The 57,671-nt window shown below is 46.2% G+C and carries 51 protein-coding genes, 3 tRNA genes, 1 other RNA gene, 1 riboswitch and 1 other annotated feature (1 of these 57 running past the window's edge); of the genes, 41 read left to right on the top strand and 14 right to left on the bottom strand.

The window, feature by feature from the left end:
* Positions 1 to 309 precede the first annotated feature (309 nt).
* The 3 genes from A3KS_RS21125 (at position 310) to A3KS_RS0112145 (ending at position 9,179) form a co-directional block, all read left to right on the top strand.
* Positions 310 to 2,748, top strand: a complete 2,439-nt coding sequence (locus tag A3KS_RS21125) for a hybrid sensor histidine kinase/response regulator (RefSeq protein WP_051355843.1) — start codon at positions 310 to 312, stop codon at positions 2,746 to 2,748.
* A complete protein-coding gene (locus A3KS_RS0112140; protein ID WP_026395150.1) occupies positions 2,749 to 3,837 on the top strand; it encodes a response regulator in 1,089 nt (362 codons plus the stop codon). It begins immediately after the preceding gene.
* Positions 3,838 to 4,136: 299 nt separating this feature from the next.
* The gene (locus tag A3KS_RS0112145) at positions 4,137 to 9,179 is read left to right on the top strand and encodes a YDG domain-containing protein (RefSeq protein WP_026395151.1); all 5,043 of its coding nucleotides are present in this window, start codon (positions 4,137 to 4,139) and stop codon (positions 9,177 to 9,179) included.
* A 400-nt stretch (positions 9,180 to 9,579) separates the two neighbouring features.
* Here A3KS_RS0112145 and metA read toward each other — a convergent pair whose 3' ends face one another.
* Entirely contained in the window at positions 9,580 to 10,500 is a 921-nt protein-coding gene (metA, locus tag A3KS_RS0112150) for a homoserine O-acetyltransferase MetA (RefSeq protein WP_026395152.1), read from the bottom strand.
* 30 nt (positions 10,501 to 10,530) lie between these two features.
* Positions 10,531 to 11,814: an O-acetylhomoserine aminocarboxypropyltransferase/cysteine synthase family protein gene (locus tag A3KS_RS0112155; protein ID WP_026395153.1), complete on the bottom strand. Its 1,284-nt coding sequence runs from the start codon at positions 11,812 to 11,814 to the stop codon at positions 10,531 to 10,533.
* A gap of 598 nt (positions 11,815 to 12,412) precedes the next feature.
* Here A3KS_RS0112155 and aroF point away from each other — a divergent pair.
* The 3 genes from aroF (at position 12,413) to A3KS_RS21130 (ending at position 15,103) form a co-directional block, all read left to right on the top strand.
* Positions 12,413 to 13,423 carry a 3-deoxy-7-phosphoheptulonate synthase gene (gene aroF, locus A3KS_RS0112160; RefSeq protein WP_026395154.1) on the top strand — a complete coding sequence of 337 codons (1,011 nt, stop codon included), beginning with the start codon at positions 12,413 to 12,415 and terminating at the stop codon, positions 13,421 to 13,423.
* Complete coding sequence (locus tag A3KS_RS0112165) at positions 13,423 to 14,316, top strand: prephenate dehydrogenase (RefSeq protein ID WP_026395155.1); 894 nt, start codon at positions 13,423 to 13,425, stop codon at positions 14,314 to 14,316. The genes aroF and A3KS_RS0112165 overlap by 1 nt, the downstream gene beginning before the upstream one ends.
* Positions 14,317 to 14,491: 175 nt before the next feature.
* Positions 14,492 to 15,103: an FUSC family protein gene (locus A3KS_RS21130; protein WP_051355844.1), complete on the top strand. Its 612-nt coding sequence runs from the start codon at positions 14,492 to 14,494 to the stop codon at positions 15,101 to 15,103.
* A gap of 116 nt (positions 15,104 to 15,219) precedes the next feature.
* Here the strand turns inward: A3KS_RS21130 and A3KS_RS0112175 are convergent, their stop codons facing one another.
* Together A3KS_RS0112175 and A3KS_RS21135 are read right to left on the bottom strand one after the other, a co-directional pair.
* Positions 15,220 to 15,951 (bottom strand): hypothetical protein, encoded by a 732-nt coding sequence (locus A3KS_RS0112175; protein ID WP_026395156.1) that lies wholly within the window; start codon positions 15,949 to 15,951, stop codon positions 15,220 to 15,222.
* Between the two features lie 98 nt (positions 15,952 to 16,049).
* Positions 16,050 to 16,583, bottom strand: a complete 534-nt coding sequence (locus A3KS_RS21135; RefSeq protein ID WP_084504994.1) for an ECF transporter S component — start codon at positions 16,581 to 16,583, stop codon at positions 16,050 to 16,052.
* 117 nt (positions 16,584 to 16,700) lie between these two features.
* Positions 16,701 to 16,869, bottom strand: a riboswitch (cobalamin riboswitch).
* 253 nt (positions 16,870 to 17,122) lie between these two features.
* On the opposite strand from A3KS_RS21135, the gene A3KS_RS0112185 reads away from it, so the two are divergent.
* From A3KS_RS0112185 to A3KS_RS0112280, 20 genes are all read left to right on the top strand, one after another.
* The gene (locus A3KS_RS0112185) at positions 17,123 to 17,710 is read left to right on the top strand and encodes an anthranilate synthase component II (protein WP_026395157.1); all 588 of its coding nucleotides are present in this window, start codon (positions 17,123 to 17,125) and stop codon (positions 17,708 to 17,710) included.
* A complete protein-coding gene (gene pabB / locus A3KS_RS0112190; RefSeq protein WP_026395158.1) occupies positions 17,704 to 19,074 on the top strand; it encodes an aminodeoxychorismate synthase component I in 1,371 nt (456 codons plus the stop codon). Before A3KS_RS0112185 ends, pabB begins: the two co-directional genes overlap by 7 nt.
* 1 nt (position 19,075) lies before the next feature.
* Positions 19,076 to 19,885: an aminotransferase class IV gene (locus tag A3KS_RS21145; RefSeq protein ID WP_051355845.1), complete on the top strand. Its 810-nt coding sequence runs from the start codon at positions 19,076 to 19,078 to the stop codon at positions 19,883 to 19,885.
* Positions 19,886 to 20,141: 256 nt separating this feature from the next.
* Positions 20,142 to 20,720 carry an HDIG domain-containing metalloprotein gene (locus tag A3KS_RS0112200; RefSeq protein WP_026395159.1) on the top strand — a complete coding sequence of 193 codons (579 nt, stop codon included), beginning with the start codon at positions 20,142 to 20,144 and terminating at the stop codon, positions 20,718 to 20,720.
* Complete coding sequence (locus tag A3KS_RS0112205) at positions 20,710 to 22,044, top strand: CCA tRNA nucleotidyltransferase (protein WP_026395160.1); 1,335 nt, start codon at positions 20,710 to 20,712, stop codon at positions 22,042 to 22,044. Before A3KS_RS0112200 ends, A3KS_RS0112205 begins: the two co-directional genes overlap by 11 nt.
* Positions 22,038 to 22,826, top strand: a complete 789-nt coding sequence (locus A3KS_RS0112210; RefSeq protein ID WP_026395161.1) for a TatD family hydrolase — start codon at positions 22,038 to 22,040, stop codon at positions 22,824 to 22,826. The genes A3KS_RS0112205 and A3KS_RS0112210 overlap by 7 nt, the downstream gene beginning before the upstream one ends.
* Before the next feature lie 108 nt (positions 22,827 to 22,934).
* A tRNA-Gln gene (locus A3KS_RS0112215) sits at positions 22,935 to 23,009 on the top strand.
* A gap of 162 nt (positions 23,010 to 23,171) precedes the next feature.
* Positions 23,172 to 23,285 carry an N-acetylmuramoyl-L-alanine amidase gene (locus tag A3KS_RS24045; RefSeq protein ID WP_242834765.1) on the top strand — a complete coding sequence of 38 codons (114 nt, stop codon included), beginning with the start codon at positions 23,172 to 23,174 and terminating at the stop codon, positions 23,283 to 23,285.
* Positions 23,286 to 23,835: 550 nt separating this feature from the next.
* Positions 23,836 to 24,585: an SDH family Clp fold serine proteinase gene (locus tag A3KS_RS21150; RefSeq protein ID WP_207637757.1), complete on the top strand. Its 750-nt coding sequence runs from the start codon at positions 23,836 to 23,838 to the stop codon at positions 24,583 to 24,585.
* A gap of 116 nt (positions 24,586 to 24,701) precedes the next feature.
* The gene (locus A3KS_RS0112225) at positions 24,702 to 24,899 is read left to right on the top strand and encodes a hypothetical protein (RefSeq protein WP_026395162.1); all 198 of its coding nucleotides are present in this window, start codon (positions 24,702 to 24,704) and stop codon (positions 24,897 to 24,899) included.
* 33 nt (positions 24,900 to 24,932) lie between these two features.
* Positions 24,933 to 25,196 (top strand): DUF3467 domain-containing protein, encoded by a 264-nt coding sequence (locus A3KS_RS0112230; RefSeq protein ID WP_026395163.1) that lies wholly within the window; start codon positions 24,933 to 24,935, stop codon positions 25,194 to 25,196.
* Positions 25,186 to 25,470, top strand: a complete 285-nt coding sequence (locus A3KS_RS0112235; protein WP_026395164.1) for a hypothetical protein — start codon at positions 25,186 to 25,188, stop codon at positions 25,468 to 25,470. The genes A3KS_RS0112230 and A3KS_RS0112235 overlap by 11 nt, the downstream gene beginning before the upstream one ends.
* 8 nt (positions 25,471 to 25,478) lie before the next feature.
* A complete protein-coding gene (locus tag A3KS_RS0112240; RefSeq protein ID WP_026395165.1) occupies positions 25,479 to 26,021 on the top strand; it encodes a hypothetical protein in 543 nt (180 codons plus the stop codon).
* Between the two features lie 326 nt (positions 26,022 to 26,347).
* Complete coding sequence (locus A3KS_RS0112245) at positions 26,348 to 26,557, top strand: (Fe-S)-binding protein (RefSeq protein WP_026395166.1); 210 nt, start codon at positions 26,348 to 26,350, stop codon at positions 26,555 to 26,557.
* A 132-nt stretch (positions 26,558 to 26,689) separates the two neighbouring features.
* Positions 26,690 to 27,376, top strand: coding sequence for a 4'-phosphopantetheinyl transferase family protein (locus tag A3KS_RS22665; protein ID WP_051355846.1), 687 nt, complete (start codon positions 26,690 to 26,692; stop codon positions 27,374 to 27,376).
* 10 nt (positions 27,377 to 27,386) lie between these two features.
* Positions 27,387 to 27,980 (top strand): chromate transporter, encoded by a 594-nt coding sequence (locus tag A3KS_RS0112255; RefSeq protein WP_026395167.1) that lies wholly within the window; start codon positions 27,387 to 27,389, stop codon positions 27,978 to 27,980.
* Positions 27,980 to 28,561 carry a chromate transporter gene (locus tag A3KS_RS0112260; RefSeq protein ID WP_207725395.1) on the top strand — a complete coding sequence of 194 codons (582 nt, stop codon included), beginning with the start codon at positions 27,980 to 27,982 and terminating at the stop codon, positions 28,559 to 28,561. Before A3KS_RS0112255 ends, A3KS_RS0112260 begins: the two co-directional genes overlap by 1 nt.
* Positions 28,562 to 28,763: 202 nt before the next feature.
* Positions 28,764 to 29,672, top strand: coding sequence for an FMN-binding protein (locus A3KS_RS0112265; protein ID WP_026395169.1), 909 nt, complete (start codon positions 28,764 to 28,766; stop codon positions 29,670 to 29,672).
* A 251-nt stretch (positions 29,673 to 29,923) separates the two neighbouring features.
* Entirely contained in the window at positions 29,924 to 32,149 is a 2,226-nt protein-coding gene (locus tag A3KS_RS0112270; protein ID WP_026395170.1) for a PTS sugar transporter subunit IIABC, read from the top strand.
* A 156-nt stretch (positions 32,150 to 32,305) separates the two neighbouring features.
* Entirely contained in the window at positions 32,306 to 32,809 is a 504-nt protein-coding gene (locus A3KS_RS0112280) for a GNAT family N-acetyltransferase (RefSeq protein ID WP_026395171.1), read from the top strand.
* Between the two features lie 57 nt (positions 32,810 to 32,866).
* Here A3KS_RS0112280 and A3KS_RS0112285 read toward each other — a convergent pair whose 3' ends face one another.
* The 7 genes from A3KS_RS0112285 to A3KS_RS0112315 form a co-directional block, all read right to left on the bottom strand.
* Positions 32,867 to 33,079 carry a 4Fe-4S binding protein gene (locus tag A3KS_RS0112285; protein WP_026395172.1) on the bottom strand — a complete coding sequence of 71 codons (213 nt, stop codon included), beginning with the start codon at positions 33,077 to 33,079 and terminating at the stop codon, positions 32,867 to 32,869.
* Positions 33,072 to 35,087 (bottom strand): aldehyde ferredoxin oxidoreductase family protein, encoded by a 2,016-nt coding sequence (locus A3KS_RS0112290; RefSeq protein ID WP_026395173.1) that lies wholly within the window; start codon positions 35,085 to 35,087, stop codon positions 33,072 to 33,074. The genes A3KS_RS0112285 and A3KS_RS0112290 overlap by 8 nt, the downstream gene beginning before the upstream one ends.
* Positions 35,084 to 35,317 (bottom strand): MoaD/ThiS family protein, encoded by a 234-nt coding sequence (locus A3KS_RS0112295; protein WP_026395174.1) that lies wholly within the window; start codon positions 35,315 to 35,317, stop codon positions 35,084 to 35,086. Before A3KS_RS0112295 ends, A3KS_RS0112290 begins: the two co-directional genes overlap by 4 nt.
* The gene (locus tag A3KS_RS0112300; protein ID WP_026395175.1) at positions 35,317 to 36,552 is read right to left on the bottom strand and encodes an iron-containing alcohol dehydrogenase; all 1,236 of its coding nucleotides are present in this window, start codon (positions 36,550 to 36,552) and stop codon (positions 35,317 to 35,319) included. Before A3KS_RS0112300 ends, A3KS_RS0112295 begins: the two co-directional genes overlap by 1 nt.
* 76 nt (positions 36,553 to 36,628) lie before the next feature.
* Positions 36,629 to 37,396, bottom strand: coding sequence for a tetratricopeptide repeat protein (locus A3KS_RS0112305; RefSeq protein WP_026395176.1), 768 nt, complete (start codon positions 37,394 to 37,396; stop codon positions 36,629 to 36,631).
* A gap of 148 nt (positions 37,397 to 37,544) precedes the next feature.
* Positions 37,545 to 38,396: a 2-oxoacid:ferredoxin oxidoreductase subunit beta gene (locus A3KS_RS0112310; RefSeq protein ID WP_026395177.1), complete on the bottom strand. Its 852-nt coding sequence runs from the start codon at positions 38,394 to 38,396 to the stop codon at positions 37,545 to 37,547.
* A 1-nt stretch (position 38,397) separates the two neighbouring features.
* The gene (locus A3KS_RS0112315; RefSeq protein ID WP_026395178.1) at positions 38,398 to 40,074 is read right to left on the bottom strand and encodes a 2-oxoacid:acceptor oxidoreductase subunit alpha; all 1,677 of its coding nucleotides are present in this window, start codon (positions 40,072 to 40,074) and stop codon (positions 38,398 to 38,400) included.
* Between the two features lie 140 nt (positions 40,075 to 40,214).
* Here A3KS_RS0112315 and ffs point away from each other — a divergent pair.
* Positions 40,215 to 40,480, top strand: an RNA gene (ffs, locus tag A3KS_RS23230) — signal recognition particle sRNA large type.
* A gap of 229 nt (positions 40,481 to 40,709) precedes the next feature.
* Positions 40,710 to 41,849, top strand: coding sequence for a 1-propanol dehydrogenase PduQ (locus A3KS_RS0112320; RefSeq protein WP_026395179.1), 1,140 nt, complete (start codon positions 40,710 to 40,712; stop codon positions 41,847 to 41,849).
* Between the two features lie 100 nt (positions 41,850 to 41,949).
* Here the strand turns inward: A3KS_RS0112320 and A3KS_RS0112325 are convergent, their stop codons facing one another.
* Complete coding sequence (locus tag A3KS_RS0112325) at positions 41,950 to 42,810, bottom strand: LysR family transcriptional regulator (RefSeq protein WP_026395180.1); 861 nt, start codon at positions 42,808 to 42,810, stop codon at positions 41,950 to 41,952.
* A gap of 120 nt (positions 42,811 to 42,930) precedes the next feature.
* Here A3KS_RS0112325 and A3KS_RS21160 point away from each other — a divergent pair, with 120 nt between their 5' ends.
* From A3KS_RS21160 to A3KS_RS0112340, 3 genes are all read left to right on the top strand, one after another.
* Positions 42,931 to 43,404, top strand: a complete 474-nt coding sequence (locus A3KS_RS21160; protein WP_051355847.1) for a methyltransferase domain-containing protein — start codon at positions 42,931 to 42,933, stop codon at positions 43,402 to 43,404.
* Between the two features lie 368 nt (positions 43,405 to 43,772).
* Entirely contained in the window at positions 43,773 to 44,249 is a 477-nt protein-coding gene (locus A3KS_RS0112335; RefSeq protein ID WP_026395181.1) for a permease, read from the top strand.
* Entirely contained in the window at positions 44,246 to 44,800 is a 555-nt protein-coding gene (locus A3KS_RS0112340) for a permease (protein ID WP_341349848.1), read from the top strand. The genes A3KS_RS0112335 and A3KS_RS0112340 overlap by 4 nt, the downstream gene beginning before the upstream one ends.
* A gap of 94 nt (positions 44,801 to 44,894) precedes the next feature.
* On the opposite strand, the gene A3KS_RS0112345 is transcribed toward A3KS_RS0112340, so the two are convergent.
* Positions 44,895 to 45,200: a hypothetical protein gene (locus A3KS_RS0112345; protein WP_026395183.1), complete on the bottom strand. Its 306-nt coding sequence runs from the start codon at positions 45,198 to 45,200 to the stop codon at positions 44,895 to 44,897.
* A gap of 220 nt (positions 45,201 to 45,420) precedes the next feature.
* Here A3KS_RS0112345 and A3KS_RS0112350 point away from each other — a divergent pair, with 220 nt between their 5' ends.
* The 5 genes from A3KS_RS0112350 to amrA all read left to right on the top strand — a co-directional run bounded on the left by A3KS_RS0112350 (position 45,421) and on the right by amrA (position 52,417).
* Positions 45,421 to 47,574: an ATP-dependent helicase gene (locus A3KS_RS0112350; RefSeq protein ID WP_026395184.1), complete on the top strand. Its 2,154-nt coding sequence runs from the start codon at positions 45,421 to 45,423 to the stop codon at positions 47,572 to 47,574.
* A gap of 42 nt (positions 47,575 to 47,616) precedes the next feature.
* Positions 47,617 to 47,869, top strand: a binding site (T-box leader).
* Positions 47,870 to 47,927: 58 nt separating this feature from the next.
* Complete coding sequence (locus A3KS_RS0112355) at positions 47,928 to 49,157, top strand: phenylacetate--CoA ligase family protein (RefSeq protein WP_026395185.1); 1,230 nt, start codon at positions 47,928 to 47,930, stop codon at positions 49,155 to 49,157.
* Positions 49,158 to 49,299: 142 nt separating this feature from the next.
* Positions 49,300 to 49,494, top strand: a complete 195-nt coding sequence (locus A3KS_RS0112360; RefSeq protein ID WP_026395186.1) for a DUF6440 family protein — start codon at positions 49,300 to 49,302, stop codon at positions 49,492 to 49,494.
* A gap of 174 nt (positions 49,495 to 49,668) precedes the next feature.
* Positions 49,669 to 50,958 (top strand): phosphopyruvate hydratase, encoded by a 1,290-nt coding sequence (gene eno / locus A3KS_RS0112365; protein ID WP_026395187.1) that lies wholly within the window; start codon positions 49,669 to 49,671, stop codon positions 50,956 to 50,958.
* A 25-nt stretch (positions 50,959 to 50,983) separates the two neighbouring features.
* Complete coding sequence (gene amrA / locus A3KS_RS0112370; RefSeq protein WP_026395188.1) at positions 50,984 to 52,417, top strand: AmmeMemoRadiSam system protein A; 1,434 nt, start codon at positions 50,984 to 50,986, stop codon at positions 52,415 to 52,417.
* Positions 52,418 to 52,497: 80 nt separating this feature from the next.
* Here amrA and mutY read toward each other — a convergent pair whose 3' ends face one another.
* A complete protein-coding gene (mutY, locus tag A3KS_RS0112375) occupies positions 52,498 to 53,616 on the bottom strand; it encodes an A/G-specific adenine glycosylase (RefSeq protein WP_026395189.1) in 1,119 nt (372 codons plus the stop codon).
* 300 nt (positions 53,617 to 53,916) lie between these two features.
* On the opposite strand from mutY, the gene A3KS_RS0112380 reads away from it, so the two are divergent.
* The 5 genes from A3KS_RS0112380 to A3KS_RS0112400 all read left to right on the top strand — a co-directional run.
* Positions 53,917 to 54,993, top strand: coding sequence for a resuscitation-promoting factor (locus A3KS_RS0112380; RefSeq protein WP_026395190.1), 1,077 nt, complete (start codon positions 53,917 to 53,919; stop codon positions 54,991 to 54,993).
* A gap of 294 nt (positions 54,994 to 55,287) precedes the next feature.
* A complete protein-coding gene (locus tag A3KS_RS0112385) occupies positions 55,288 to 56,349 on the top strand; it encodes a branched-chain amino acid aminotransferase (RefSeq protein ID WP_026395191.1) in 1,062 nt (353 codons plus the stop codon).
* A gap of 83 nt (positions 56,350 to 56,432) precedes the next feature.
* A tRNA-Ser gene (locus A3KS_RS0112390) sits at positions 56,433 to 56,521 on the top strand.
* A 45-nt stretch (positions 56,522 to 56,566) separates the two neighbouring features.
* Positions 56,567 to 56,658 (top strand) — tRNA-Ser (locus tag A3KS_RS0112395).
* Positions 56,659 to 56,855: 197 nt separating this feature from the next.
* Positions 56,856 to 57,671: the 5' portion of a DUF5655 domain-containing protein gene (locus A3KS_RS0112400; protein ID WP_026395192.1), read on the top strand. It continues 81 nt past the right edge of the window; 816 of the gene's 897 nt are visible here — the first part of the coding sequence; the start codon lies at positions 56,856 to 56,858; the stop codon falls past the right edge of the window.

Here is a 57,671-nt window from a genome sequence, read left to right on the forward strand (position 1 = left end):
AAAAAAGAGAAGCTCTATAAAATTAATACCAAAAGTATGCCCATGGTTGAAGTCAAAACGATTGTTTACCGCTATATCCATTATTACAATCGACGACGAATTTACAGTACAAATAATGGCTATCCACCGCTGGTTTATCGGGGGCTTTTTATCGACAATCACCAGCTCGCTGCATAGCATTTGAAGTTTTGATGATTGTTACCGACGATGAGGGCTGGCTATTCTATAGGGGCTTGGAAAATTCCTTGCGCGTTTTGACTGAACTATTATTGACAATTCCAGCAGGAGCAGCTGTCCTTCGGGATTGACATGGCAGGCTTTTTCTTATTCCTACTGTTTGGTGTGTATCATCTCCAGCTGTATCAGATGTGGAACAAGGATCCCACCTATTTGTACAGCGGGGTGTACCTGGTACTGATGTCCTTGATCATCGTCACCAGTGCAGAAAAGCTTTTCATGAGGCTCCTGCCCGACATTCCTTTCCAGATTGCCTATATGCTTCAGGATTTTTGTGTTTTCTCAAGTGTTCCGGTATTGATCTTATTTATCCGCTCCCTTGAGCCTGCGACCATGACAAAAAAGACGGCTACTCTTGTGATTGCGCCGATTGTCCTCTATCTGTTTCTTGTGCTGGCAACACCCTATTCTTTTTATACCGGGATCAAGAGCGAAATGTCGGTTTATGAGAACCTACTCCTGTTTATCATTGTCTTTCGTCTGCTTTATATCCTGCTTAAAAAACAGGACAACAGGATGCCGTTTAATGAATTTTCCTGTGTGGTGGCGAGTATTGCGTTTATTGCGGTCATGCTTTTTGATTCCTTGCTGTATCATACCGGCTATGTCAATACCAATTTTATGGGAAAGGTGAGCCTGCTGGGCTTTTTAATCGCATTAAACCTCCTGTTGGCGAGACGCTTTACCAATAAAACCAATGAGGTCGAAGCCTTATCGGAGGCATTAAAAAAGTCCAATGAAATAAAAGATGAGTTTCTGGTGCGGACGTCCCATGAACTGAAAACACCCCTACACGGAATCAACACGATATCCGATCATTTATTAAAAGAAAAAGCGTATCCTTTAACGGCAGAACAACAAGAAAATATAGCCTTTATCCAAAATTCCGCCATGAAGCTCTCCCTCCTGGTTAGTGATTTAAGTGATGCCATTAAACTGCACCATGATGATTTACAGCTTCAGATGAGGACGATCGATCTCTATGTTATCATCCAGGTCGTGTTTCAACTGGTGTCCTTTGATATGAGCGGAAGGGCGATCCGGCTGGTGAATCGAGTCAGCCCCCTGACCTTTGTGGAAGCCGATGAAAACCGCCTGCGACAAATTTTATACAATCTGACGGTCAATGCCCTGAAGTATACTGAAAAAGGAGATATCACGGCGCAAGCAAAGCTGGAGGACGGGTATGTCGTTTTTACCCTATCCGATACCGGCAGGGGGATGCTCAAGGAACAATGGGAAGCGGTCTTTCAGGATCCCTACCATAACCCGCAGCCCGAGGGTGCATCCGACCAGGGTCTGGGCCTTTATATCAGCAGACAGCTGGCAAGAAAAATGAATGGCGAGGTCTGGATCTCCCGTTCGGTCGTGGCCGAGGGAACCACCCTGTCCGTCCGTTTATCCCGGGGCAAGTTCCAAAACGCCAATCAGGCGGTGAAGCAGGCCGTGGTGAAACAGGAGCTTCATCCGCACGCTTTGCCATCACAGGCACAGAAGAAAAAGCTTCTGCTGGTGGATGATGAGCCGACCAATATTCGCATATTATCCCTGATGCTGGAGGAAGACTATGCGATTTTTACGGCCTGCCAGGGTGAGGAAGCGCTGAAGCTTCTGCAAAACCACACGGTGGATCTGGTGATTGCGGATATGATGATGCCTGGTATGACGGGTATTGAGCTGACCGAGTGCATCCGGAAAACGCACTCGGTCATTGAGCTGCCCATTATCATTGCAAGCGTTTTGGACAGTGACAAGGAAATTGAACTGGCCTATCAGGCAGGAGCCAATGATACGATTAAAAGGCCTTTTACAGCGGAAGAAATTCGATCCCGGGTCAGGAATCTCCTGCAATTGACCGATGCGGTGGAGAACGCATTTCGAAACGAAATCGCCTTCTTACAAGCCCAGATTAAACCCCATTTTATTTATAATGCGTTAAGCAATATTATTGCGCTCTGTTATGAAGATGGTGAAAGAGCGGCCGAACTCCTGTCCTTATTAAGCCGGTATTTAAGGCATGTTTTTCAGGCGGATCCCTCCCGCCACATGCTGCCGCTGCAGCAGGAGCTGGATCTGATCAAGGCCTATGTGGAAATCGAAAAACTGCGATTTGGCGACCGCCTCCGCTATGAAACCGGTATTGATCCGAGCGTGATGACAGAGGCGATTGCGGTTCCGGCACTGCTGATTCAACCATTGATCGAAAACGCCATTCGCCATGGGATTTTCGATAAGGTAGCCCCGGGCACCGTGTCTTTAAGGATCACGGAAGTGGATGGTTTTATTCAGATTGTGGTGGCGGATGACGGGATCGGAATGCAACCCGATGCCGTCTATCAGATGATGCATCGTGAAGAGGGGAAGGGCGTCGGGATAAAAAACATCCGGAAACGGGTGGCGTCCATTCCTGACGCATCCTTTGTGATGTCATCAGAACCCGGAAAAGGGACGACATGCAGTCTCTTGTTGCCAAAGAACAGGCTGCAATTTTCCAGAGAGGAGGAGCGATAATTGTTTTCAGTCATGATCGTCGAAGATGAAGGACATATTTTGAAGTATATGCAAAAAAAACTTGCAACATTTGACGAGTTTCAGGTCATCGGTGCCTTTGCCACACCTGAGGAAGCCCTGGCGGCTTTCGATGGCATCCAGCCGGAGGTGGTCTTTTTAGACATCGAAATGCCAAGAATGAATGGGATTGAATTGGCCAGAAGATTGCTTGACAGGAAACCCGACCTTCACATTATTTTCACCACCGCCTACGGCCAGTATGCGGTCAATGCTTTTGAAGTGGAGGCTCTGGATTACCTGATGAAGCCCATTGTCGATGACGACATTGCACGGGTCATCAGGCGTCTCAAAAAAACCGCCAAAGGAAGCCAGCCGCACAAAGATGGTGGAGCAGGAACAATGCTTTTTCCGGTGCGCTGTTTTGGCTGCTTTGAGGTGCGGGATCATCAGCAACAGGTGGTGGGATGGCCGACCAGAAAGGCTGAAGAATTATTCGCTTATTTTCTTGTTCATCAGGGTCGTCCTATCAGCAAGTGGGAGCTTTTAGAGCTTTTATGGAACGATATGGCCGAAGAACGGGGTCTTAATAATTTGTATAATACCATCTATCGCATCAAACAGGTACTCAAAAAGCTTTCCACACCGGCAACGATCAAAAACATCAATGATGCGTATGTCCTGGAATCAGAGCACATATTGTCCGATCTGGGATACCTGCTGCTACTGCTGGAAAAAGAAAATAATGACCCTGTCCTGTCGGTAGAAGAAATAGTGGGGCTCGTTTTTTCGTACACGACGCCGCTGTTTGGCATGCGGGATTATCTCTGGAGTTTATCCATCCAAGAGTATGTGGCGGGACTCTATCGCACCTTATGCAGACGCCTGCTTGGCAATTACAGAGAGCAGGATCAGTTTCAGCCGGCCGAAGCGCTTGTGCGTCACTATGTCACGCAGGTTGTGGCGGACGAAACGATGATGGGGGAGTGGCTTGACATACTCGGAAAATGGAGCGGACATGAGAAAAAGGTGATACACTACCGCCGCTGGTTTCATGAAAAATTAAAGCAGGAAGAGCTGAGGTCGCAATAAGGCTGCGAGACAATCATTAGGGACGGGCTTTATTGACAATTGCAGACAAAAAAAGAGTTTCTCCGGGGAGAACTCTTTTTTTTTGTGGAAATTTTATAAAACCTTGAGAGAATTTTGAGAGAAAGGCCTGTTACACTAAAAACCTGATTTGCAACGGAGGCGACTCGGTCTGGCAATCTCAAGGCTGATCATAAAAGGATGAAGGGGGATAGAAAAGGTAGGCCTGGTCAATAGACTAAGACAACACAATGATTGCATAAACGAGCGTTTACATAAGCGTTCACATAGAAGGAGATATGATGAAAAAATTGATACTTGCACTGTTTCTTTTCTGTCTGATTGGTCCGATTCATTCAGTCGTTGCAGCCCCGGTTGGTGATGACATCCTGACGGTTCTTTCACGCGGCCATGTTCAGGATTTGGGCGATTTTCCACAGGACGGCTCCTGGGTTAAAAGCCCCGATTACGTTGGCACCGTCGGGCAAAGCAAACGCATTGAAGGTTTTGAGCTGAAGCCCGGCATCGGTCTGCCATCGGATATACAGCTCTGCTACAACGTTCATGTTCAAAATAAAGGATGGCTTTATGAGGAAGCTGATCCCACCACCTGGGCCAAAAATGGTGACTATGCCGGTACTCGGGGCGAGTCGCTACGGATTGAAGCCATTAAAATTGTCCTGCTGGATGCGTCCGGAAATAAGGCATCCGGTTACCATATCAGATACCAGGGACATATTCAGAACATCGGGGATCTACCTGTCGATGCATCCCTCTGGTTTTATGACGGCGAACAATTGGGAACCGTCGGCAGTTCTCTGAGACTGGAAGCGTTAAAACTGGAGATCGTCAAAGATGATTCACCGACTGTCGATTTAAGTGCCTACACGGGGCTGTTAACCCGGATTGACAGTCTGAATGAAGCGGATTATACTAAAGCACCCTGGAGCAGACTCCAGACGGAGTTGAAAAACAATGTCGTTACGGCGTTAAATACCCAGGACGAAATTGATGTCGCAGTCAAAACCATTACGATGGCGATGAGCCAGCTTGAGAACAGGACCCAGTCCATGGTCTATGACAAAGCGGGTACCTATGGCCCGGCAAGTGGCACAGAAACCATCAACCAGGATGTGATTATTACATCCCGTGATGTGACTCTTCAGAACCTGAAAATTGAGGGGGCTCTGATTATTGACGACGACGTGGGTGATGGGAATGTGACATTGAACAACATCTATGTGACTGGAGAGTTGCGGGTGCGTGGCGCTGGCCTGGACAGCATCCATATCAATGGCGGCGACTATCCTAAAATTATGGTGGAGCAGTCATTAGATGGTGGCGTCCGCATCGTGGGCACCAACCTTGAAGGAACCCAGATTGTTATCGGCGAGAATGCTGCCGGGGAAATCCTGATTCTGGATGGCGACTTTGATTCCGTGACCGTTGAGGCACCGGATGCGGTTGTGAAAACGCAGGGGCAGACCCACATTAAACACCTCGATGTCATGGCAAGCGCTCAAAATGCGACCATTGATCTGGGCAGCAGCACCACGGTCACCGACATGGCATTAGCCGCACCCTCTAAAGTAACCGGAACAGGAACCGTGGTCAAAGCTGAGGTTACAGGGAATAATGTCGTTTTTGAAAAAGCCCCTGAAAGCTATACCGTCGGTACCGGTGTGGTGGTACCACCCGTGTTCCCATCAGCACCACCACCAGGAGGCGGCGGTGGTGGTAATATCCCACCCGGAAAAATCAGCCTGAGTGTGGCGACGGCTCCCACGGTTACCCAGACAAAGATTTATAACGGCACCACGGGTACTGATGTGACGGATGTGACACTGGATGCGACGGCGATCACCGGGATTGCTGCTGGCGACAAAGTGAGTGTGAGTGCCACGGCGACCTACGCCGATAAAAACGCGGGGAATGGAAAAACCATTACGACGACCTACCGCCTCTCGGGTGAGCATGCGGGGAAATATAATGCGCCGGCTGACACCACCGTCAAGGATGGTGCGATCACCCCGCTGCAGCTGACGCTTTCAGGCGCTGCACCAACCGTGGCCACTACAAAAATATATGATGGCACGACCGCTACCGATATCACGGCTCAAGACGTGACCGTGAGCAATGCGATTAACGGTGACGCTGTCGCCGCCACGGTTACGGCCACCTACGCCGATAAAAAGGTCGGGTCGGCTAAATCCGTCACCCTGACCTACAGACTGAGTGGCAAGGATGCCGACAATTATCAGGCACCGGCGGGTGATACGACCCAAAAATCTGCGATCACCCCGCTGCAGCTGACGCTTTCAGGCGTTGCACCAAGCGTGGCCACTACAAAAATATATGATGGCACGTCCGCTACCGATATCACGGCTCAAGACGTGACCGTGAGCAATGCGATTAACGGTGACGTTGTCGTCGCCACGGCCACGGCCACCTATGCCGATAAAAAGGTCGGTGAAAACAAAAATATTACCATGACCTACAGCCTGGACGGCAAGGATGCCGACAATTATCAGGCACCGGCGGGTGATACGACGCAAAAATCTGCGATCACCCCGCTGCAGCTGACACTTTCAGGCGTTGCACCAAGCGTGGCCACTACAAAAGAATATGACGGCACGGCCGCAACTAATATCACGGCTCAAGATGTGTCCGTGAACAATGCGATTAACGGTGAGGATGTCAAGGTCACGACCACGGCGACCTACGCCGATAAACATGTTGGGCCGGCTAAACCCGTCACTCTGACCTACAACTTAGACGGCAAGGATGCCGACAATTATCTGGCACCGACGGGTGATACGACCCAAAAATCTACGATCACCCCGCTGCAGTTGACGCTTTCAGACGCTGTACCAAGCGTGGCCACTACAAAAGAATATGACGGCACGACCGCGACCACGATCACGGATCAAACAGTAACCGTGAACAAGGTGAGTAGCGATGACCTTTTCGCCACGGCCACGGCTACCTATGCCGATGAAAAGGTCGGGTCGGATAAACCTGTCACCCTGACTTACAGCCTGAGCGGCGAGGATGCCGACAATTATCTGGCACCGGCGGGTGATACGACCCAAAAATCTGCGATCACCCCGCTGCAGTTGACGCTTTCAGGCACTGCACCAAGCGTGGCCACTACAAAAGAATATGACGGCACGACCACAACCACAATCACGGATCAAGACGTGACCGTGAACAATGCGATTAACGGTGAGGATGTCAAGGCCACGGCCACGGCCACCTATGCCGATAAACAGGTCGGGGCGGCTAAACCCGTCACCCTGACCTACAGCCTGAGCGGCGAGGATGCCGACAATTATCTGGCACCGGCGGCGGATACGACCCAAAAATCTGCGATCACCCCGCTGCAGCTGACGCTTTCAGGCGCTGCACCAACCGTGGCCACTACAAAAATATATGACGGCACGACCACGACCACGATCACGGCTCAAGACGTGACCGTGAGCAATGCGATTAACGGAGAGGATGTCAAGGCCATGGCCACGGCCACCTATGCCGATAAAAAGGTCGAGGCGGCTAAACCCGTCACCCTGACCTACAGCCTGAGCGGCGAGGATGCCGACAATTATCTGGCACCGGTGGGTGATACGACCCAAAAATCTACGATCACCCCGAAACCGCTGACCATCGACAATTCGAAGACGACGGTGGAGAATAAAACTTATGACGGAACCAAAACGGCTACAGTTATCGTGTGGCCGACAGTAGCCGTCAACGACATCATCGGGGGTGATCAGATCAGCTACCAGGGTGCAGCAACCTTTGCGGATGCCAATGCCGGGGTGAATAAACCGGTTACGATCACCGGCAGCCTGACGGGAGCAGATGCTACAAACTACCAGCTCCCGACATCTGTTAACGCGACAGCCACGATCACCCCGGTGGAGATTAAGGTTGCCACGATGCTACAGGGGCTGAAGGCGAATGAGAAAGAGAAAGTGTATGATGGCAAAAGCACAGCCACCATGCAGGTTTGGTGGAACAATACGGATGCGCCGGAAATTGTTAGAGCTGCCATCGCATACTATAAGATCTCCATTAGTGTTACGGGGGACTACACCGACGACCAGGGCGTCCCCAAAAGCGCCGTTGGAGAGAATTATGCTATTGCCTGCCACTTTACACTCAGCGGAATAGATTCCGGGAACTTTATACTTGAGGGAGTGAGTGCGAACACGACCGGCGGCAAGATTACAAAAAAACCCTTAACCGTCTCTGCACCAACCGTGACCACTACAAAACCATATGACGGGAATACAACGGCGGCAGTAACAGCAGGCGGTTTAATCGGAGTGATTGAAAGTGAGGACGTCACGGTAAGTGCAGTGGCAAATTATGATGTAGCAACTGTAGGAATAAATTCAACCATCACAGTCGTATACACACTAGCCGGAGCTGATGCCGGAAACTATGTTAAACCTGTAAATTACATCTTGCAAAATCAAGGCGCGATCACAGCAGCACCTGGGATAACCAGTGTAACGGTAGCGCCTAACGCAGCAACAGTCGCTCAAGGCCAAACACAACAATTGATAGCTACAGTAGAGGCAGTAGGCGGAGCAGCAGAAACCGTTATCTGGACTAGCAGTGATACTGAGGGCAAAGTAACCGTAAGTGATACAGGCTTAGTAACGGTAGCAGAAGATGCAATAGCAGGTAACTATACGATTACCGCAACCTCGACCGTTGATCAAGCGAAATCAGGCACATCAACAATCACTGTAACAAAAAATAACGTGATGACGACAACCTATGGTGGTGGTTCATGGGCAGCCTGGCAACACGGGAACGCTGCCATTCCCATCAGCGCTATGACCCCGCCAGTAGGTGCTGATAACTTTAAACTCTTTTATATCAACATGAATACCAGCACCTATTACGGAAAAGGCGGTGACGGCAAAATTTATCAGTCCAACGACTTAAAGACGTGGACAGACTATAGCGGTACAGGGGTTTTAGCAAGTGATCGGTTCACAGATCCCGCCTATCAATTGATCGGCATTGCTAGTAGTGGTAGCCTTGTTGCCCAGGGTGCCGAGGGCAAAACATTATACTACTATGGAGGTAGTGGTCAATGGGGAGAAATGCCAGTGACGACACCAACGGATGCCTGGATTAACCCCATCTATTATTATAATAATACGATAGAAATAGTGATTTATCAAAAAGCGAATGGAGAAGTATGGTGGGATGATACAGCGGGAAGTGCCTCCATGCAACTTGCCGCGAAGCCCCCCGCTCTGCCTGTTGGCTTTACCCAGTTCCTGTTTGCTTATGACGGAACTTCCTTGAGTATGCTTGCCTATTAAATAGCTGTATCAACAATGAAAGCGCCCCTGATTATCAATTAATCGAAATCAGGGGCGCTTGTAATCAGCAATAATTGAAATGTCCGTGATGCACCACATTGGGGAATTATTCCCGCAAACCGTGTGAGCAAACCCGAGAAATAGGGAGTTGAGATGTGCAGTGATGATCGGACAGACCCGGATACGATTACAGAGTTCTTAGTTAAGTAAAGAATTGTCATGAAGATTGCTAAGACGGATGCCCAAGAAAATGGCTGGAAATTCAAGGTGGTTCTGTCAAAGAAAAAAGCGTTGTATTAAAAACATTATCCTTAAGCACATTATATTAAAAGCATTATATTAAGTAGTGTTATATTAAAACAAACAAAAGCGCAGGGCAACCTGCGCTTTTCTAATGCCCTTAAAAGGCGGCATCCGATAATTCAAACGGTGTTTCCTGGTAAACGTAGTAATTCAGCCAGTTACTGAATAACAGGTTGGCATGGCCCCGCCAGCGCACCACCGGAGGCTGGGTAGGATCATCATCAGGATAATAGTTCATCGGGACATTAATCGGTTTGCCCTGGGAAACATCCCGGTCATATTCACCTTTTAATGTTTCGGGATCGTATTCGCTATGGCCGGTGACAAAAATTTGCCGGCCATTTTTGGCCATGGCGATATAAACCCCGGCATCGAGGGATGAGGCCATGACTTCCAGATCTGGATGAGCATCGATGAGTTCCCGATGGATACTGGTATGCCGGGAATGAGGCACATAAAAGGTATCATCAAAGCCCCTAAAGAGTTTGACATAGCCCTTCTCCAGATGGTGCTCAAAAACACCAAAAGCTTTTTCTGGCAACAAATACTTTTGAATCCCATAATGATAATAAAGACCGGCCTGGGCACCCCAGCAAATGTGCAGGGTGGAAAAGACATTGGTTTTACTCCAGTCCATAATCTGGGTGAGTTCATCCCAGTAGTCGACTTCTTCAAATTCCAGGGTTTCAATGGGGGCACCGGTGATAATGAGACCATCAAACCGCTGCGAGCGGATATCTTCAAAATAACAATAGAAGGAGCCCAGATGCTCGGATGAGGTGTTTTTACTCTCATAGGTTTTGGTTTGCAGCAGGGTCACCTCAATTTGCAAGGGGGTATTTCCCAGCAACCGTAAAAGCTGGGTTTCGGTGGAAATTTTGGTCGGCATCAGGTTAAGGATGGCGATTTTCAAGGGCCGGATGTCCTGATGACTGGCGCGGTCGGCATCCATGACAAAGATATTTTCATTGGTCAGAATCTGACTGGCCGGCAGACTATTGGGTATTTTGATCGGCATATATTCACCTCCGGGTGATGTATTAAAAAACTAAAGGGCTTTGGTTAACGCCTGGTCGAGATCGGCCAGGATATCGTCACTGTGTTCCAGACCGATGGATAAACGGATCATATCTTCGGTGATTCCGGCGGCAATCAGGTCGTCTCCGGAAAGCTGCTGATGGGTGGTGGTGGCCGGATGGATCACCAGCGATTTAGCATCAGCGACATTGGCCAGATGAGTAAACAGGGTCAGGCTGTCAATGAATTTCCGGGCGGATGCGATGCCGCCTTTAATGCCAAAGGTGAAAATTGAGCCAGGTCCTTTTTTAAAGTACTCATCGGAAAGCGCCTTGTAGGGGTTGTCCGGCAGAGCGGGGTAGTTTACCCAGGTAACTTGAGGATGATCGTTTAAAAAAGCGACAACTTTTTGAGTGTTTTCGAGATGGCGATCGAGGCGCAGCGATAAGGTTTCCAGACCTTGCAACAGCAGGAAGGCATTAAACGGGCTGATGCAGGCACCGGTATCCCGGAGCAACTGAACCCGGGCTTTGACAATAAAAGCCGCAGCACCAATATCGGTGGCGTAGGTAATGCCGTGATAGCTGGGATCCGGCGTGGTGAACACCGGGAAGCGGCCGCTGCCAGCCCAGTCAAAGGTGCCGCCGTCAACGATGATGCCACCAATGGTGGTGCCGTGTCCGCCAATAAATTTGGTAGCCGAATAAACGACGATGTCGGCGCCAAAATCCAGGGGTCTGAATAAATAAGGGGTGGCAAAGGTGTTGTCAACGATTAGCGGCAGACCGTTATCGTGGGCGATTTGGGCCACGGCTTTAACATCGACAATATTAATGGCGGGATTCCCCAGCGATTCGATATAAATGGCCTTGGTATTTTCGTTGATGGCGGTGCGGAAATTTTCGGGGTCATCCGGGTTGACAAAGGTTGTTTTAATGCCGAGCCGGGGCAGCGTGGCGCTTAAGAGATTATAGGTACCGCCATAAAGGGTGGATGCGGCAACCAGTTCGTCACCGGTGCCGGCGATATTGAGAATGGTAGCGGTAATGGCGGCCGAGCCGGAAGCAAAGGCCAGAGCGCCAACGCCGCCTTCCAGAAGCGCCATCCGTTCTTCCAGCACACTGGTGGTGGGATTCATGATCCGGGTATAGATATTGCCCGGTTCTTCCAAGCCAAAAAGCCGTTGGGCGTGTTCGCTGTTGTCAAAAACATAAGAGGTGGTCTGATAAATGGGGACCGCAACCGCATGGGTGGTGGGATCAGGGTTTTGACCGCCATGGAGCTGGAGCGTTTCAAATTTTCGGGTATCCTTCATAATCGTATCTCCTTATATCATTATCAGTAAATTACATATCATTCCAGTAGGAATTATAAGCAATATAACATAAATGACCAGATCTTGTCAATACGTAAAGCAAAGAATGAAAAATTAACACTCTTTTAATAACTATTCGTTTGACATTGATAAAAATTAGGTCTATAATAAATCAAAATACACGTTACAATTCAACAAGGTTGTGGAGAAGTTCATTTTCTCAGCTGTAAGGTGTCCTGAGAGGAATATCATGGAAGAGTTAAGAAGAAACTTAAATGAATATTATTACGTTAACACCCAAAGCTATTGGTTCTTTAGCTTTGGTTACTTTGCGTGCAATAAATTAAGTTCCTTTGAGAATCCCAACCCATGAGAAATTTTTAGCGATACAAGTGTATTGAATAAAAGTTGATTTTTAGGAGGCTTCTTAGGAGGCCTCCTTTTTTTTCGAAAGGCAAAAGCTAAAGATCATGCTAGCAATTTAGCGGCTGCCTGCGAATCACGGGAAATCAGTAAGGTGGTTTCTGGTGGTCTTCGGTGCACAGAAGATAAAAAAATGGAGCTTAATAGTCAGTGATTAAAAATAATGGAGGAAGAAATGATAATAGTAGTTAAACCCAACACCAAAGAAGAAGATATTCAGAGATTAATCAAGATGATTGAAACTCAGGGATTAAACATTCATTATTCAAAAGGTGTGGATCACACCATTCTAGGAATAGTAGGGGATACAACCTTGGCAGATGTGGAAAAAATCCGTTCGAATCGTATTGTGGAAAATGTGCTCAGAGTTCAGGAACCCTATAAAAAAGCCAATCGTCTTTTTCATCCGGATGACACCATTATTACTGTCAAAGGTCGAAAAGTCGGCGAGGGTACCATTAGCGTCATGGCTGGACCTTGCTCGGTGGAGAGTGAAGAGCAGATTGTCTCAATTGCCAAAAGTGTCAAGGAATCCGGAGCTACCTTTCTGCGGGGCGGCGCCTTCAAACCGCGAACCTCGCCGTATGCTTTCCAGGGCTTAGGATATGAAGGGCTGGAGTTATTAAAAATCGCCAGAAAAGAAACCGGACTGCCGATTGTCAGCGAACTGATGTCACTGGAACATCTGGAGGCCTTTGAAGATGTGGATATTATCCAGGTGGGGGCCAGAAATATGCAGAATTTTGATTTGCTCCGGGAATTGGGAAAAATTGACAAGCCGATCCTGCTGAAACGGGGGATGTCGTCGACGATGCAGGAATTTCTGATGTCGGCTGAATACATCATGAAAGAAGGAAATGATAAAGTCATCCTGTGTGAACGGGGAATCCGGACTTTTGAAACCGCCACCCGCAATACCCTTGATATCAGCTGTATCCCGGTGCTCAAACAAAAGAGTCACTTACCCATTATTGTCGACCCCAGCCATGCCACCGGGTTGTCCTGGACGGTTGAAGCATTGACCAAGGCGGCCATCGCTGCCGGCGCTGATGGCGTGATGATTGAGGTTCATAACAATCCCGAAGAAGCCCTTTGCGATGGCGAACAGTCGATTACGCCGGAACAATTCCATAAAATCATGATCACGGTCAAAAAATACGCTGAATTTGAGAACAAGGTGATGTAATGAAAAAACGAGAAGACTCCATTGTTGGCTTTATTGGCCTGGGTCTGATGGGCGGAGCGCTGGCCATGGGACTCAGGAAACAGGGACCCAGGGAAATCTGGGGTTATGATTTAAACCCAGCGGTTATCAAAACCGCCCGGGCCCAGGGCGTGATTGATGAAGGGGTCTGGGATTCGGCGGGGCTGCAAAAAATGCTGCCCCAATGCGATCTGGTTTTTATCTGTTTGACCCCGATGGACACCCTGGCTTTTTTAGCTCTTTATATGGAAGACTTCAAACCGGGAGCCGTTGTCACGGATATTATCGGGGTCAAAGAAGTGGTCTTTAAAAACCTTGGCAATCTGCTGCGCAAAGATATTGATTATATCCCCGGTCATCCCATGGCCGGCAGTGAAAAAGAAGGTTTCGGTGGGGCCGATGACCGGATCTTTAAGAACCGGAATTATATTCTGACCCCCTTACCTACCAATCACCCCGAAAATATTGAGTTGATCCGTGAGATCGTTACCGATCTGGGGTTTAACCATATTGTTGAAACCACCACCGAAATTCACGACCAGAAAATAGCCTTCACTTCCCAACTCTGCCATGTGATTGCGGCGGCGCTGGTCGATTGCGAGGATGATCTGTCGATTACGGACTTTGAGGGTGGGAGCTTTGGTGATCTGACCCGGATTGCCATGATCAATGCGCCGATGTGGACCGAGTTGTTTATGTGCAATCGCAAAAATCTGCTCGATCAGATCGAGAAATTTGAAGCCAGTCTGGAAGCGATGAAGGAAATGATCCGTTTGGATGAAAAAGAAGAATTGATTAACCGGCTTAAATCAGTTCGCGAAAAACGAGTTGCCATGGGGGAGATTCGGGAGGCGAAAAACTTAAAAAATCTGTGAGTTTGCTTAAGAGATGCGGTGTGAAAACAGTTACATCAGCCTGAAAATGATTACGCTATTGACTTAATTTAATATGGGAGTATACTCTAGGTAAAGAAACATTTTGGATCACAATTTTTAGTGGGAACAAAATGATGAGGGTAAAAGTTAAATAAAAAATTGGAGCAAAAAGATCATGAAATTATGTCATCTGCCATCTGTTGGTATGAGAAACATAAAAACGGTACTGGCGGTATTCATCTGTGTGATGGTATTTGCAATGATGGGACCGGAGTTTAATCCACTGTTTGCTGCAATTGCAGCGGTGCTTACCATGGGACCTAGCATTGAAAATTCCATCGAAACTGGCTGGAATCGGATATTGGGAACCATCTTTGGTGGAGCAGCGGGACTGCTGGGCATTTTTGCCGCTAACTCAATTCCTTATGAATTTGCCTACGTGGCCATTATCCCGCTGGGTATTATGGCACTTATCTATCTTTGTAATAATTTTAATAAGGCTGGTGCCATTGTTATTACCTGTGTGATGTTTCTCAGTGTCATGACTACTTATCCTCAGGACACGGGCAGCTACATGCTGGCAATGTTAAGGCTGTTGGAAACAGCATTTGGGATTATCGTAGCGTTTTTAATCAATCGCTTTATCAAGGTTCCGGAATGCGACGAAAAGTCAGCCGATGAGGGATCAGAAACTGAAAAAGAACTGGTCACCGGGGTAGATAAACCGGGCACTGACCATCAGAAGTTTAAAGTATCAAGTTTTTTGTATATGATATTCAAACCCTAGATTTTACGTTTTTTCTGGATTTTTGTGACGTCTGGAATGACTAAAATATATAATTACCCCTCCCCTTAAAAAAGAGACCACCCTAATACCAGGTGGTCTTTTTTTAGTAGCAAAAATTATTTGAGATGGCCGATTACCGTCATTTTATCTCTGAAGACAGCAGCCAGTTCGGGTAAGGCCAAAGGCTTGATACTGGCAATTACGGTGGTAGCCGGACCGGCAGAATCCACCACATTCAGATCATTGGACACGGTTTGAAATTGGCACTGATGGATGGTGGCAAGATTGGTGGCCTCGTATAAAATCCCTTTGGAACCGCAGGGGATAATCTCATTTACCCCGGGATGTTCAACAAGGGTTTGAAGATCCTGATAATCGGCGATTTCCGGATCACCATCGACAATGAGGGCGGCACCGAATTTAGGTTTACCAATGCAGATCACCACATCCCCGGACACCGAGGGGGTGATGCGCAACCGCTCAGCCATGCCCATCACAAAAATACCAAAGCCGGTCATACAGGTTTTGAAATTTTCTTCAGTGGAACCGTTAATTGTCAGATCCCCGATGCCGGCCCGTTCCAGTTCTTCCCGAATGCCCGCAATTAGGGCTGCGCCGGTGGGCTCCATTTCCCCGACGATGGTGTTGGAAAGTCCGATAATCCGGGCGCCACAGGCCAGCAGCTCAAAAAGACATACCCGGGCCGCAAAAATAGAAATGTATTTTGTGGCAACACACAATTCATCCCCAGGCTTCTCCCCGACACCGCCGCTACTGTCGCAGGCAGTGACCAGGAGGGCATCGGGAAGCTCAATGACCGACAGGTCACGGTATTGATAGGTTTTCATAAGATCCTCCTTTGGGGGATTGGCGGTCGTAATAACGAAAGTGTCGTGGGCTTGGCGAGCCATTTGGTTATCGCGGTAGCAGATTAAACCCTTGCCTGTTACACCTGGGTTGAGGTTACTGAAGCGACCTGATTTTTAACCGATAGCGGCAACGCTTTAAAAACAAGGGCGGCAATCAGGGCATTGATGCCACCCACCAGCGCCAGGGGAAACATCATCGCAATGACTCCGGGCCAGGTTAACATCGGGACCAGCAGCGGTGAACAGAGCAACAACAGGATCGGGCCATTGCAGACGGCGGCAACGATAACGCTGACAATCAGGCCAACGACTTCGTTGGCGGCTTTTTTAACAAAAGCATAGCTATACCAGGTGGCCACCATGATCAGACCCATTCCCAGGCCAATGGCCAGATGAACGGGTACGGTCATCGGGAATCCTGAGGTAAGGGCGGTTAGAAGATGACCGATAACCGCAATAATTGCGCCAGCCACAGGTCCCATCAGCAGGGTGCCTAAAAAAGCCGGTAGTGAATCGAAGGCAATCGTGCCAAAAACTTTTAACTGCGCACCTACAAAAGAGAGGGCAATTAAGAGCGCCATAAAGACGAGTTGTCGGGTGTTAATTTTCATTGGTTACTCCTTGTAATTTTATTATAAAGCATTTTGTAACGATAGTGAAGGTGAAATGAGGCCAAATTTAAACAAAAAAAGCCCACATCCAATACAGATGTGAACTTTACCGTCGTCCAAATGGAATCATTTCTGGCAGGTCTCCTGAGTCCGTTTCATCGCAGTATTGTCCCTTCCCATGAGGTGGTGATGACAAGTGCTCAACGATACAGTGGTGGGTCCCTACAGGATTTTAACCTGTTTCCCTATTCTCCTTTTGCAAGGCACCAAAAAAGCTTTATTTACATGGAAGAATAATAGCACATTGGGAATCGATTTGTCAAATTGAAATTGACCGGAGCTAATAATCATTGTAAGGAAAAAGTAAAGAAGAAATAGATAATCCTGGGATTGGGGGTAAATTCTGGTGTAAATCAACCCCGAAAAAACCGGACCGACCCAAAATTCATGCCAAATATTCCAGCTATAATTCATTGTATTAAACCCTTGGAGTATGATACAATACTGCACAAAATGATTAATACTAAGAGGTATAAAAATTGATTCTAATGATCGACAACTATGATTCTTTCACCTATAATTTAGTCCAGTATCTGGAGGGACTGAACGAAACGGTGATGGTAAAAAGAAATGATAAAATCACCCTGGACGAGATTGTCCAGCTGGCACCATCCATGATTGTTTTATCACCGGGGCCATGTACCCCCAACGAATCCGGCATCTGTCTGGATGTGGTCCACCGTTTTAAGGGTGAAATCCCAATCCTGGGTATTTGTCTGGGCCATCAGATCATCGGTCAGGCCTTTGGCTGTAAGATTACTAAAGCCCTGGAGCCAGTCCATGGCAAAGTCCACGCCATCTCCCATGACAATACCGGAGTGTTTGGAGGACTCAATAATCCCCTGAAGGTGACGCGGTACCATTCTCTGGTAGTGGAAAATCACGAAATTCCGGACTTTTTTGAGATTACCGCCCGTACTGAGCAAAATGAGATCATGGGGATGCGACATAAAGACTATCCGATCGAAGGGGTGCAGTTTCATCCTGAAGCGATTCTCACCGAAATGGGGATGGAATTATTGGACAACTTTTTTCAATCGACAAAAGAAAATGGTGCAAGATGCTAATACAAGAAATAAAAACCGACTTAACGAGTTTTGAAAGCTATCTTTTATTTAAAGATGAGCCCTACAGTTTCTTTCTGGACAGCGGAAGAGACCCGGACAGCCTGGGACGTTATTCATTTATCGGCGGGAGTCCTTTTCTGGTTTTTACCAGCAAAGCCGATGCCATTACCATTAAAACTAAAACTACAACGAAAACGGTTACCGGAGACCCTTTTGCAGAACTGCAAAAGTTACTAAAACAGTATAAAATGGATTATCCATCCCCGTTTCCTTTTATCGGCGGGGCGGTGGGTTATTTTGCCTATGATCTTTGTCATCATCTGGAAGAGTCCCCTCGTAGCGCTGTAGATGATGTGGGTATTCCCGATTGTTTTATGGGTTTCTATGATGGCATTGTGATCATCGATCATAAAGAAAATAAAACCTATGTGGCCGCCCTGGGAATTGAAGAAAATGAAGCGGATATTGTCAGCCGCTTGGCTGCAAAATTTGCCGGTGATCCCAAGGTCGCCATCCGTTCGGATTTTAAAATCAATGAAAATGTCGAATTCCGGGGTAATTTCACCAAACCGGAATATCTGAAAGCCCTGGATGCGGTTCATGAATACATTCTGGCCGGAGATATTTACCAGACCAATTTGACCCAGCGGTTTAACGCCGATCTACAGATTACGCCCCTGGAATTATACAGCGAACTGCGAAAAATCAACCCGGCTCCCTTTGCCAGCTATATCGATTTTGGCGAAGGTCAGATTGTTTCCAGTTCGCCGGAACGTTTTATTCTGGTTCAGGGTCGCAATATTGAAACCCGACCGATCAAGGGGACCATGCCCCGGGGCAAAACCGCTGCGGAAGATGCCGCCAACCGGGAGACCCTGGTCAACAGTGAAAAGGATAAAGCGGAACTGCTGATGATTGTTGATCTGGAACGGAACGATCTCGGCAAAATTGCCAAAACCGGCACCGTTAAGGTTCCGGAATTATTTAAGCTGGAAACGTATCAGACCGTGTTTCACCTGGTTTCAACCGTTACGGCTGAATTAAAAGACGATCTCGATGCCATCGACTGTGTCAAGGCGACCTTTCCCGGCGGTTCAATTACCGGTGCACCAAAGATCCGGGCGATGGAGATTATTGATGAGCTGGAGCCGACCCAGCGAAACATTTATACTGGTTCGATCGGCTATATTGGTTTCAACGGCGATCTGGATCTTAATATTGTCATCCGGACGATTGTCTGCAAGGATGGTAAAGGTTATTTTCAGGTCGGTGGCGGGATCGTCTGGGATTCCGACAACGAGTCTGAGTATCAGGAAACCTTCGATAAGGGTCGCGCCCTAATGGATGCGTTAAAACGATATTAAAATGGATTACGTCAGTTATAACGGAGAGATTTCAAAAAAAATCCAGATGCCTCTGGATCAGGGCTTTCTTTATGGCTATGGGGTGTTTGAAACCATCAACGTGGCCCAGGGTCAACCCGTGTTCTTTGAAGATCACATGGAACGGTTAAAGCAGAGTGCCCTGGTGATGAGCCTCAAGTTGACCAGCCATCCCGAGCAGATCTGGACCGACTGTTTGAAGGTCATCGCCAAAAATGAGATGGAGCGCAGCGGTCTGCGGGTCACCCTCAGTAAGGGGTTGACCGCCGATAATCTGTTGATCACGGCCCGGGAAAACCATTATGACCGCCAGATGTTTGAGCAGGGTGTGAAAATTTGCACCAGTGATGCGGTCCGCAATGAAACATCCCGGCTGGTGAGTATTAAGTCCAACAATTATCTCGAGAATCTGCTGATCCTAAATGAAGCTAAGACTCGCGGTTTTTGTGAAGCGATTTTTTATAACACCCAGGGCTATCTGGCCGAAGGCTGTATGACCAATCTCTTTTTGATCAAAAACGGAACCGTCTACACCCCGGCGAGAGATTGCGGGCTGCTGGCCGGCATTATCCGAAACCGGGTAATCGAGCTGCTAAAAGCCAATCATATCGCGATCGAAGAGGGGTATTACACTGGGGATCAATTGCGGGCAGCTGATGAAGTTTTTATCACCAATTCACTGATGGAAATCATGCCGGTGAAACAGGTCGATAAACAGTGTTACGGGATTGGCCCAGAAACTCTGACTGCCCGGATCGATGGGTTATTTCAACAAACCTGGGGTCAGAGTTAAATTATCTGTAATCTGAGTTAAGAATAAACGAAAAATTAAGCACCAGCCTTGCCATGAATGCAAAAATCCGTGGCAGGGCTTTTTGCGAGTGGTGATGAGCTGAATAAATTGAAACAGGCTTTGTCAGTAAACGACAAACTGTGTTAAAATACACTTAATAAAAAGAAGATTATTGCTGACAGCAAGGCAATTTTTGTTCATTGATGATAAAGTGGCAATCAGCCGAATAATTTAGAAAGAAGGATGAGGAGATAAAATGAGTACACAAATGGATCGAGAAAAAGCGTTGGCATTGTTGAAAGAATATAATGAAAGTGAATCCCTGGTCAATCATGGCCTAGCGGTTTCGGGCGTAATGGCACATTTTGCCAGACTGGAAGGGGAAGACCCCGACTATTGGGGGATTGTCGGGCTGCTTCACGATCTGGATTATGAAAAATATCCGGAGCAACATTGCGTTAAGGTGGTCGAAATACTGGAAGCCAATGATTATGAGAAAGCTTTTATTAACAGCGTCGTCAGTCATGGCTTTGGTCTCTGCGCAGATGTGGAACCCACCCATCAAATGGAAAAAATTCTCTATGCCACCGATGAACTGGCCGGGTTGATCACTGCCTGCGCCTATATGCGGCCCTCCAAAAGTGTCAATGACCTGGAACTGAAATCGGTGAAAAAGAAATTCAAAACCGCCAGTTTTGCCGCCGGGGTCAATCGCGAGGTGGTCACCAAAGGCGCCGAGATGGCCGGTTATTCCCTAGATGAGCTGATGCAGGAAACGATTATGGGAATGCGGGCCGTTGCCGATGACATCGGTCTGGGAAGTAATGAAGCTTAATCTCCCGGTTCCGGTAGAAAAGGCCTTTAAGCAACTGGAAAGCTGTGGATTCTGTGGATATCTGGTGGGCGGCTGTGTCCGGGATTATCTACTGAATACCCCACCGACAGACTTTGATATGACCACCGACGCTACCCCAGCGGAAATAATTGCGTGTTTCGCCGGCTGCCGGGTCGTTGAAACTGGTATCCGCCACGGTACCGTAACGGTCGTGATCGAGGAGATGGCGATCGAAATAACCACCCACCGGATCGAAGGCGAGTATTCGGACAGCCGTCATCCGGATGCGGTGACGTTTACCAGAAACCTGGCCGATGACCTGGCCAGGCGGGATTTTACCATCAACGCGATGGCCTACCATCCCCAAAAAGGTCTGATTGATCTTTATGGCGGAGCTGCTGATCTCAAAAAAAAGATCATCCGCGGGGTTGGTGATCCGCACCAAAGAATGGCTGAGGACGCCCTGCGAATGCTTCGGGGCCTGCGTTTTGGCGCGGTTCTGGGCTTTGCTCTGGAAGCCGAAACTGGCACCGCGATCCGGCAGAATTGTGGACAACTCCGTCATATTTCAGCGGAGCGGATTGCTACTGAACTGAATAAATTAATCTGCGGCAAAAACGCCAAAGCGATCATTCTCGAAGAAACAGCGGTTTTAGGGGTGGTGATCCCGGAACTACTGCCGGCCAAAAACTTTGATCAGATGAATCCTCACCATTGCTATGATGTCTTGACCCATACGGCAGTGGCGATGGAAACCCTGGCGCCGGTGCCGCGGTTGCGGTGGGCCATGCTTTTTCACGACCTGGGAAAACCCCAGACCTTTACCCGGGATGATGCCGGCGTGGGCCATTTTAAAGGTCACAGTAAGGTATCGGAAGCGATGGCCCGGCAGCGCTTAACCGACTTGCGGATTAGTAAAAATACCGTTGATCAGGTCTGTCTGCTGGTAAAATACCACGATACCTTGATTGAGGCCGATAAAACCAGCGTTAAGCGCTGGCTGAATTGCCTGACAGAGCCACTGTTTCGTGATCTGATTGCGATTAAGCGGGGTGATAACCTGGCTCAGGCCCCTGAGTATCATGGACGGTTGGCGTCGCTGGAAAGACTGGCGGCACTGCTGGATCAGGTGATCGCCGAAAAGGCCTGTTTCGCGCTGAAAGATCTGGCCGTCAACGGTAATGATCTGATTGGCCTGGGGATAGAAAACGGGGCCGAAATTGGCCGGATTCTTAAACAACTGTTGGAAGGCGTCATCGAGGAAGCCTATCAAAACAAAAAAGATATTTTAATTGAAAAAGCAAAGGAGATGCATAGATGTTAATTGACAGCCATGCCCATATCGACGATCAAAAATTTAATGAGGACCGCGAAGCGGTGCTGGAAAACGCCCGGGCCGCCGGGGTGGAGCTGATAATCAATCCCGGCGCTGATGAGGCTTCCAGTTTCCGGGCCGTGGCAATGAGTGAAAAATACCCGATGGTTTATGCTACCGTTGGGATTCACCCCCATGATGCCAAGGATTACGATGCCCACAAACACGATGCGCTGTTAACGGAATGGGCCAGCAAAGAAAAGGTGGTGGCCATCGGCGAAATCGGTCTGGACTACCACTATGACTATTCCCCCCGGGATGTCCAACAGGAAGTCTTTATTCGTCAGCTTATCATCGCCAAAGCGGTGGCGCTGCCGATTGTGATCCATAACCGGGAATCGATGGAGGATATGGTTAAGATCTTAAAGGAATACTTTACGCCGGAGTACGGCGGCATTATGCACAGTTACAGCGGTTCGGTGGAAATGGCAAAAGTCTTTCTGGACATGGGCTTCCATCTGTCGATTTCCGGACCGCTGACCTTCAGCAATGCCCGGAAACTGCCGGAAGTTGTTGCGATGATGCCATTGGACCGGTTGCTGATTGAAACGGACAGTCCCTATCTGACCCCCACTCCCCATCGGGGCAAACGGAACGAGCCAGCTTATGTGCGTTTTGTAGCTGCTGAAATTGCCCGGATCCGGGGGATCACGGTGGAAGCGGTGGCGGAGATTACGACTGCAAATGCTAAAAGAGTGTTCGGCATCGCTGAAAAGACAATGGAAAGATAAAAACACTAAAAAACAATAAAAAATGCAAATCAACTGTTCATTTTCCTTGACAATCGAAATAAATTCAGATAAAATGTTTAGCGTACCTTCGGGACAGAAAATGAATAAAGGGGTATCGCCAAGCGGTAAGGCAATGGACTCTGACTCCATCACTCGCAGGTTCGAATCCTGCTACCTCTGCCAAAATGTACTTAAATAGCCACAGATTGAATGTTGTCATCTGACTAACCTTAACGGTTTCCCAGAAGTTTCCACAGCATTTTATCTGTGGCTTTTTTTCGTGCTTTTTTGACTGGCTTTTTCTCACATACAGTCCGTCAATCTTAGTGGCAGCCTGGACTTTTAGTGATTCAAAAACATGAATTGTATGTCCCCAATCATGTTTACCTGTCAGACTGGCCAGTGATCGCCAATAATGCTGGTGCGGATCTGTTTATCAGCATCCACCATAACGGTTAATCGGATCCAAGTTTGTCAACGACTTGTGCGCTCTGATAACTAGGTAATGATGCCGTCGGCTAGCAATGCTTTACTTGAATGATATTTACAACCGGCTAGAGCGACAACAGTGAGGTTTGATCGAAAGGGATAATTCTGACATGACTTATACGAATTGTCTGCTTTAATAATCTCTGAGGTTATGTTTGCTAGTTGTTCAGCTGACTGCGCGCTGTTCATATTTCATATTATGACGGTGCCGAATTGGAAGTTCTGAACATTCTGGATGGTATTTTTGTATATTTTTGATAGGTTAATTTATGACCACATTCGGGTGGTTGATTTTTTAATATTTAATTTACGTTCGTATGCTATTATTAACAGGAAATAGGGTATCTATATTCAAAAAAGAACTTTTTTCACGATCAGGTCAAGAATGTTTCTTTACAAACTGTGTTTAAAGATGTAATATAGCTGTATATACAGATGCGTTGACGAAATTAGCGTATTTTATTATATTTGATGATTGCAAATGATTACATTTCGAATTTGCTGATGAGAGGAAATAATAATGAGTTCTCCGCAAATCATTACTTTTATTCATAATGTTTTAAATCAAAAACTAAATGAAATTGAAAACCATTTTAAGTCTGATATGATATATATCAACGGTCCGATTTCTGATGATTTGCTTGGCGTCTTTTTAGAATGTGTTGAAGAATTAATTGAAGATAAGAACGAAAAACACGACGGAAGACTATTAATTATGTTGACCACGACTGGTGGAAGTGCAGAAGTGGTCGAGAGGTTAGTTAATATTTGTAGAGCAAAATATAATGAAGTTAATTTCTTAGTTCCTGATTATGCTTATAGTGCGGGTACAATATTTTGCATGAGTGGTGACTCGATATATATGGATTATTCGAGTGTTTTGGGACCGATTGATCCTCAAGTAATGAATAAGGATGGAAAGTATGTAGCTGCGCTAGGTTATTTGGATAAGATGAGGGAATTTGTAGAAAAATCCCAAATTCAACAATTAAGTGAGGCTGAGTTTTTAATGCTAAAAGAGATGGATTTAGCAGAATTAAGATCATTTGAACAAGCGGTTGAGCTAACTACCGATTTGCTAAAAGATTGGTTAGTGAGGTATAAATTCAAAAATTGGGATAAACACAGTGATAATACTGATGTTACTGAAGAAGATAAGGTAGGGCGGGCGGTTGAAATTGCTCAGAAATTAGCAGATTATAAAGAATGGAAGACTCACGGGAGACCACTTAATATCGAAACACTAACTAATCTAAAATTAAGGGTCTAAGATTATTCGAATGATAATAATCTTAGACCCTTAATTAGAGATTATTATAATTATGCTCAACAGTACATGGGATTGATTGGCTATGGTGGATTTATTCATACAAGGAGGCATATATAATGGGGATTACAAATGATATTGAAAAAATCATAAAAGAATTCGATAAAAATACTGATTATGCTAAAATGGAAATAAATCTTGGGAAAATACTAAAAGAAGAACATAAAAAATATATATTGTTTCCAGTTGATAAACCCAAGGAAATGATTTGTAGCTATCACTGTGAAAGAAGTAACTTACTAAGAAAAGAACTTTAACATTTAATGTGATATTGAGGTAAAGGTGGTAATATGGGAACAAAAAGCAAAGATTTTTATACCAATAGTATAGGTATAAACTCAACCTTATTTGAGTTTTCAATTGATTTTGGGAGAGAAACAGTATACCAGAATGAAAATGGAGATATTGAGAAAACTTATGATAAAGTTGCGAAAATAAGAATGAGTCCTCAATTAGCTAAAGTTTTATCGGAAATACTTGCAGAGCATATAAATAATTTTGAAAATGAATTAGGTCCAATTTCTCAGATAAGAGGTGAGAAAAATGAAAATTGAGAATTTTCAACTAAAGCATGATAGTATTCCTGAAAGTATGCATAAAACGTCAACAAGTAAAAATCCTATTTTTTTAAGTAAGAACATGGATGAATTCTCGTTATCGAAATCAAACTTTATGATAGGTGATAGTAAACTTGGGACAAGAAATACAAATAAACAAGCGCTTTTCATTCCAAAAGATAAAGCAGATAAGTTTATTAATTCAAAACCCAAGAAAGATTTATTGGATAGACATCGCAGAATAGCGCAAATGTATTCAGAAGGAAAGTGATTTAGATATTGGAATTAGGATTCTCTAAACAAATTAGATTAATATCAAGTGATCTTATTGAGGGGAATATAGGTTTTGATTGCGGAGATCAGGTATTTAATGAATATTTGTTTAAAAAAGCGATAAATGATTTAGAAGCGGTTACATACCTTTTTCTTGATAATATGGATGAATCGAGGATTGTAGGGTATTTCTCTTTATCCTGCTCATGTATTGTAGTAGAGAGTAGTAAATCAAAAACACAATATCCAGCCGTTGAAATAAGCATGTTAGCATTAGACAAAAGATATCAGAAAAAAGTATATCAAAAAGAAGTATCGTCTGAAGATTGTTTGACATACAGCGATATTTTAATTTCGACTGCCATTGATACAGTTAGAGTTTTTACCGATAAAATTTGTGGCGCAACACATATTACATTGTATTCTTTAAACGATGAGAAGGCTTTGAAGTTTTACAAGCGAAATGGATTTGAAGATTATGCAGAATCTTTTTTTAAAAAAAGTAATTTTTTTTCGCAGAAATGTGTTCCTTTATTTCTTGAAATGTAAAAATCTAATTTCTCCACATATTTTTTTAAATAAGCGAGAAGTACAAATAGCAGATCTGTAACGGTCTGCTATTTTATTATTGATATCAATATAGAACGGATTTGTTATGAAAAAAATGCGCTTTTTATGAAATAGTAAGATGAATTTGGTAAGGAAGTTTATGTTTATTTTAATGATTGCAAAATTTGACCAGAGCGGCATAACCTTGATGGAGATTCTATAGCCTGACGACAGAATATTTGATGTGAATCTTGAAGTCCGTCTAGCTCCATCAATAGCGGTTGGTGTAAGATCAGTCATCATGGAGTATAAAAGGGGAATTAATTATGTCAGATCAGAAAATCAGTGTTTTTGATATTTACGAATACCTGCCTCAAACGAGTTGTAAGAACTGCGGTGAAAACAACTGTATGGCCTTTGCTGAAAAATTATTACAAGGAAAAAAAACCATCGGTGCGTGTTCGGCGCTCAGAATAGCAATTAATGAAGAAAACCGCCAAGAAATTCAGAAATTAATGGATACAAATAGGGATTAGAGCAGACCGACAGTGACTCATTGTTTGTCTGCTCTTATCTTTTTATAGTATAATGTAAGCTAACAGAGAACAGGACGCCTGTTATGAAGCAAAGAATTACATGGCCTGAAGCAGGCATAAAATGGAGTGAAAATGGAAGTCACAAAAACTCGAATATTTATCGCCGATGTTAGGATCTTGAATGAGCCCCACCGCTTGGCTACAGCAATGCAAGTGGTCTCGCAAGCGCGGCGGGAAAAAGCCACGCGGCTTAAAACACCGGGAGCTAAAGCTTTGTCAGTGGGCGCGGAAATGCTACTTCAACAAGCGCTGGAATGCGTCCATGGCATCAGTGGAACGCTGAGGATAGCACCAGGAGAAGATGGTAAACCGATGTTATCAGATTATCCGGACATTCATTTTAACCTGTCCCATTCGGGCCATTATGTGGTCTGTGGTCTCGGATTCCAGCCGGTGGGGGTGGACATTCAAAAAATGGAGCGACCGAATCTAAAACTGGCCCGGCGATTTTTTGCTTCCTCAGAGGCTGATTGGCTCTTGGCACTGCCGGCTGCAAAACAGACCCGAGGTTTTTATGATCTCTGGGCACTGAAGGAAGCCTATATGAAGTACACCGGCAAGGGATTCAAACTGCCATTGCACGCATTTCAGGTCGACTGTCAAAATGAATCAGCAATCAATCCGGGGGCTCTTATCGTAGTAGACGGTAACAGCATGGCGGTGGTGATAAAAAATTATCCCGAGCTGGAAAACTATGTTTTGTGGGGTGTCACTGATAGGATCGGTTTTCAGGAAAAATTAGAATGGATCAGCTTATAGGGGGAATCACGTGGAATCGAAGACGAGTCTAAAAGAAAAACTTTTAACTGTATTTATCACCTTTTTTAAAATCGGCCTGTTCACCTTTGGCGGTGGCTATGCGATGATCCCGCTGATTGAGTATGAAACGGTAGAGCGGCATCATTGGATTGACAGCAAGGATATTTTAGATATCTTTGCCATTGCCGAAGCGACCCCCGGAGTCATTGCCATCAATACGGCAACCTTTGTCGGTTATAAGGTCGCCGGCTTCTGGGGCTCCCTGTCGGCCACTCTGGGGGTGGTGATCCCTTCATTCACGATTATCAGTATCATTGCCCTGTTTTTCCAGGAATTTCAAAGCCTTGAGTGGGTCGGCTACGCCTTTAAAGGTGTTCGGGCTGGCGTCATCGTTTTAATCCTGGGGGCTGTGGTTAAGATGGGCAAAAAGGGAGAATACACGCCGCTGACGGTGCTGATTTTAATCCTGGCCTTTGGGCTGGCTTCATTTACCGATATCAATGTCATTTATCTGTTGTTAGGTGGTGCCGTGACCGGTCTTTTTTATCAGCTCTGGCAGAATCGAAAAATTGCGAACGGGAAAAAAACCGGGGAGGATAAATAATGTATCTGGAACTATTTATCACTTTTTTCAAAATAGGCTTATTTACCATCGGCGGTGGTTACGCCATGATTCCGCTGATTCAGCAGGAAGTGGTGGCCCACGGCTGGTTGACGCTATTGGAACTGACCGATTTTATTGCTGTGGCAGAGTCCACCCCCGGGCCCTTTGCGGTGAATATTGCCACTTTTGTGGGAATGGAAATGGGTGGACTTCCAGGTGCGCTGGTAACAACCACAGCCGTGGTGCTACCCTCGTTTATCATTATTCTTTTCATCGCTAAAGCATTTACCAATTTTCAGCAGAATAAATGGGTTCAGGGAACCCTTTATGGCATGCGGCCAGTGGTGATTGGTCTGATTGCCGCGGCGGTGCTGTTGCTGATGTCCACCGGGTTTATTGGCGAGGGGGCTGAAATTCACTCGGTGGGTGATTTTTTTGCCAGCCTTCAATATCTGGAAATTACTATTTTTATCATTGGCAGCTTTTTCTATTTCCGGTTTAAATTGCATCCGATCAAACTTATTTTGATTTCAGCCGGTTTGGGAATGTTGTTTTTTGGTGTAGTGCCAATGTTTTATTAATTGATAGGATCTATTTTTAAATAGGTCTTATTTTTTTGGGATGGATTAAAATGTAAGGAGCTTTGTTTGGGGAATCAGCTTAAACAATAATTAATCCGGTCGCCTCGTCACATAGATATCACAAAAGGATGATAAGCTAATTAAAAATGACACAAAGATGTCATAATCGTCTGCTATGATAAGAAAAAAAGGAGGAATTGAGATGACCGTTATCATTAATGTATTAACTGCCTGGTTAAGCGTCATTTTTGCCGTTTTACTGGCAATCATCTATTTATTGCGAATTGTCAATAAGGGACAAAGAAAAAATAAATTCATCGCTAAAATTAACCGTAATCTGAGAAATTCACATAAAACAATGGGAATCGCTTTTGTAATCACCGCCTGTATCCATGGATTCTTTTCCTCGGGAGCCATTCTGTCATTTAATTTTGGGACCCTGTGCATGGCAATGGGAGTGCTGTTGGGACTAACTTATATGCTCAGAAAATTGTTTCCCCGAAAATGCACCTGGATCAAACCCCATCGCTGGTTAACGGTGGTGCTGATTGTCTTTCTGGGAATCCATCTCTGGGAAGTTGGCGGAATCATGGGTCCGGAAGCTTTTTTTAATAGTTCGTTAAAGGAAGTGGAGACTTCGGTGGCAAAATTGTATGGAACTGAAACGGTATCGGCTGCCGCTGTGAATAGTCAAACCGATCCAGTATCGTCTGAAGATTCTAGCACTGCCACGGCTGAAAGTACTCCAGCAACAACGACGGATTCAACCGTGACCGATACGGTGGTTACCAAGGCCAATCTATTTTTGGACAGTGTTGATTTGAGCGATGGTACCTATATCGGTGTGGCTGAAGGTTATGGACCGGAGCTGACGGTCAGTGTCACAGTGGCTGAAAATGTGATTACCGCTGTTTCAGTGGTCTCTCACAACGAAAACAATGTAAAATATTATGGCAAGGCCATTGATGCGGTGCCGGCAGCTATTATCGCCGCCCAGACCCCGGTGGTTGACACCATTTCCGGAGCAACCTATACATCAAACGGGATTATGCAGGCGGTCATTAACGCCCTGACACCAGCGGTCATTTCCGGGACCCTGCCCAGCCTGTAAAATTTCGGCAGGAATTAAAGTTATCAACTTGACAAAAATCTGAAATCAAGATATTATTTTTAGATAATTGAAACATTTCAATTACGTTACTGAACGATTAGACGCCCATACCTGTAAATTTGCCAGCGCGGTCAATTTACAGGTATGGGTGTCTTTTTTATGAAAAAAAACTTCTTCAATATTTTGAAAGAAAAGGGGTAATACTATTTAAGAAGAAAAAATAGAAAAGACCGGAGAAAGAGGCGATTATTGTGAAAGATAAAATTTTTGGTGTGTTACAGCGAGTGGGGCGATCCTTCATGTTGCCCATTGCTTTGTTGCCGGTGGCCGGACTGCTATTGGGGATTGGTGGTTCATTTACTAATGTAACCATGCTCGAATCCTACAATCTGATGGGCGTTATGGGGCCGGGAACGATTGTAAATGATATTCTTAGTATCATGCTTGCGGCCGGTAATATTATCTTTGCCAATCTGCCCATCATCTTTGCTATGGGTGTTGCCATTGGGATGGCTAAACAAGAAAAAGCAGTGGCTGCGCTGGCCGGCGTAATTGGATTTTTAGTCATGCATGCGGTGATCGGGGCACTGATTACCATTACCGGAACCTATACCCCAGAAACCTTGCAAACTGCCAATGATCTGGCTAAGTTGGCCGCGGAGAAAAGCGGCAGCGCAATGGTTCCGATGATGGCGAACAAAATGTTGCCAAGCGGATCAATTGCTGAGGTGGTAGGAATTGCATCATTGCAAATGGGCGTATTTGGAGGAATTCTGGTTGGTTTGGTAACGGCCGCTCTACATAACCGCTTCTACAAGGTAGAATTCCCACCGGTGGTATCATTCTTTGGTGGCACTCGTTTTGTCCCTATTATTACGGCCCTGGTCTTTTTATTTATTGGTGGATTAATGTTCTTTTTGTGGCCATTTATTCAAAATGGCATTTATGCTATTGGCGGTCTGGTGGTGGCATCCGGATATTTTGGTACCTTCATCTATGGCTTTATCGAACGAGCATTGATTCCCTTTGGGTTGCATCATGTTTTTTATCTGCCTTTCTGGCAAACCGGATTGGGTGGATCAATGGTGGTGGACGGTGTTTTGGTTGAGGGGGCTCAAAACATCTTCTTTGCGCAATTGGCAAGCCCTGATGTCACTCACTTTTCAGTGGAAGCCACCCGTTTCATGTCGGGTAAATTCCCGTTTATGATTTTTGGATTGCCTGGGGCCGCTTTGGCCATGTATAAATGCGCCAAAACCAATAAACAAAAAGCAGTTGGGGGGTTATTGATATCGGCGGCGCTAACCGCTATGATCACTGGTATCACCGAGCCAATTGAGTTTACATTTTTATTTGTAGCCCCATTTTTATATGTTATCCATTGTATCTTTGCCGGCTTGTCTTATATGTTTATGCATATGCTGAATGTTGGGGTTGGGATGACCTTTTCAGGCGGAATTATTGACCTTACCCTGTTTGGCATTCTCCAGGGAAATGCCAAGACAAATTGGATATATATTGTTATCGTGGGAGCCGGTTATTTTATTCTCTATTATTTTTTATTTAAGATCTTAATCAACAAATTTAATCTCAAAACCCCGGGTCGTGAGGAGGAAGACGAGGAAACCAAGCTTTATACCCGGGCCGATTATGAGAAAGAAAAAAATAAAGGTAAGGATCAGAATCTTGGATCCAGTGATCCTGGATCGGCAATGATTGTCAACGGGTTAGGTGGAAAGACGAACATCAGTGATCTGGACTCATGCGCAACCCGGCTTCGGGTGACCGTGCTGGATGGGGAAAAGGTTGATGAAAAAATCCTCAAGCTTTCCGGAGCAGTGGGGGTCATCCAAAAAGGGAATGGGGTTCAGGTTATTTACGGACCGAAGGTCACCGTTATAAAATCAAAATTGGAAGAATATCTGGAAAGCTCGGAAAGTGACCTGGAAACAGTGATCCCAATCGATGAAAAATTGCCTGAAAAAGAGGTAATAACTGAAACGAAAGAAGCTAAAATAAAAACCCGGGAAATTTTTTCCGCACCTATCGATGGTGATTTACAGAGTATTACCGCAGCGCCGGATGAGGGCTTCAGCAGCAAAATGGTGGGGGACGGGATTGTCATATTTCCCACGGGCGATACCATCTATGCCCCCTGTGATGGCGATGTTACCCTAGTTTTTCCAACTAAACATGCCATCGGACTGACCAGTTTGGATGGCACCGAGATACTTATTCATGTGGGGATTGATACCGTCAAACTGGAAGGGCAGGGATTTGATGTTTTTGTCAAAACCGGAGATAAGGTCAAAAAAGGAGATCTTCTGATGAAGGTGGATATGGAATATCTGGCAGATCACGCCCCTTCAACAGCCATCCCGATTGTTGTTACTAATTTAACTGAAGAGCAAAAGATAACGATCATTAAGAGTGGTGTTATTAAAAGCAATGAAGAGGCTTTTGCCATTGAATCCTGATCAGACTTATGGGTGCCAACGAATTTGCGCAAAGGATTGGACCGCTCACAGCGAAATAAATTTGTCAGCCCGCATGTTGCAGTCAGACCAAAAAATGACAGATGTCAGAGATTTGGTTTGGCATAACATGACTTATATCATACAGGAGGAAGAAAGATGAAATTTGAGTTAAGAGATTGGAAACTGGATGATGCAGAAAATCTTGTGCGTTATGCCAATAACCCCAAGGTTGCCTGCTTCTTAAGAAACTCTTTTCCATCACCCTACACATTGGACGATGCCCACATGTTTATCGACCAGTGCATGCACCGTGATCAGACTAAACAGTCGATCAAAGCCATTGTCATTGATAATGAGCCGATCGGTTCGGTGGGATTGTTGATTCAGGACGATGTCAGTTGTAAGACGGCCGAGTTGGGATACTGGTTGGGTGAACCATTCTGGGGAAAAGGGATTATGACCAAAGCCATTATTCAAACCTGTGAAAATGGATTCGCCAATTTTGATATTTTCAGAATTTACGGCCGACCTTTTGTGGATAATGTCGGCTCCCGGAAGGCCCTGGAAAAGGCCGGATTCCAACTGGAAGGAGTTTGTAAGAAAGCAATATTCAAGAACGGAAAGATCACCGACTATTGTATGTATGCCTTGATTAAGTGAAATAGCACAATAAAAAAGATGCTGAGTGATGTAAAAATCATGCAGCATCTTTTTTTATCACATCATCCGGATCGCTTCCATCGGGCAGGCTTTGGCACAGCGGGTGCAACCGGTGCAGCGGTAGTATTCATCCAGCACGGGGTAGGCTTTCTGGTAGCGGTCGATATCGGTTTTACGCAGGGCGATGCAGCTCAGTGGACAATCACCAGAGCAGATACCGCAAGCCATGCAGAGCTCATAATCGATGACGGGTTTTTTCTTATCAGCCATGGGTTACGCCCTCCATTTCCAGATCGCAGAAGCCCAGGTCCTCAAGGGCGGTTTTGGTGGGGATGCCGGTTTTTTTATCCCAGCCCATAAACTGGTAGTGAACACTCATCATGGCATCCAGATCAAAACTTTTACCTTTTAGAGGTCCTGTTGTTAAGGGTGGGTTGCCGCTAAGACGTGGGTTCATTTTAAAATCGCGAGGGTTGATCCCTTCTCGGACATTAAAGGCCTGGCGTAGGGTTTGCATCCGCAGACCGATGGTCATGTATTCGTTGGCGGTTTTCTGCCAGCCGGTGGCAGCGTTGAGATAGTCAAAAAGTTTAAAGTGATTCAGTCCGCTGACCAGCGCAAAAAAACAGCCGCCGGAGCCATCGAGAATCTGTTTGATACAGGCGTTGATCATTGATTTCAGGCCGACCTGATTGTTAGCCTCGTACTCATCGTTTTTATCCTCACCCAGTTTAACCTTGGGCGCCCAGGTTACATCTTCCCAGATTCGCATATAGGTGTAATAACTGCCGGCACCAATGGTGTGGCGGCCGGGAGTCGGGTCACAGGAATAGTGGATGCCGAGGATCGGATCCAGCCGGGGATCATGCATACCCGGTTCCTGCCCACCGGCGTGGATCGCCAGCGGCGCGGATTCAAGGCCCAGGATAGCACTGGCTTTTTTAACGCCGTGCTGGAGAATGGCACCAAAGCCGACTCCGGCAATCATTTGTTCGACTAGGGTGACGATTGCTTCAGTATTGCCCCAGGTGAGATCCAGTCCACCGGTGACTTCCGGGCTTAACCAGCCTTTTTCGTAACATTCCATAGCAAAGGCGATGGTATTTCCAGCTGAAATACTGTCCATCCCGCCGCGGTTGAGGAGTTCGTTGATAATAAAAATGGAATCGCGATCTTTATTTAACAGCAGTGACCCAAAAGCGGCGACGGTTTCGTATTCCGGTTTATGAGTGTGCGAAAAACGGCCTTTTGAGATGCCGTTGATATCGCAGACCCCGCCACAGCCAATCACGCAGGAATAACAGTGATACTTTTTGGTTTCATGCTTTTGGATTTGGTCGGGATTCATATGACGGTACTTGCGATGGGGAAAATCGACCACTGAACCCTTCCAGTTTTTGACCGGGGTGTCGCCCATGGTCATACCCATGGTGTTGGTAAAGCCAGTACCCCATTTTTTGATGATGGCAGTGGATAACATCCCGTCAATGGGGATGGCCTTATCAGTCGCGACCATCGATTTTCCCATCATCGGCAGCATCGCCCCGCTGGCCAGTGAGGGCAGATTGGCGGCCTTGATTTTTCGGGCATAATCCCGGCTGATCGCTTTGAGGGTCTGGGGATCCTGGGAACGGATCATTTTTGAACCAGCCAGGACCACGGCCTTCAGTTTTTTCGACCCCATCACGGTGCCGACTCCCGACCGGGCCGCCATCCGGCCGCCATCGTTGGAAATTCCGGCGATCAGCGACTGGTGTTCGCCGGCCGGGCCGATGGTGGCAATGGCCAACTTTTTGTTAGTCGTGACTTTCTGATTGATGGCGGCTTCGGTTGCCACCGTGTCCAGTCCCCAAAGATCACTGGCATCCAGAAGCTGGGGGCCGTTATTATCGATAAAAAGCATTTTGGGAGTTGGTGCCTGACCCTTAAAAAAGATACCGTCATAGCCGCTTTGCTTGAGCGCCGGCGAAAAGGTGCCGCCGCAATTGGCATCGCCGAAACCACCGGTGAGGGGGGACTTACAGACGGCCAGCCAGCGTCCGGTCATAAAACTACCGGTACCGGTGAGGAGTCCGCTGACAAAGCCGAGGATATTCTTCGGCCCCAGGGGATCGGCTCCCTGGGGGATATATTTATAAAGGATATAGGCGCCCAGGCCCACCCCGGAAAGAAAATGTTCGTAAATCACGTCGGGGATTTCAATTTCTTCAAAGGTGGAATCGGAAAGATCCACCATCAGTATTTTGCCGCAATAGCCTTTCAAAAAATTACCTCTCATCCTCCAGTAAGGGGGAGCATAAAACTGATCACATCTCCGTCTTTTAACTGGGTATTCAATTTCACCCGCTGGTAGTTGACCTGGCAGATCACCAGCGGCTGTAACACCAGGGGGATTTTCAGCCGTCGATAAACGCTGAACAGCCGGGTCCCGGGGGGCAGTACCATCATGCCATCCTCATCCAGAACAGTGAGGCTGGCAAAGGGTGGGGGATAGACCTGAACCTTCATTAAGCCTCGGGTGCCGTTTCCGGACAAAGCTGGGTCAGAATCTCACAGCATTCCTGATAATGCATAATCCGGGGCACCGGGTAGGTGGGGTTGCCTTCTTTAAGAATTCGTTTGGCCAGTTCAGGAATATCTTTTTCCTTCAGAGCATAAATGGTGGTGGGAATACCCATGTTGGCATTCATTGCTTTTATTTTTTCAATCAATAGCTCCGCTAGGGTTTCATCATCGTTCATGGCTTCACCCAGACCGGCATAAAAAGCCAGCTCAGCCAGTTTTTTCTGGGCTGCTTTTTTTGAAAAATCGAGCACATAAGGCAGAATAATCGCATTGGCCAAACCGTGGGGAACTCCATAAAAACCACCCATGGCATGGGCGATGGCATGGACGTAGCCGACATAGGCCCGGGTGAAGGCCAGTCCGGCATCAAAGGAGGCCTGGGCCATTTTCAGCCGCAGCTCAAGGTCCTGGCCATTATGGTAGGTGTCTTCCAGATTATTGATAATAATTTCGGTGGCATTGAGGGCTTTTTCTTTGACAAAGGCGGTATCATATTTTCCGATATAGGATTCCACCGCATGGGTCAGGGCGTCTATGCCGGTGGTGGCCGTCAGGGAGGGTGGCAGTCCGACCATCAGTTCGGGATCAAAAACTGTGGCCAGGGGCACCAGCTTAGGGTCGTTAATGGCAAATTTAGCGTGATTTTTAACGTCGGTAATCACGGCGCAGATGGTTGCTTCGGAACCGGTTCCGGAGGTGGTGGGGATGGCGAAAAACGGCGGTAGTCGGCGGGTCAGTTTAAAAAGCCCGCGCATCTTTTCGATGCTTTTGCGGTTGGTGACCTTGGCGGCAATGATTTTGGCGCAGTCGATCGGAGAACCACCGCCGAAGGCCACCACGCCCTGGCAGTTGCTGCTGTAATACAGGGCCAAACCATCTTCGACATTTTCGAAGGTGGGGTTGGGCTGAACCTTGTCAAAAACAATGGCATCGATGCCGTTGGTTTCCAGGGCACATAAAAAAGAATCCAGTAAACCCATGGAATAAAGGGGCTTGTCGGTGACAACCAGAACCTTGGTTACTCCCGATATCTTGATAACCTCGGGAAAACGCCGAACCATGCCAGGGCCCTGAAGAACTGGGGGAATCGGTAGCGGCAGCACCTGGGCGACTTGCTTCATCACTAACTGGGAACTGCGGTAAGGAACGTCTTGAAAAATATTAAGTACTCTTTGCATCAGGTAACCTCCATTTTGTTACGGTAGCATTGGATTAAATTGTTTATCGGATCATGGTAGCTTTGGACAACCCTGATTAAGGATTATTCAACGGATTATGATGTCCCAGGTCGGCGTGATGACCTGAAGCTTCAGCATCCAGCTGTAGGCGCAAAATACCCAGATCCTCATGAACCCGGACCAGGGTAAGACCGGCATAGGCATCGCCGTTCCGGGTTAACTGATAGCAGCCTAATTCGGCTTTGTGAAGCCAGGCCAGGGCCTCCAATAAATCTTGGGGGACGCCCTGGCCCAGCAACAAACAATGGCCGATACGGTAAGCAATATTGGGATACTCCGGGCTGCTTGTGGCGGTGACCTGTTCAGCCTCGTTGAACCAAAAAAAGGCAATCGCCGGGTCTTTTGCCACAAAGTTACCATTATAATACATATCGCCAAGTTTATACATGCCGTTGTGATGACCCATTTGGGCGGCTCTGGCAAAATAATAATAGGCTGTTTCATAATCGACGGGGATATCCCGGCCATAATAATGGCAATAACCCAGATAATTGATAGCCAGCGGATTGTTTTGTGCAGCGGCTTTTTCAAACCAGTGTTTAGCCTGTTTAAAATTCTGGGGCAGATTAACCCCTTCATAGTACAGACAACCCAGGGTTGCCATGGCGTGATCATGCCCCTGTTCAGCCAATTGGTAATAATAGTCCTTAACCCGTTGAAATACTTCCGGGGATAGATCCTGTTTGTTGGTTTTATAATAATAGAAATCAGCCAATTCCAGAATGGCGTTTTGATCGCCATTCTGGGCGAGAAAGTGCAATAAGTCAAGTTTATTATTGTTCATGAATCATCCTTTTGCTTAAATGTTTTAATCATTATATCACAACTGAAAATAAAGAAATTAAAAGGCTGAATTTTAAGTTTTTTTAAAGATTTTTGATCAAAATGTCAATAAGCGATTATGCCGCTTCTGGAATAAGACTGGAATCCTATTAAATATAGCTGTTGATTAAGGCTTGGACATCGCTTAGACGTACTGATTTATCGATCAGAGGAACAGCATCAAATAGTTCAGGACGCTTATCGGCGTAGGTTGGTGCCTGTTCCTGATAGAGGATACCAATCGGGATGGTGTCGCCGAATTCCATGGCTTTTTCGATGGCGGCCAGTTTATTGGTGGGGTCATAGCGATCATCCAGGGGTTTAACCCGCTGTTTGTAATAAGCAAAGGTGTTGGTTTTGTTAAAACTGACACAGGGCTGGAGGATATCTACCAGGGCGTAGCCCGGATGCTTAATGGCCGCAGCCATGATCTGAGCGAGATGGCTTTTGTCACCAGAAAAGGAGCGGGCCACAAAGGTGGCACCAGCGGCAATGGCAATCAGAAGCGGATTAAAAGTGGCCCCCATATTACAGGTATTGGTTTTATGGGCCAGGTCGCAGGGATCAGAGGTAGGAGAGGGCTGGCCTTTGGTCAGTCCATAGATCTGGTTATCATGGACAAAATGGGTGATATCCACATTGCGGCGAATATTATGAAGAAAGTGATTGCCTCCTTCGCCGTAAGAATCGCCGTCGCCACTATTGACAATTACCGTCAGATCATTGTTGGCAATTTTAATGGCAACCGCAGCCGGCAGGGAACGGCCATGAAGACCGCTGAAGCCATTGGCGGTGATGTATTGGTTTGTTTTGGCGGCCTGACCAATGCCGCCGACCAGAACAACTTGATGGGGTGGTGTTTCCATCTGGTTCAAAACCCCGGTGAGGGTTTCGAGAATGGCGTAATTGCCGCAACCAGGGCACCAGGCCGTTTCATAGGTAGTGAATGTTGAGTTACTCATGTTAGAAACCTCCCTTGAGATTTTTGATGCCGGTGAGAATATCATCTACGGATAATTGCCGGCCGTCATACTTCAGAATGCTATGTTCGCAGCTGATCAGAGCTTCTTCGCGAAGCAGCGCAGCCAGTTGGCCGGTGGCATTTTGCTCGACGTTGATTATTTCCATCACCTGGGCGGCAAAATGCTGGAGCTGTTGAGTGGGCAGGGGATAGATATCTCCGAAAAGCAGGGCACCGTAATTTTTTTCGGTCTGGTTGAGGATGTCAACGGCTTCTTTGATGGCACCGCTGGTGGAACCAAAACCAACCAGTAAGGACTGGCATTGATCAGCTCCCCAGAACTCCGGTTCAATCAGTTCCGCTTTCAAGCCTTCCAGCTTGTTCATTCGTTTTTTCACCATCTGATTGCGGATGGTGGCAGATTCAGTAATCTGGCCCCATTCATCATGCTCATCACTGTCGACCCGCACCAGCGCTTCGGATTTGCCGGGGGTGCGCAGCGGCGAGATGCCATTTTCGGTGAGGGCATAACGACTGTAGCGCTGATCTGGGGTCAAATCCGTAACTTCCGGTTCACTGAAGCGGACAATTTCACTGGCATCAAGCATCGGGATGGTGGTGGTCGAATCAGCCAGATATTGATCACTTAAGAGGATTACCGGGAGCTGATATTTTTTAGCCAGGGCCAGGCTCCGGGCGGTCTGGTAGAAACAATCGGCGTGATCCCGCAGGGCAATAACCATCCGCGGGAATTCCCCCTGGGATGCCGAAATGACAAATTTCAGATCACTTTGTTCAGTCCGGGTAGGAAAGCCGGTGGCTGGTCCGGGGCGCTGGACGTCCACTGCCACCAGCGGAATTTCGGCAATACCGGTAAAGCCCAGGGCTTCGACCATCAGTGAAAAGCCGCCGCCGGAGGTGCCGGTCATCGCGGTGGCTCCGGCATAGGAAGCCCCAATGGCCATATTGATGGCGGCAATTTCGTCTTCGGCCTGTTCCACGGCAATGGCCATGGTGCTGCTGTGGGTACTAAAAAAGTCCAGCAGGGTAGTCGATGGAGACATCGGGTAAGCCGAATAAAAACGGATTCCGGCCGCGACTGCCCCCAAACCGATGGCGGTATTACCCGACACCAGCAGATGGTCTGAAGTTTGCACCGGCTTAAAGCCGAACCGCGGTTCGGTTAGATCAAAACCCCGATGGAGGGCACTTAAGTTGATCTCGACCAGATCTTTCCGAAGGTTGGCTTTGAGAATGTCGGTGGCGTGCGCCAGGGAAAAACCGAAAATTTTAAGTAGTGCTCCAATGGCCACACTGCTGATCACCTTGGGGTTTCCAAGTTCTTTAGCGACGTCCTTGAGGGGGAGCTTAAGAACCCGGGGATCATCAATGGCCAGGGCCTGGTCGCATAGAATAAAACCATCAGCCGATAACTGAGAGTAGTGTTCCCGATAGGTCGTTTCGTCGATGGCAAAAATACCATCGAGGTTATCCCGGTGGGCATGAAGGGGTTGATTAGCAAATCGGATCTGGGTAAAATTATGGCCACCCCGGACCCGGGACATAAAATCACGGATTGTAAAAAGATGACAACCCGATTGTTTCAGCATTTTTTCTAGAAGACCTGACATTGTTTCAATGCCATCTCCGGCGGCTCCGCCTAAAAGTATGTTATACAAACTGAACCCTCCTAATCAAATATAATCGCCAAAGATAAACTTGGCATAATTAATACTTACCCAATTATTGCAAGTTTCATCTTTCTTAAAGAAATTATTTTTTCTTGTCAATTATAAATTAATAGGCTATAATAACAGGGTCGTGCTAGACGGAGAGTTAGCGGTGCTTTGTAACCTGCAATCCGCTGTAGCAGGGTTGAATTCCCCATCGAGGCGCCAAGGTTTGAGGTCTGCCAGAGGAAAGTGGCGTTGAGAGTTGGACCCTTCGCAATAGAAACTTATGAACCCCGTCAGGTCAGGAATGAAGCAGCGGTAAGTAAGACCTTCTATGTGCCGGAGGATCATCTGATTTGAGCTAACTGCCTGTGTAACGCTTGGAAGTTGGTAGTCGAAATGGGGTGCACGACAAAAAAGTCTATTGAATGTCAAACAGAGTTTGGTATTCAATAGACTTTTTGCATTGGTGTAAAATCATGATACTTAATGGTCATCATGGAATAAAAATTAGGGATAATCTATATTTTAACAAGGATTCTTGCTATAATGAAAAAAGTTCAATCATTATCCAAGTCGGATTCCGCTGTGGCGGAAAGAAGCATTAAGAAAGTTAAAATTTAGAATGTGAGGAAAAACCCATGCGATTTTTTCAAGTGAAGCCAGCAATTTATTATGGGGAAGGTTCCCTGAAACAAATTGAGAAACATAATTTCAAAAATGTCTGTATTGCCACTGACCAGGGGATGGTCAAGTTTGGTTTATTAAAAAAATTAACCGACGAACTTGATGCCAAAGGCATTACCTACCACGTTTTTGCTGATATTGAGTCCGATCCGTCCACCGAAATTGTGGAAAAAGGGTTGATGCATATTATAATGAACAAGCCGGATGCCCTGATTGCCATCGGTGGTGGTTCGGTTATTGATGCGGCCAAGGCGATAATTTTTTATTGCGTTAACTTCAAACGGATCTTTTTTGAAGACCGCTATGTTCATAAACCAATGTTTATCGCCATTCCGACCACTGCCGGAACCGGCTCCGAGGTCACCGAATACGCCGTTATCACCGATAAACAGAAAAATACCAAGATTCCTTTAACCGATATCCTGATGATGCCGGATGAAGCGATCCTTGATCCCCAACTGATTGAAAGCGTCCCGGCCGGCGCGACAGCGGCCACCGGAATGGATGTCATGACCCATGCCATTGAAGCCTTTATTTCCACCCAGAACAATCCTTTTGCCCGGTGTTATGCCAATAAAGCCGTGGAACTGGTCTTCCGCAGTCTGTACCCCAGTTATGTGAATGGCTCGGATCTGGAAGCCAAAGGCAGCATGCAGATTGCCTCCTGTATGGCCGGGATCGCCTTTAACAGCGCCGGTCTGGGAATCACCCACAGTATTGCCCATGCCTTCGGCGCGATGTTCCATCTGCCCCACGGACTGGCCAATGCCATTGTCTTGCCTTATGTGATCCGTTTTAACGGTCAGGACGAAAAGGTGCAGCATCAATATGCCCGGTTGTTAAGCGGTTCTGGCATCTTAAACGTCTCCGGCAACGCCACCGAAACTCTGTATAACAGCGTGGTCGCCCTCAGTGCGTCATTAAATATCCCCGTTTCGCTAAAGGCTTTCGGGGTTTCCGAAGCCGATTATCTGGGTGCCCGGGAAGAAATGCTGGACAAGGCCATGGCCGATATCTGCACCACCACCAATCCGGTAGAAGTGACTCGTGAGAAGCTTAAAGGCGTTATGGATCAGGCCTACTACGGCGTCTAAATAAACAGTGGCAAATTAAGAACTACGAATTACACCCGGTTGAAGACCATAAAAAGTCTTCAACCGGGTGTTCTTTTGTTTACAGCTATTCGATAACCGGTTAGGCTTCAATTAAGGGGATAATTTTGGTCAAAACAAAGGGATCGTCATATTTATAGGTGTAATAGCTTTTGATGGTGGGTGTGTTAAAATCCAATAACGGAATTGAGATTAGCGAGTGATCCTCGAGATATTGGGAGATCAGACTTTTGGGTAAAAAACTGTAACCGGTGCCGTCTAATAAAAAGGGAATCAGTTTACTGCTGTTATCAATTTCGAATTTAAATTGATGATGGGGCGGGAATAATTCGCGGATGAATAGCCCAACTTTCTGAAGGGCAAAATTGCAGAAAAGATAATCAAGAGCGATCAGATCTTTCTGGGCAATGCCGCGAGCAAAAGCAGGATTGTTTTTGCTCGTCACCAGAATCAATTCATCTTCTTTAAAGGGCATACAGATATAACCGTTTTTGGTAAAAGGAATATAAGTAAAGGCGATGTCGATTAGACCGTCTTGAAGAAATGAAAGCACCTCAAAGGAATGATTGATGATGATTCTGGTGGCGGTATTTAAATCATTGGATAACACCGAATGGATAATGGGATATAGGTAATTTTCATAAATGGAATTGGTCGTGCCAAAACGAATCAGCTTGCGGCAAAAATCAGGGGCATTGATTTGTTCGATGGCAGCTTCCTCCAGTTCCAGGAGCCGTTTGGCGTAGCCTAAAAACAATTGCCCTTCGGCGGTTAGGGAAACCTGTTTTTTATCGCGTACAAACAGTTGTTTGCCAAGTGCTTTTTCCAGCTCATTGATCCGGTTGGTGACGGTAGATTGGGCCACAAAAAGCAGTTTTGCGGTTTGGGTAAAATTTTTAGTGGATGATAGCTGAATAAAGGTTTTTAAATGCTGAGTATCCATGTAAGCTCCTATGATCATAATTTCGAATTGATGAGATCAAAAAGATCTATTTCACAAATTATATAGTATCCGTTATAATAAAACAATCAATTAAAATACACTTTTGGGGAGGTCGAAAAGATGGAAGACTGGAATGTAACGCTGTATCGTCAATTTGAAAAAGAACGAGCACAACCGTCAGTAGATCTGGTAAACAGAATCGCCGGTGATTCATTTAAACGGATAATCGATATTGGCTGTGGATCGGGAATGAGTGCTCTGCCATTACGAAAACGATTCAAAGAAGCTGAAATTCTGGGTGCCGATTCGTCGCCATCAATGTTAACACAAGCAAGAGAAACCCTTAAGGATGTAACCTGGTTGGAACGTGATTGCAGCAAACCGCTGAATGATTTAGGGGAATTTGATCTGATTTTTTCAAATGCCGCCCTGCAATGGTTTGAAGATCAGGCAAAAGTGATCAGGAATTTAAGTGAAGTTCTGATGCCGACAGGAATATTGGCGGTTCAGATACCCTATTTCTCGGCCATGACCATTGCCGGATGCATTGCCGATGCTGTAAAGACCTATGATGGGGAGATTTTCAAGGATTGAATTGTGGCAAACCAATTATTTTCATATGATGAACACACATGAAGACATTTTACAATTCTGTATGAGTACGGGGCTAAGACCCTATGCAAATCGATTTGCGGAGTCGCAGAAGGCGGAATTCTATAAAAAAGTATTGCAGGAAATCAAAAAAGGGTATAATGTTCAGAAAAACGGTAAGATTTTATTTGAGTTCAAGCGGATTTTTTTCATTGGGACAAAATAGTGAAGTGATGATTACCGGATGCGAACGTTAACGATAAAAAGTGTTTTAATATAAAGATCGGTCGGGGGCTTTGCGCAATCAAGAAGTATGAACGAAAGGTTGGCGTTGCCGAAAAAAATCTACCGGAAATGAGGAAGAAGAGATGATCATGACACTAGTTTTTTATGGATTGGCCGCCATCGGATTAATTTTTTCCTTTGTGAAAAGCAAGGAAAATACCATTCTGGCATTAAAAAAGGCGTGGAAAGCCTTCGCCAATATAATGCCTCAATTTTTGGGGATTATTCTTTTAATTGGGGTCCTGCTCAGCATTTTGTCAGCACAGCAGATTTCCCAGCTGATTGGAGCGGATTCCGGCTGGGTTGGGGTTTTGATTGCCGCCGTTATCGGTTCAATTACCTTGATCCCGGGTTTTGTCGCATTCCCGTTGGCGGCCGCGCTTTTGGAAAATGGAGCCGGAACGATGCAGATTGGAGCCTTTGTATCGACCCTGATGATGGTAGGGATTGTGACCATGCCCATGGAGTTTCTTTATTTCGGTAAAAAAGCAACAATCTTAAGAAATGGGATGGGCTTTGTTTTTTCGATTTTGGTTGCGGTTGTGATGGGGGTGTTGTTATGATGAATAAGAAAAGCATCGAAATATTGAAACGCTACCGTTTCCTCAGCGTGATGATCCTCGTCACACTGATTATATTGGCAGTTAAGCCAGCTTTGGGGATAAAGATTTATGGTGCAGCGCTGGAAAATATTTTAGGGATGTTAGGAGTGTTGCCACCGATTTTTATTTTAATTGGATTATTGGATGTCTGGGTTAAAAAAGAAACGATGGTAAAATATATGGGCAAAGACTCGGGAATAGTAGGCATCCTGTTGGGCTTTTTTTTGGGATCAGCCGCAGCCGGTCCGCTCTACGGCGCTTTTCCGGTAGCCGGGGTATTTCTCAATAAGGGTAGCCGTTTGGCCAATGTATGGATTATTGTCGGGGCCTGGGCCTCGATGAAAATACCGCTATTATTATTTGAAGTATCATCCTTGGGTATCAAATTTACCCTGATACGTTTTATAATGGATGTGTTTGGGGTGCTGTTTATTGCTTTTGCCATGGAAAAAATCCTCACTGATGAGGATGAGCGTCAGATTTATGAACTGGCCCGAAAAATGAATCAATAAGTTATTATGGCATAGCGGCACAAAAAGACACCCATTCATTGGCTGAAGGGTGTCTCTTTATTTAGCAAAAAATTGCCGTAAAAGCTAAATATAATTACATAGAGGCAGCTAAGCCAAACAGCGCAACTAAAGCAACAATTGCAATGACCGCAAAGACGATGTTAATAATAATCAGCACCAGACCGATTGTTTTTCCGGTTTTAGCTTTTTTATTATCCGGATCAGCAGCCAGTTCTTTTTTGCCATAAACAAAAGCCATAATAGCAGTAACCAGACCAGCCAGACTGACAATCGATGCGATGGTACTTAGTCCAACTGTTGTTAAAATAATGTTGACACCAATGCAGATTAAAGAAATCATGCCAAAGGTGAACCCCTTCATTCCATCTTCAAAACTCATAATGATACTCCTTCCCTATTTCAAAATTGTTTCTGAGTTGATTATACCCGAAAAGAACTTGGGTAAACGACTAATTTATTAGAAAAATCAAAATTTAACAAATTTTAACAGTTGGGAAACTACTCTACGGGGAGGTTTTTCAGCGACCTGACCAGGACCTTGTGATAGTCAGATCGCCGACAGACTGGATTAAAAAACATTTTTCGGCTATAATGAAGCCATGAAAAATTTTGAGACATTTAAACAATCTTATCAAATAAAACTGAATCCCCAGCAGGAACAGGCGGTGGTTCGGACCCGGGGCCAAAGTCTGCTGCTGGCGGTGCCGGGCAGCGGCAAAACCACGGTGATCATCTGCCGGATTGCCTATCTGCTGAGGGTCGAGCGCATCGATCCGGGGGCGATCCTGACCCTGACTTTCAGCCGCATGGGGGCCCGGGATCTGAAAGCCCGTTACAGCAAAATGTTTGGCGAATCCCAGGCGGAAACCCTCCACTTCAGCACCATCCACAGTTTTGCTCTGGGGGTAATCCGATACTATGAACGGAGTTACCGGCGCCGCGCTCATTCCGTGCTGGCCAACACCACTCCGGTGATCCGGGAGCTGTACCGACAACTGTTTCAGGAGCATCCCGGAGAAATTGAGTTGGCGGAAATCTGTCAGCGGATTGGTTTCTGCAAAAACATGATGCTGACCGAGGCGGAAATAAAATTGCTGCCAAGTCTGGAGGTTGATTTCCTGCAAATCTATGAAGCTTACGAAAACCATAAACTCAAAGAACAGTTGATGGATTTTGATGATATCTTGAAATATGCCTGGGGTCTCCTGAAAAAATATCCCGAGATGCTGGCCTTTTTTCAGAACAAATATCCCTATATTCATTTGGATGAAGCCCAGGATACTTCAAAGATTCAGTTCAAAATCATTGAGTTGTTAACCGGGGAAACTGGAAACCTGTTTATGGTCGGGGATGAGGATCAGAGTATCTACGGTTTTCGGGGGGCCTTTCCTGAATCGTTGCTGACCTTTAAAGAAACCTGGCCCCAGGGTGAGGTCCTGTTAATGGAAACCAATTACCGCAGTACCCGGCAGATTGTCGACAAGGCCAATGCCTTTATCAAGCTGAACCATGAGCGCTATCAAAAAGAAATGGTGGTGCCTGATAGTAATGCGTTTACCGGCGTGCCAATTGCCCGGGAATGGGTAGAATCCAGTGAAGCCCAATACCAGCTGATTATCGCAGCGATTCGCCGGGAAGGTAAAGAAATTGCCGTGCTCTACCGCAACAATGAGTCAGCCATTCCGCTGGTTGATCTGCTCGATGAGGCCGGGATCGCTTATCATATCAAGGAACACAATCCCCAGTTTTTTGGCCATTTTTTAATCAAGGATATTCGCCTCTTTCATCAGTTTGCCGATAATCCCGGGGATCTCGATTTATTTACCCAGGTTTACTATAAGATGGATGCGGCGATATCCCGGGATACCATTAAGCAGCTGGGTCAGCAGATGAAGTCCGGGGAAAATGCCTTTGATGCTTTGATCCGGATCAGCGGCGAACGGGCCTGGCAGGTTAAACGGCTCAAAGATCTCAAAGCCGGGTTCAAAAATCTCAAAACAGCGCCGCCCCAGAAAGGTATCGGGATGATTCTCGATGATCTGGGCTATCGGTCCTATCTGAATTTCCGGATCAGTTCCGGGCAATCCGAAGAAAATATTGAACAAAAGCTGGCAGTGCTGAAGATTCTTGGTGGTCGCGTCCCCAGTTTTTCGGCCTTTTTCGACAAACTGGAAATGCTGGCCGAAAAGCTGCAGGAACCGCAGACCAAAAAAGCGAAGATCCCCCGGGTAACCCTGTCCACCCTTCATTCCAGCAAGGGTCTGGAGTTTGAAAAGGTCTTTATCATTGATGCCACCGAAGGGCAGATCCCCAATGTTGCCAACGCCGCGGAAGATGCCAAGGCCTATGCTGAAGAAGTCCGGCTTTTTTATGTGGGGGCCACCCGGGCTAAACAGGAGCTGATTTTTCTGTGCGTCAAACACCGGGATAAGGATATCAAACCATCGCCGTTTATTTCCTATTTAATTGACGGCCTGCCCCGGAAGAAAACGCCGGTGGAAAAACCGGGGCTCCGGCACCGCGAGAGTTTTGGCCGTCAGCAGGGTAAATGGCAGGACTATCATGCCAGTGTTGCCAGCAGCGCCACCGTTGATCTGCAGGCCTATCAGCAAGGACGAGTGGTGATCCATCAGCGCTTTGGGGCGGGCACCATCCTGACCCGCAATGGCGATATAGCCTGTATCTTTTTTGAAACCGCCGGGGAAAAGAAAATGAATCTGGCCGTCTGTGTGGACAATGGTGTGATTAAATGATGGGTCTTGACAAAAATAAAAATTAGGGCTATACTCAGAAAAAACAAACCGGTGATGGTGGAGTAAAGTCAGCAGCGCATTTAAAGCGAGTCGGGGGTGGTGAGAGCCTGACAGGAAGCGGACTGGCATAATGGGCACCTGAGGGTGTGAGGAAAGGGCAAGGCCTGAGTATTTCACAACGTTTCATCAACGTTAAGGGATGGCAGATGTGATGGCATTTGCAGATAAAGTGCACAGGCAAAAATTAGCCTGTGAATAAAGGTGGTACCGTGGGTTATTTTGACTCATCCTTTTATTGTTGTAGACAATAAGGGATGGGTCTTTTTTATTTTGAAAGAAAGAGGCACAAGCCAATGGAAACATTAAAAAACTTACAAGGTCTGGTCAAGCGACTGGAAGAAAAAAGTCCTTTTTATCAGCAACGTTTTAAGGAAGCGGGGATTGTGGCGGACGATATTAAAACGATGGCGGATTTTGAGCAGCTGCCCTTCACCGATAAGGGCGATCTGCGCAATGCCTACCCCCTCGGTTTGCAGGCGGTGCCGGACAGCGAGGTGGTACGGATTCATTCTTCATCAGGAACCACCGGTCAGCCGGTGATCATTCCCTATACCGCCGGTGACGTGGCTGACTGGGCGGAAATGTTCGCCCGTTGTTATCAGTATGCCGGGATGACCGAGGAAGATCGGATCCAGATTACCCCCGGCTATGGTCTCTGGACTGCCGGCATCGGCTTTCAGGCTGGAGCCGAGAAAATGGGAGCCATGGCGATTCCGATGGGGCCGGGGAACACCCAGAAACAATTGCAGATGATGGTCGATTTAAAAGCTACGGTGCTGGCATCAACCTCATCCTATGCGCTGCTACTGGCCGAAGCGGTGGCCAACCAGAAGCTGGGCGATCAGATCCATTTAAAACGCGGCGTGATCGGATCGGAACGCTGGGGCGACAAGATGCGTAGCCGAATTGCCGAAGAACTGGGGATTGAGCTGTTTGATATTTATGGCCTCACCGAAATCTATGGTCCCGGTATATCCATCGACTGCAGTGAACATGACGGACTTCATTACTGGTCCGATTATCTGTATTTTGAAATTCTCGACCAGGAAACATTAAAACCGGTACCGATGGGGGAATATGGCGAACTGGTGATTACGACTTTCCGGAAGGAGGGGGCACCGTTGTTGCGCTATCGGACCCATGATATCACCCGCTTTATTCCCGGTCCTTGTGCCTGTGGCTCCGTCCATCCCCGCCATGACCGGATCATTGGCCGCACTGACGACATGGTAAAGGTCAAGGGCGTTAATATTTATCCCGGTCAGATCGATGAGCTTTTAAAAACCGTGGATGGAGTCAGCAGTGAATATCTGGTCACGGTGGATCATCAGGACGGCAAAGACTGTGTTTTCCTGGCTTTTGAAATTCTCAACGGGGTGGATAAACAGGATATTGAGACCGCGGTGAAACGGCAGTTTAAATCCCGGGTGGGTTTGAGCGTTATTCCCATGGCCGGCCCGATTGGATCGCTGCCCCGTTCCGAGAAAAAAAGCGTTCGGATCATCGATCGCCGCTTCAGTTGAGTTTGCATCATTGGAAATGTCTGACCATCAGGCATTTGAAAAAAGCAGCATTTAAAAAATTTACCGGGAAAAATTGATTTTTTATCTGGGATTGGTTATAATGAAATCGGCCACCTTGATTTAAGAGGAGAAAAGGATAAAAATGAAAACAAAAAAGCAAAAGAAAAACCGATTTAAAATCGTCCTCAACGAACCCACCGGAGAGACTTCCGGGTGTAAAGTCATTGAAGATACTGAAACGGGAATCAACTATTTATACCATTTTGATGAATTTGGCGGCGGACTCACTGTACTGATTGATGAAGAAGGTGAACCCTTAATTGCCCCTGAAAAATAAAATAGCACCAGGCCCTGGAAGAGATTTTCTTTTTCAGGGCTTTTGTATGTAATTTATTCCTGGCAAAAGTTTATTTGCGGAAATTAGGTGTATAAACAAGAATAGGGGTACTGTGAGCTTCGCTGTCGATCAGTTTTGCAAGTGCCGGAGAAACAATAAAAAATGGAGGAAAAAATGAATACTTATATTGAAGATATTTTTGCCCGAGAAATACTGGATTCCCGCGGGAACCCGACTATTGAAGTGGATGTTATTTTAGAAGATGGTACCATGGGCCGCAGCATTGTCCCTTCCGGGGCCTCTACCGGCGCTTTTGAAGCGGTGGAACTGCGAGACCAGGACTGTAGCCGTTATCAGGGCAAAGGGGTGTTAAAGGCCGTGGACAGCGTCGCCTATGCCCAGGAGTTTCTGGTGGGGATGGATGCTTCGGATCAGATTGCCATTGATGGGGTGCTGATTTCGCTGGATGGTACCGAAAACAAAAGCAAGCTGGGCGCCAATGCGATTTTGGGGATTTCAATGGCAACGGCTCATGCGGCGGCAAAATCATTGGGGATGCCCTTTTATAAATATCTCGGTGGTGTCAATGCCAAACTGCTGCCAACCCCGATGATGAATATTTTAAACGGTGGCGAACATGCCGATAACAACGTCGATATTCAGGAATTTCTGATCATGCCGGTGGGCGCCCGGGATTTCCGGGAAGCCGTGCGGATGGGCTCGGAAATCTTCCACCAGCTGAAAAAAGTACTGGGCGAACAAGGAATGGCCACCTCGGTGGGGGATGAAGGCGGCTTTGCCCCGAATCTGAAATCCAATGAGGAAGCGCTGCAGCTGATTGTTACGGCGATTGAAGGGGCGGGTTATATTCCCGGCGAAGATGTCCAGCTGGCCATGGACGTGGCAGCTTCGGAAATGTATAATGAAGAAACTAAAAAGTATTTTCTGGCCGGCGAAGGGGTAGAAAAAACTGCCGCCGAAATGATCGAGTTTTATGAAATGTTGATTGAAAAATATCCGATCATTTCGATCGAGGACGGTCTCGATGAAGAGGATTGGGATGGCTGGAAAATCATGACCGAGCGGTTGGGTAAAAAGGTCCAGCTGGTAGGGGATGATATCTTTGTCACCAATACCCAAAGGCTGAAACGAGGCATTGATACCGGCGTGGCCAATTCAATTCTGGTCAAGGTCAATCAGATTGGCACCCTGACGGAAACCCTGGACACCATTGAAATGGCCAAACGGGCTGGCTATACCGTCGTGGTCTCCCACCGTTCCGGTGAAACCGAGGATGTCACCATTGCCGATCTGGTGGTGGCGGTCAATGCCGGACAGATTAAAACCGGGGCGCCATCGCGCACCGACCGGGTGGCTAAATACAATCAGCTGATGCGGATTGAAGAACAGCTGGGACTGCTGGGTGACTACGCCGGGAAAGATGCGTTTTATAACATTAAATAGAAAACAGAAATAAGGAAGTGAGACTATGTACTTAAAAGGATTGGGCATCGCCTGCCATCCGCCGGTTTTGATACCGGAGGTTGGGGAAGGCCGAGAAAATGAAGCGGAAAAAACGATTCGGGGATTACGGGATCTGGCCCTGAAGGTGGCCGAAATCAAGCCGGAAGTGATTGTCTGCATTACGCCCCACGGCAACGTCTTCCGGGACGGGGTAGCGGTGGTTTATGAAAACCAGATGAAGGGTGATCTGCGAAATTTTGGACATCCCGAAATAACGATGGAAAAAGATTGCGACATGGGGCTTCTGGATGAGCTGAATATGGGCTTTGGAAAAAATAATTGTCACACCATTTTCTTGAATCATAAAATCGCCAAAGAATATAAAATCAGCCTCGACCTCGATCATGGGGTGCTGGTGCCCCTTTATTTTATCGAAAAATACTATCGCACCTACAAAATCGTTCATATTACCATCGGCGAGCTGAGCCTGATTGAACTTTATAAAATGGGGAAGGTGATCCGGGAAGCCATTGAAGCCCGGGGCAAAGAAGCGATGATTCTGGCTTCGGCTGATCTTTCCCATTGTCTCAAGGATGAAGGGCCTTATGCTTTTAATCCGATGGGACCGCTGTTTGATGAAAATATTGTCAACGGTATTAAAGATAAGAATTACTACTCCATTTTGACCGTTCCCCACCAGGTCTACGAACCGGCTGGCCAATGCGGTTTAAAACCGATTATTATGGGATTGGGCGCCACCGACGGTCTGGATACCGAAGCCACGGTCTTTTCCTATGAAGGCCCTTTTGGGGTGGGGTACATGTCAGCTTTCATCGATTTGACTGATCAGAAAATTCCCAGCCTGCTGGATCGCTATGAAGCCGATAAAATGCTTTCCTATAAAGAAAGGCGTTCCAACGAAAGTCCCTTTGTGGCTCTGGCCCGGGCCACCATCAATACCTGGGTGCAACGGGGCCGGAAGCTGAATTTTGATCATTACAAAAATCAGGTTGACATCGAAGCCGATGTGCTGGGCGAACTGGAAAACAATCAGGCCGGAGTTTTTGTCTCCCTCCATCAGCATGGCGAATTGCGTGGCTGTATTGGTACCACCGGACCAGTGACCGAAAATATCGCCCAGGAGATCATCCGCAATGCCATTGAGGCGTCAACCTATGATCCCCGCTTTATGCCGGTGGAAGAACAGGAACTGATGGATCTGGAAATCAAGGTCGATGTGCTGGGCGTCGCGGAACCGGTCAATAGTATCGCTGAACTGGATGCGAAGAAATACGGGGTCATTGTCGAGAAGGACCTCCACCGCGGTCTGTTGCTACCTGATCTGGAGGGGGTCAATACCCCGGAAGAACAGATTGCCATCGCCAAAAGAAAAGCTGGCATCCCCGAAAGCGACAGCGATGTGATGCTGCAGCGCTTCCAGGTGATCCGGCATCAGTAAGCGTTAAAAGCTGCTATTAAATAATATCAAAACTGCAGATCCGATCATAAGGTTATCGTTGTTCGATGTTTAGCAGTTGCCTAATCAGCATTCTTGAGCAGTGCTAAAAGCTTGGAAAAGGCGACCGGCAGAGCCAGGTCATCAATCTGGGGCAGGGCTTTAAAGGCCGTTTGATGATCAGATTGTGGTGCCCCCAGGGCGGAGATAAAATACGGGTGGGACGCTGTTTCGCTGACCATGCTGTCCAGATTAAAACGATAGACCGACATCTCCCAGATGATATGGGAGAAAACGTGGCGGCTAGTGCCAATAAAAATAGGTTCATTAAGCTCGGGGAAATTTTCTCCGAGCTTTTTTTTGATATCCTGGCCGTTACCGACCGTGGTTTCGACAATCGGAAAGGACCACATCCCTGATAACAGACCGGCATCAGGCCGGCGTACAAAAAACAGGCAGCCGTTTTGGGTGACGATACCAACCTCCATTTTTTGGGTGAGCTGCTTCGTTTTTTTCTTTTTCACCGGGAGTTGCCCGGTGGTTCCGGCAGTATGACTTTGACAGCCGCTGCGGATCGGGCAAAGCAGGCATTTGGGGCTTTGCGGGGTACAGATCAGGGCCCCCAGTTCCATCAATGCTTCATTAAAATCCCCGGCGGCTTCCGGCAGAATGCTTTCAATCCAGCGGGTCATCTGTTTTTTAGTTTTGGCATCACCGATATCAGCAAAGCTGTTGCAGAAACGGCTGATCACCCGGAGGACATTGCCATCCACCGCACTGACCGGCTCATTAAAGGCAATGCTGGCGATGGCACCGCCGGTATAGGGGCCAATCCCCGGGAGCTTGATCAGTTCGGCAAAGTTGTCCGGCATCAGGCCGTCATAGTCCGCAACAATGATGCGGGCCGCCTGATGAAGGTTGCGGGCCCGGGAATAATAACCCAATCCTTCCCAGGCTTTAATCACCTCATCAACGGGGGCCAGGGCCAGTGAAAAAACAGTGGGAAAGCTGTCTATAAATCGGTTATAAAAGGGTATTAATGTATCAATCTGGGTTTGCTGGGCCATAATTTCCGAGATCCAGATAAAATAGGGATCTCTGGTGCGGCGAAAGGGCAGATCCCGTTTGGCTTTTTCAAACCATTTGAGCAGATCAGTCTGCAATATTTCAACCAGCTGGTGATTTATTTTTGTATCAAGCATAAGGTCTCCGTTCGTTTAAAATTCATTCATTTTAAAGCACAAGATGTAGTATAAAACAGTTTCCTAAAAACTAGCTTATCCGGGTAGAATCAATAAAAAATAGCCAGGACAAGAATTTACCCCAACCCCCATTATGGCATTAGAATGGGCTAAAACATGGTTTGTAATTGGGATGGTGTCACCATTTGCACCCTCAAAAGCCACAAAAAACTTGACATGGAATGGGTAGGATGGTAAACTTGCTGTAACAAACGTGTAACTTTTATTTATGCAATTTAGACAAAATGAAAGGTATTATTTATGAATAGAGAGAGAGAAACCGGTGGTTTTCTAAAGAAATATCCCGGCGTTAAGATCGGAATCATTGCCTTGATTTTGCTTCTCGTTGTGGGTGTTTCCAGTGCTTTTACCGTTGAAAAAGAAGTTCAGGTTAACTTCGAAGGCAAGGTATACACTGCCAATGGAAAATTGCTCGAATCCCTGGAGGAAGTTCTGATCGCTAATGATCTTCCGGTCAGTGACGAATATAAATACAGTACACCGTTGACAACCTTGTTCAAGGATGTCATTGATGTAACAATTGAAGAGAAAGTTTCCGGAAAGATTCTGGTTGATGGTAAAACGATTAGCTACTTGTCCGGTGGTGCAACGGTTGGCGATGTCTTGGAAGAAAATGGGGTCAAACCCGATGAGGACGATAAGGTTGAACCGGGAAGTAACAGCCCGTTGACCGAAAAAACCGGCGATATCAAAGTAACCCGGATTTCTTATGTGGAATCAACTGGCATTAAAGATGTACCAATGAAGGCTACTATTGTGGAAAATCCCGAATTACCAGCCGGAACAAGAATTGTTGTTCAGGTCGGACAGAACGGAAAAGCCAACAAAAAAGAAAAGATCCGTTATGAAAATGGCGTCGAAGTCAGCCGGGAAGTCATCACCTGTGAAGTGATCATGCCGGCAGTGGAAGAAATTATTGAAGTAGGACCTTCGACGACGATTGTCATGCCTGAAGCCGTTGAGGTTACATCGGTTACCGGAAATGTTAATGTCGAAAAAAGTGCGACTGGCGACGGTAGTACGTCGATCAATCAGGAAAGCGGTTTTAAAGGTAGCATGGTGGTCAGTGCCACCGCGTACACCGCCACCGGCAATAACACTGCGTCCGGAACTGTGCCGCAGTCTGGCCGAACGATTGCCACTTGGGGTGGAATACCCTTTGGAACTCAAGTTTATATTCCCGCTCTCGGAGGGATCTACACCGTTGAAGACCGGGGTGGAGCCGTCGGCTATGGCATTATCGATATTTATATGGATAGTGAAGAAGCGTGTGAGGCCTGGGGCAGACAGAACATTGAAATATACTTTGTCGAGTAAAAAAAGTCAGGACGATGGGTAAAACCATCGTCTATTTTAGTTCCTGAGTTTATCAATGACAGGCCTAGCGTCGGGGTGTGCCGGCGGTGCCTTAAATCCGTGATAAAGCCGCAAAAATGACTAGATCCCAGCCAGAAAACAAAGACGACGTTTACAGAAAAAAAGGACCACCAGTGATGTATTTCGAAAAAACATTATTCCTAAAAAATACACTTGTACTTTGTATACAAAGCTTGTTATACTACCTTCATACACGAAATAGCGCTTGTTTTGCTATGGAACTCGGAGGAAGACATGGAAATTAAAATTGTTAAAACGGTAAACCCCAAGGACAAACCAGAAGAAGATTCGCTGATCTTCGGTGTGGAATTCACTGACTATATGTTTGAGATGGACTATACCGAAGGCGTTGGCTGGCATGATGCCGTTATTAAGCCTTATGGCCCCATAGAGATCATGCCGTCGGCAATGGTTCTCCATTATGCCCAGGAAGTGTTTGAAGGCTTAAAAGCCTATAAAACCCCCTCAGGTGAGGTTCAGCTGTTCAGACCCGATGAAAATTTCAAACGGATGAACCGCTCCAATGCCCGGATGTGTATTCCGCAAATTGATGAAGTGTTTTTACTGGAAGCCCTGAAAGCATTGGTTAAGATGGATGAATCCTGGATTCCCAAGTCTCCAGGCACGTCGCTTTATATCCGTCCCTTTGTTTTTGCCACCGATCCCTTTATCGGGGTTCGGGTTTCCAAACGCTACAAATTTATGATTATCATGTCTCCAGTGGGATCTTACTATAAAGGTGGGATGGTACCCAGCCGGATTTACGTCGAATCGGAATATGCCCGGACCGTCCGGGGCGGGACTGGCGAAGCCAAGTGCGGTGGTAATTATGCCGGTGGTCTGGCGGCGCAGGAAAAGGTTCACGAGATGGGCTTTGAACAGATCTTATGGCTGGACGGCGAAAAAAGACAGTATATCGAAGAAGTGGGAACCAGTAATGTGTTCTTTTTAATGGACGGTGTTTTTGTGACCCCATCGCTGGAAGGGACCATCTTAAACGGCATCACCCGAAAAAGTGTCATCGAATTATTGAAACATTGGGGCGAAACGGTAGAAGAACGTCGCATCACCATCGACGAGCTTTATGAAGCCTATCAACAGGGGAAAATTGCAGAAGCCTTTGCAACCGGCACAGCGGCCGTTATTTCGCCGATTGGCACGCTTGGGTGGAAAGATACGGAAATGACATTTAACGACGGCAAAATAGGCAAATACTCCCAAAAAATATATGATACCCTCTATGATGTCCAGACCGGCAACCTGGCAGATCCATTGAATTGGATTGTGAAATTATAAAAATAAAAATTTTCAAAATAATTTAACAAACCACTTGACAATATGAGTTTTCACTGGTAATATTAGTCTTGCATTTTGAATTACGAGAGGTACCGAAGTGGTCATAACGGGGCGGTCTTGAAAACCGTTAGGGTGCAAGCCCACGTGGGTTCGAATCCCACCCTCTCGGCCATCAAATGCCAGAGAATTGAATAAACAATTATGCATTATTACCTTTGGAGAAGTACTCAAGTGGCTATAAGAGGTGCCCCTGCTAAGGGTATAGGCCGTTAACGCGGTGCGTGGGTTCAAATCCCACCTTCTCCGCCACCATGAACTACGCATCAACATTGATGTTAGATAGAACCTGTTACGTAAAGTAGCAGGTTTTTTTACGTTTTTTTAAAGTGAGAAGAATAACTTTAATTATTTTGAATTTCTGATACAATTATTCTTAACGCTAATAAAATTGATTGTAGCTCATCAAGATGGTAATTAAAAATTGAAATACATCAAGGAGTAGTAAAATGGCTGAAATTAAATTATTCTCTGTACAAAATGGTGTTTCTGAGCTTCCTTCCACCTCTGTTACTTTAGAGAAGGAGCTTCAAATACTTATTGAAAAGAATATGCCAGCTTTCTTCGGAGTAACCTTTCTTAAAAGTGAGTTTCAAATAACGAATGGACGGATCGACAGCTTAGGAATTGACGAGAATAACTGTCCTGTTATTTTCGAATATAAGCGAAGTGTTAATGAAAATGTTATTAACCAAGGATTATTTTATCTTGACTGGCTGTTAGATCATATGGCGGATTTTAAATTACTGGTCATGGAGATTCTGGGCATAGAAAAAGCAAATGAAATTGACTGGAGTATTCCCTGCGTTATTTGTATTGCCAGCGACTTTACAAAGTTTGATGAACATGCAGTTAATCAAATGCAGAGAAATATAAAACTTGTGCGATATAAAAAATTTGGTAATGACTTAATACTATTTGAGCATCTTAATGCACCGATTGTTAAACCCATAATAGAGAACTTAGGTATCTCTTTACCTAAAAAAAGTGGAACTGATAAAACATTTTTACAACAATATGAGGGCGCCCCCCAAAAACTACAAGATATTTATGGAACCATTAAAGACTATATTTTATCATTGGGAGACGATATAACTGAAAATCAACTAAAGTTGTATGTTGCTTTCAAAAAAATAAAAAATTTTATTTGTGCTGAAATATATCAAAGCAAGATCTTGTTGCATATGAGGCTAAACCCTGATGAAATAAATCTTGAGGATGGTTTCACAAGGGATATGACAGGAATTGGTCATTTTGGTACTGGT

This window comes from Acetobacterium malicum subsp. dehalogenans DSM 11527, assembly GCF_000472665.1.
GTDB lineage: Bacteria > Bacillota > Clostridia > Eubacteriales > Eubacteriaceae > Acetobacterium > Acetobacterium malicum.

What these genes read in the sequence shown, in the direction of transcription:
- A3KS_RS21130 (WP_051355844.1), top strand. Translation starts at nt 14,492, where the DNA reads ATGAAATTATGTCATCTGCCATCTGTTGGTATGAGAAACATAAAAACG.
- A3KS_RS0112235 (WP_026395164.1), top strand. Translation starts at nt 25,186, where the DNA reads ATGAAAATTGAGAATTTTCAACTAAAGCATGATAGTATTCCTGAAAGT.
- A3KS_RS0112260 (WP_207725395.1), top strand. Translation starts at nt 27,980, where the DNA reads ATGTATCTGGAACTATTTATCACTTTTTTCAAAATAGGCTTATTTACC.
- amrA (WP_026395188.1), top strand. Translation starts at nt 50,984, where the DNA reads ATGTACTTAAAAGGATTGGGCATCGCCTGCCATCCGCCGGTTTTGATA.
- A3KS_RS0112355 (WP_026395185.1), top strand. Translation starts at nt 47,928, where the DNA reads ATGGAAACATTAAAAAACTTACAAGGTCTGGTCAAGCGACTGGAAGAA.
- A3KS_RS0112310 (WP_026395177.1), bottom strand. Translation starts at nt 38,396, where the DNA reads ATGAGTAACTCAACATTCACTACCTATGAAACGGCCTGGTGCCCTGGT.
- A3KS_RS0112200 (WP_026395159.1), top strand. Translation starts at nt 20,142, where the DNA reads ATGAGTACACAAATGGATCGAGAAAAAGCGTTGGCATTGTTGAAAGAA.
- A3KS_RS0112290 (WP_026395173.1), bottom strand. Translation starts at nt 35,087, where the DNA reads ATGAGAGGTAATTTTTTGAAAGGCTATTGCGGCAAAATACTGATGGTG.
- A3KS_RS21150 (WP_207637757.1), top strand. Translation starts at nt 23,836, where the DNA reads ATGAGTTCTCCGCAAATCATTACTTTTATTCATAATGTTTTAAATCAA.
- A3KS_RS0112175 (WP_026395156.1), bottom strand. Translation starts at nt 15,951, where the DNA reads ATGAAAACCTATCAATACCGTGACCTGTCGGTCATTGAGCTTCCCGAT.
- pabB (WP_026395158.1), top strand. Translation starts at nt 17,704, where the DNA reads ATGCTAATACAAGAAATAAAAACCGACTTAACGAGTTTTGAAAGCTAT.
- mutY (WP_026395189.1), bottom strand. Translation starts at nt 53,616, where the DNA reads ATGCTTGATACAAAAATAAATCACCAGCTGGTTGAAATATTGCAGACT.
- A3KS_RS0112325 (WP_026395180.1), bottom strand. Translation starts at nt 42,810, where the DNA reads ATGGATACTCAGCATTTAAAAACCTTTATTCAGCTATCATCCACTAAA.
- A3KS_RS0112210 (WP_026395161.1), top strand. Translation starts at nt 22,038, where the DNA reads ATGTTAATTGACAGCCATGCCCATATCGACGATCAAAAATTTAATGAG.
- A3KS_RS0112360 (WP_026395186.1), top strand. Translation starts at nt 49,300, where the DNA reads ATGAAAACAAAAAAGCAAAAGAAAAACCGATTTAAAATCGTCCTCAAC.
- A3KS_RS0112265 (WP_026395169.1), top strand. Translation starts at nt 28,764, where the DNA reads ATGACCGTTATCATTAATGTATTAACTGCCTGGTTAAGCGTCATTTTT.
- aroF (WP_026395154.1), top strand. Translation starts at nt 12,413, where the DNA reads ATGATAATAGTAGTTAAACCCAACACCAAAGAAGAAGATATTCAGAGA.
- A3KS_RS0112295 (WP_026395174.1), bottom strand. Translation starts at nt 35,317, where the DNA reads ATGAAGGTTCAGGTCTATCCCCCACCCTTTGCCAGCCTCACTGTTCTG.
- A3KS_RS21160 (WP_051355847.1), top strand. Translation starts at nt 42,931, where the DNA reads ATGGAAGACTGGAATGTAACGCTGTATCGTCAATTTGAAAAAGAACGA.
- A3KS_RS22665 (WP_051355846.1), top strand. Translation starts at nt 26,690, where the DNA reads ATGGAAGTCACAAAAACTCGAATATTTATCGCCGATGTTAGGATCTTG.
- A3KS_RS0112345 (WP_026395183.1), bottom strand. Translation starts at nt 45,200, where the DNA reads ATGAGTTTTGAAGATGGAATGAAGGGGTTCACCTTTGGCATGATTTCT.
- A3KS_RS0112350 (WP_026395184.1), top strand. Translation starts at nt 45,421, where the DNA reads ATGAAAAATTTTGAGACATTTAAACAATCTTATCAAATAAAACTGAAT.
- A3KS_RS0112230 (WP_026395163.1), top strand. Translation starts at nt 24,933, where the DNA reads ATGGGAACAAAAAGCAAAGATTTTTATACCAATAGTATAGGTATAAAC.
- A3KS_RS0112205 (WP_026395160.1), top strand. Translation starts at nt 20,710, where the DNA reads ATGAAGCTTAATCTCCCGGTTCCGGTAGAAAAGGCCTTTAAGCAACTG.
- A3KS_RS0112165 (WP_026395155.1), top strand. Translation starts at nt 13,423, where the DNA reads ATGAAAAAACGAGAAGACTCCATTGTTGGCTTTATTGGCCTGGGTCTG.
- A3KS_RS0112380 (WP_026395190.1), top strand. Translation starts at nt 53,917, where the DNA reads ATGAATAGAGAGAGAGAAACCGGTGGTTTTCTAAAGAAATATCCCGGC.
- A3KS_RS0112305 (WP_026395176.1), bottom strand. Translation starts at nt 37,396, where the DNA reads ATGAACAATAATAAACTTGACTTATTGCACTTTCTCGCCCAGAATGGC.
- A3KS_RS21145 (WP_051355845.1), top strand. Translation starts at nt 19,076, where the DNA reads ATGGATTACGTCAGTTATAACGGAGAGATTTCAAAAAAAATCCAGATG.
- A3KS_RS0112155 (WP_026395153.1), bottom strand. Translation starts at nt 11,814, where the DNA reads ATGAAGGATACCCGAAAATTTGAAACGCTCCAGCTCCATGGCGGTCAA.
- A3KS_RS0112280 (WP_026395171.1), top strand. Translation starts at nt 32,306, where the DNA reads ATGAAATTTGAGTTAAGAGATTGGAAACTGGATGATGCAGAAAATCTT.
- A3KS_RS0112225 (WP_026395162.1), top strand. Translation starts at nt 24,702, where the DNA reads ATGGGGATTACAAATGATATTGAAAAAATCATAAAAGAATTCGATAAA.
- A3KS_RS0112300 (WP_026395175.1), bottom strand. Translation starts at nt 36,552, where the DNA reads ATGCAAAGAGTACTTAATATTTTTCAAGACGTTCCTTACCGCAGTTCC.
- A3KS_RS0112385 (WP_026395191.1), top strand. Translation starts at nt 55,288, where the DNA reads ATGGAAATTAAAATTGTTAAAACGGTAAACCCCAAGGACAAACCAGAA.
- A3KS_RS0112285 (WP_026395172.1), bottom strand. Translation starts at nt 33,079, where the DNA reads ATGGCTGATAAGAAAAAACCCGTCATCGATTATGAGCTCTGCATGGCT.
- A3KS_RS21125 (WP_051355843.1), top strand. Translation starts at nt 310, where the DNA reads ATGGCAGGCTTTTTCTTATTCCTACTGTTTGGTGTGTATCATCTCCAG.
- eno (WP_026395187.1), top strand. Translation starts at nt 49,669, where the DNA reads ATGAATACTTATATTGAAGATATTTTTGCCCGAGAAATACTGGATTCC.
- A3KS_RS0112145 (WP_026395151.1), top strand. Translation starts at nt 4,137, where the DNA reads ATGAAAAAATTGATACTTGCACTGTTTCTTTTCTGTCTGATTGGTCCG.
- A3KS_RS0112245 (WP_026395166.1), top strand. Translation starts at nt 26,348, where the DNA reads ATGTCAGATCAGAAAATCAGTGTTTTTGATATTTACGAATACCTGCCT.
- metA (WP_026395152.1), bottom strand. Translation starts at nt 10,500, where the DNA reads ATGCCGATCAAAATACCCAATAGTCTGCCGGCCAGTCAGATTCTGACC.
- A3KS_RS0112320 (WP_026395179.1), top strand. Translation starts at nt 40,710, where the DNA reads ATGCGATTTTTTCAAGTGAAGCCAGCAATTTATTATGGGGAAGGTTCC.
- A3KS_RS0112340 (WP_341349848.1), top strand. Translation starts at nt 44,246, where the DNA reads ATGATGAATAAGAAAAGCATCGAAATATTGAAACGCTACCGTTTCCTC.
- A3KS_RS21135 (WP_084504994.1), bottom strand. Translation starts at nt 16,583, where the DNA reads ATGAAAATTAACACCCGACAACTCGTCTTTATGGCGCTCTTAATTGCC.